The organism is Okeania sp. SIO2C9, assembly GCF_010672455.1.
In the GTDB taxonomy this organism is placed as follows: domain Bacteria; phylum Cyanobacteriota; class Cyanobacteriia; order Cyanobacteriales; family Microcoleaceae; genus Okeania.
Window position 1 is genome coordinate 198361 of sequence record NZ_JAAHGO010000012.1, and the last position, 57671, is coordinate 256031.

Sequence of the window (57671 nt, forward strand, 5' to 3'; positions counted from 1 at the left end):
AATTAAATTTTTACTCTCAAGTGCCAAAAAGTAATATCTGGACTTCCTTTTCTGATTTTTTTTAGTTCCCCATACAGACCCTAATGATTTAATTTACTTAACCTATTCAATTTTTTTATAAAGGTAAGCATCAGCAAATTTTTGAAACTCACCACCACTTAATTCTTTTAGTTTATTTTGAATTTCATTAATTTTTTCAATAGTAATTTTGTAGAGATAAAAATAATATCTTATTCACAGACTTGAAACTAGCGATCGCCTTTCTGTGCTATCTCTATTTTAGCAATTAAATTTTTACTCTCAAGTGCCAAAAAGTAATATCTGGACTTCCTTTTCTGATTTTTTTTAGTTCCCCATACAGACCCTAATGATTTAATTTACTTAACCTATTCAATTTTTTTATAAAGGTAAGCATCAGCAAATTTTTGAAACTCACCACCACTTAATTCTTTTAGTTTATTTTGAATTTCATTAATTTTTTCAATAGTAATTTTGTAGAGATAAAAATAATATCTTATTCACAGACTTAAAACTAGCGATCGCCTTTCTGTGCTATCTCTATTTTAGCAATTAAATTTTTACTCTCAAGTGCCAAAAAGTAATATCTGAACTTCCTTTTCTGATTTTTTTACCAAATCCGGTTATACAATTATCGCATTCTCTACTTCCATTCAACACATACAAAAAATGTCGGTATATCCCCAGATAATTCCCACTCTTATTCTTCCTTTCTTCTTTACTCCTTTCTCCTGAATAATACGATAACTAACTATCCAGAATATTTTGTAAAAGTTTGCCCCTATAAATGTAGCTGAAAACTATAGAAGTCGAAGGAAAAGGCGCGGAAATATCAAAAGCTTAAAACTCAGACAACACAAAATTTTTTCTTCTGTCCTAGATAACTAAAACCTTCTATCCTAGATAACTAAAGCCTTCTTCCCTCGTCTTTCTACTAACTTCAGACAATAAAAAAGAGCTAGAGATACTTACACAAATAAAACATCTCTAACTCTTAGTTTTTTCCACTGATATTTTATAAATTTATCCTTTTCTTTTGGGTTTAATAACCCATCATCACTAGCGGTTTTTACAATTAGTTGGGGTTTGTAGACGTGGAGCGACTTGTCGAAGACTATCCCCTCCACTTTTTCCAATTTCAGTCTTTTTTTCTTCTTCCTTCTTCCTTCTTCTTTCTTCCTTCTTCTTATGTTTCAGAAGCAGAAGATTGACTGAGAAAAGGAGTCAAATAAGCAACCAAAGCACCAATCAGAAAAGCTGCAACATTACGAGTCAATGGCAACCAATCTGAAGTTCTCGTCACTACTGGACCAATCCCAAAAGCAATAAACAAAATTCCCCACAATGGAGAAAATATTAACGCCCACTGCCAAGAAAAAGCTTGGTCCGGTTTCCGGGGTTGAGCTGCAAAACCACAAATTACTCCACCAAGCGCTGATGTAATTAAAGTTAAAATCCATTGCTCTCTTGGTAAACCAGGGACAACGTTACAACCACCTTGACGTAAACAAGTTTTGATAGACTCTAATGATTGGATAATAGATTGGTCCTCACCTTGGTCTCGCACAAAAAATTGATTACCGTAGCGAGTCTGTAACTCCACCCAAAATGTCCGAGGTAGAAATTCATACAGAGCGCGACCCACATTAAAGTTCAAAATATTACCACCACGGGAGTCCGCTACTAATAAGACACTTCTATTATCAAGTTCCCAAAAATCTTTAACTGCTCTACCAGGAGTACGGTCAAATTGAGTCAAAACCCTCAGTTTCCAACCAGTTTCAGTTTCAAATTGCTCTAAATCTTTAGCTAATATATCTTCTTGAATGTCCGTTAAAGTTCTTGCTAAGTCAATAATTGGTGTTTGCTCTTCCGGGAGTAACTGAGGATTATCATAAGCATTGGCAACTCCAGGAGTTAGAGCAAAAATTGATAATGTCGCGAAAACTCCTACAATTAATACAGAAATTTTTTTTAAAAAGTTTTTTTTCATCTTATCTTTAGTTTTAAACTCAAAAGTGGACAGTAAATGCTTGTATTAAAAAAGGGTTCAGAAAAATCTCATATTTCTTTACATTTATTTACTTTACCTCACATTTATATAAAATGCGCAGCCAATGTTAATATTGTTGAAACTTTTGACTGAATAATACTGACTATTGGTAATACAAATAAGAATATAATTATGTATTAAAGATCACTATTTCTATTTTTTATTAAAATAATATGGGTCTAAAACCCAGCCTTTTAAGGGGAAATATTTTTGTAGAGTTGCTCAAATCCCCGTTACAAAAATAACTTCTGACTTCAGTCAGAAGTATTGATTGGTAAGGCTTTTAGGATTGTGTAACTGGTCAGTTATTTCCGCCATTCTGCACTAGTATTTTGGGACGATTATGGCAGAACAATCTGGGGACAATTTTTCCGACTACCTCCTCTATAATTCCCATTTTTCCTGTCTCCTGTCTCCTGTCTCCTGTCTCCTGTCTCCTAGCCCTACTAAAAGATTTATTAACCAAACCCTAAGTTGCGGAAGTCTAGATTTCACTCAACCAACTTGCCGCTAAAGCAATTGCTAAAGCATCAGCAGCATCATCTGGTTTGGGAATGTAGTCTAAATCTAATTCTCTTGCTACTGCTTGTTGCACATCAGATTTATTTGCATTGCCATAACTTGTTAGTGCTTTTTTAATTTGTGCAGGTGTAAACTCTATTAATGGAATTCCATGTTGGGCTAATACTAACATTAAAATTCCTCTAGCTTGGGCAAGTAAAATTGTATTGCCCATACGATAAAAAAATAGTTTCTCTGTAGCTGCTAAGTCTGGTTTAAAAGTATTAAATATCGTATGTAAATCTTCATAAATTGTGATTAAACGCTCGCCCATTTCTTGTTTTTTTGTAGTTTTAATCACGCCAAAATCAACCAGAGAAGTAGAGTCTATCTTGTATGTTTTTGAATTATAAACACATTTAATTACTCCAAATCCTAATATTGCAAGACCTGGATCTAATCCAATAATTAACTTTTCCAATTTTAGACTTTTGATTCTTATAGTAAATTTGCTGGTTGTAGGGAATCGGATAAAATTATAAGCTCTTATCAAATATTACATTTTGTCAGTTTTTCTACTGTATAAGGAACGCCAAAATTCCGAACATGAGAGTAGCTCTAATTTTTCTATGGTGTATCTGCTATTATTTAATAAAGTACCTGGTTGCCAGTTGTTCATCATTGTTAAATTCATAACTTAACTTAAGTGAAAAAAATCATAAAGTGGTGCATCTCAATATTTGTAAATTGAGGACTCAGGTAAAGAGATAATAAAAGTTTCAGGGGTGCATCTCAATGCGTGAATAAAGCCAAAAAATTATCGCTTTTAGGCAACAGCTCCCGAAGGCAACAGGCAACAGCGGTGCGACCCCGCGATGACGTCAGTCGCAAGGGAATGCGCACTCCTGTGAGGCAACAGGAAATATATAGGAAAAAAGTATTGTTGTAAATATGAGATGCACCCAGTTTTAGCCTTAGATAAAACCTGTTTTTATAAATTAGTATTAGTCGCTTTGTAGGTGTTTTGACTATAACTATTTTTTTTAATTTGGTATCAATAATTTTTAATCTCTCAATCTTGAGAATGCAATAGGAGTAATTGTGACTAATACTGTCACGAATAAAAGTGCTATTTTTTGTTCAAAAGTTGTCCTTTCGCAAACTTATCCAAAACCTATAGTTATAAAAGCTGTGCGACTATCCTTCTTGCGCCACATGAGATTGCTTCTTTCCACTCCGTTCCAGTCGCAATGACGAATACAGTGACTAATTACCCTGATTCTATATAATAATATCATGTCAGCTGGTATCGTTTGTGTAAAACCAAGGGTGAATATCTACAGGAAATTTAGGTTTTTTCAAGCTTTTAAGCCTTCTTCCCTCTTCCTTCTTCCTTCTTCCTTACCTTCACTATACAATACCGATGTTACCGGACATGATATAACTGCTAATTACTCTATTAAAAGATTTAAGATTTTTAATTCTCTGAAAAACCACCCATAATTTAATCAAATTAGGAGAAGCACTGATACAAGTTTTTCACAATTGTTAAATAGCTAATTTTTCACCTCAAAAAAATCGCTTTTATCAATCTGCTTCTCCCTAAAAAATTCAACTACAATGAACGAAGATTAATTCTTAAATTATCCTTCTACCTCTGCCAATCCAAAAACTCTATTAAAAACTTTCTTTACCTTATCACCAGAATCAATACTTTCCAATGGATCTTTTCGTAGTCGATGTCGTAAACACATTGTAATAACACGACCAATATCTTCCACCGTCACTTCTGTCTTACCCTCAAAAGCAGCTAGAGCTTTTGCCGCACGGTTAGTAACAATATCTCCCCGTAAACCATCCACATCTAACTCAGAACAAACTTGAGAAATTTTCACTCGTAAATCATAATCAACTTCCACTGATTTTAGCTTTTGTTGAGCACCTACAAGCTTATCCTGTAATTCTTCCTGTTGTATTTGGTAATTTAATAAAAATTCTTGAGAATTTTGGTCAAAAGCTGAACGTTGTTCAACAATTTGAACTCGTAATGAAGGGTCCTTAACAGTCCTAATTTCGGCGTGCATTCCAAATCTGTCCAGTAATTGAGGCCGTAATTCCCCTTCTTCTGGATTTCCCGAACCCACAAGCACAAAACGAGCAGGATGACGAATAGAAATACCCTCCCTTTCTACAGTATTCCACCCACTGGCTGCTGAGTCAAGCAAAACATCAACCAAATGGTCATCTAAAAGATTAACCTCATCAACATATAAAATGCCACGATTTGCCTTAGCTAATAATCCAGGTTCAAAAGCTTTGACCCCTTCTGATAAAGCTTTTTCAATATCAATAGTACCACAAACCCGGTCCTCAGTAGCCCCTAATGGTAAATCCACCATTTGGACTTTTCTTTTAACTACAGCAATTTCTTGCTGTTGTGCCAATCTATCTTGCACAGAATCGCTCATTAGATCGGGGTCTTGAGGATCGCTGTTGAAAGGATCGTCTAAAACAATGTCAATTTCTGGGAGCAGATCAGCTAAAGCACGGATAGTAGTAGATTTACCAGTGCCACGATCGCCCATAATCATCACACCCCCTATTTTGGGGTCAATTACATTTAATAACAGGGCCAGTTTCATTTCTTCCTGGCCGACAATTGCAGTGAAGGGAAAAACAGCCCGAATTCTGGGGACGGCTGGTTTAACTGATGTATTTACCGTATTGTTGGCTTGAGCGATTGGACTCACAGTAGACTCTAAATTCTGATTACTAATTTTTATTTTTGCACATTGACGGACAATTAGAATTTCTTTATTTAAGGGAATAGGGAACAGGGAACAGGGAAAATAGAGAAGACAAATGTCTGTGCCGTGTTTGCGTAGCACTATAAATAAAATAGTAGTATATCAATTTAGAGGAAACCTTTGAAGAAGGTATCAGGTATTAGGTGCTAGGTATTAGGTGTTAAGACTAGATTTTAGAAACCCTGGCAATTTACTGCAAATAGTGCAATGGTAGAAGATGAAAACATCAACTTGCAGGAAATAGTAAAAAACTATGTCATGCCAGGGGAAAAGATTTGTAGCGTCAATGTGAATATCTCCAATCCCAATACCCTGAAAGAGAGCTTATCAAAGAAACCGGAGTCGGACTCAATAAATAACGAAAAAAAATGCTTACCATATTGGAACGGGTCATGTCAGGAAATGTCCAATCTATTGTGGTCACATACAAAGATAGGTTCCTTTGATTTGGCTTCGATTTGCTCCAATGGTTATGTACCCTACACTCTGGCCAAATCGTGGTTCACGGCAGAGTTGAAGAATCTCCCTAACCGGAAATGGTTGAAGACATCTTTTCAATCCTCCACTGTTTCTGAGCAAGATTGTATGGACTTTGAAAGTATTCATCTCAAATCTCTGCGTATCAGAGTTTACCCAGAAAAAAATCTCCATCAAATTTGGAAAAAGTGGCTAGCAGCAAGTAGATATTGCTTCAATCAAGCCATAGCTTATCAACGTAAACACGGGTTGATTTCTAAATACGATTTGCGTAAAGTTGTTTTGAAGAATGAAAGTTTACCAGATTGGATAAAAGAATCACCATATCATCTTAAAGTCAACGCAATTTATGATGCTAATGCTGCATTTAAAGCTAGTAGTAAAAGTGGGATTAAACAGCCAAGTTGCGGAAACTTTCGTTCCATTAGAGACCGAATACAATCAATTAAATTTAGAGTCGAAGACTTTAAAAAAGGTACTTGGTTGCCATCATTAACGAAAGGATTAAAGTTCCAAGTATCAGAAGTAATTCCTACTAATAATATTGAATACCAACAAAAGCAAAAAGATGGCACATACAAGAGTTTTGTGAGAGAACAGTCTTGGGATGCAGAAACCCAATTAGTTTATGATAAAAAACGTTGGTTTGCTATATTTCCAAAAGAGTTTAAACCAGAAAACTCTAAAAGTCAATCCATCATAGCTTTAGATCCTGGTGTCCGCAGTTTTTTAACGGGATTTGATGGAGAAAAATTTGTTGATATAGGTAAGGGAGACATTACCAGAATATTTAGATTGGCACAGCATATTGATCGACTAATATCCAACAAAACTGTGTTAAAAGGTCGCCAAAATAAGTACAAAAGACAGGGATTAAACAAAAAAATTAACAGCTTATTTATTAGGATAAGAAATCTCATAGATGAAGTCCATAAAAAAGTAGCAAAATGGTTAACGAGTGAGTATCGCGTCATCTTTCTCCCTACTTTTGAGTCATCCCAAATGGTTGCCAAATCAGGAAATAAAAAACGCCAACTTAACTCAAAAACAGTTCGCCAAATGCTAAATTGGGCACATTATCGTTTCAAACAAATCCTTAAGTTTCACGGTTTAAAACGAGGGGCAACCGTAATAGATGTAACTGAGGAATATACTTCCAAAACTTGTACTCATTGCGGTCATGTTCATCAAAACTTAGGAGGTTCAAAGCATTTTAAATGTCCACATTGCGGTCATTCAATGCCGAGAGATTGGAATGGCGCTTTGGGAATTTTTCTCAAAGCATTGCGAGATACCGCCTGCGTGGATGGTTCTGCCGTCACGTTGCTATGAACGCTTTTCCCGACTTTTGCCGGGAATTGCCGGGCTTGATGTATCTGCTAGGAGAAATAATTAATTTATTGGAAGGTCTCGAAGTGTTTAGTTAAATAAAATGCTCTAAAATGCCTATGTTGACTCCTAGTATCTAATATTGATAGAAATTATGACAAATCAAACTTCCACTCCAGTAATTGTTAATGGTGCTGCGGGCAAGATGGGCCGTGAAGTAATAAAAGCTGTAGCAAATGCTAGTGACATGACTCTTTTTGGTGCCATAGACCGCCAACCTGAATATCTTGGTAAAGATGCTGGCGAATTGTGTGGTTGTGGAGAACTAGAAGTGCCAGTGATTGATGATTTACAGGGAATGTTAGTCATGGCCACCCAGGAAAAGCAAGCACCAGTAATGGTTGATTTTACTCACCCAGATAGTGTTTATGAAAATGTTCGTTCCGCTATTGCTTATGGTGTCAGACCAGTGGTAGGAACTACAGGTCTCAGTCCAGAACAAATTCAGGACTTAGCAGAATTTGCAGAAAAAGCCAGTATTGGTACACTAATAATTCCTAATTTCTCCATTGGTATGGTTTTGCTCCAACAAGCAGCGATCACCGCTTCCCAGCATTTCGATCATGTAGAAATTATTGAGTTACATCACAATCAAAAAGCTGATGCTCCTAGTGGTACTGCAATTAAAACTGCAGAAATGTTATCAGAGCTAGGAAAAACTTACAATGTACCTAATGTTGAAGAAACAGAAAAAATAGAAGGGGCCAGAGGTTGTTTAGCAGAGGAAGGAATTCGGATTCATAGTGTACGTTTACCTGGTTTAATTGCTCATCAAGAAGTAATATTCGGTGGGCCTGGTCAAATTTATACCTTACGACATGACACAACAGATAGGTCTTGCTATATGCCTGGAGTTTTATTGGCCATTCGTAAAATCCAATCTTTAACCAAACTAATCTATGGTTTAGAAAAGCTACTTTAGACTAAGAACTACTGCGTCTACTACGTCTACTTTGGCGAGAACGAGTGGAGATATCGTATTCTAAAACTGCACCTATGCCAAACAAAATTGCAGTAAATACAAAAAATACCTCTAATAAACCCCCACTTTCATAATCTCCTTCAATGCGGGAATCTGACCACTTAAAATACATATCAGCAATGTAAAGTGAAAATGTAGCAGCAGCAATCATCCGCCAAGACTGAGAAAAACGTCCACCCCAAAAAGCTAGAAGTAAAGCAGTAGCAATAATTAGTAAAAATACATCGGCAATGATATAAAACAAGTTTATGCTATAAGCAAATGGTTCTAACTTCTGATCTATACTTAGTACCCAAGACGGAGCCAAATTTGCCGATACTTCTTCTATATCTACCTCTTCTAAGACTGAAGTATCTGGACTAGATAATATACCAAAAAATGAAGGTTCAGCGACCCAAATAGCCAAAGCAACTCCTGCAACTGCTACTCCAGCTAAAACTCCCCACTGCCAAAATTCTAGATTTAGCCGTTTAGAAGTGACAGCCAATGTCATGCCCCAACCAATGAACAAGTAAGAAAAAGTGTAGAAAATATCTGCTAGTGAAACATCGGGGTCTAGTTCCCAAAGTAGTTCCCAACAACCAAAAACCACACCAGCAATAAAGTAGAATAATAATCCTAAACCAATGCCCATCCATACATTACGCCCACTAACCATTTGAGGGCTTTGCCAATTTCTAAAGCAAACTATAGAAGCTAATAAGTAAGCTCCCAGTTCAAATATGTAAGTACCAACAGAGTACCAAAAAGGTAATTCTTCCCCTGGTAAAGGTACACTAAACAGGAGAAAAAATAATAGGGCAAGTACACCCCAAATAAGACCAGTAATTACAATAGTCTGGGCTGAGAATAAAGACTTAGTAAGGGTAGATGATTTTTCTGAAGTGCTGCTCATAGGAATATTCTCATCAAGCTTAACTTTGGACACATATTTTATCTCCATTTTTCACCATTTTTAGTCTTGTTTTGAGATTTATCAAAGGTATTAAGGAGATAAAAATAGACTTACTTTTTTTTTGACCAATCAATATTCAAGAAATAGATTTTTTTTCATCAATCAAATTAATATTAATGAATTGAACCTACTACTAATCAAGATTGGACAAAATAAAATATTGATAGACTATTTGATTTTAAATGTTTTTTAAACATATAAATACAATCTGATGCCAAACTTATTATGTAGCAACATTTTATTTAATTTAGAACGACCAATATCAATTTTTAACCTAACTCCAGAAGTGATACTAGCAAACTTTTTCAATTACTTTATTGCCCATTGTTTACCTTCAGGAAATTGATTCAGCCAAGCCATAAACTGAGTTTTATCAGAACTAGACATAGATTCTAAGATTTCATCAATACCTTCAGCAAAATTGGAATTACCAAAATATTCTTCACCTAAATGATGGACTTCTTGCAGTAAAGTATATAGATGAACTTCCCGCCAGGAAGGTAGTGGTAATTTTTTCACAGGATCGACAGTTAACAAAGCTTTAGTTGCATCAGAGGAATCAGTATTAGGAAAGTTTCTTTTCTGAAGAAGTTTGGTAAAATCCTTGTGAAAGGACTTGGCCTGTCGATTACCTAATAAATCTTCTACATCAAAGTAAACAGCTTGTACTAGCAGTAAACAACCCTGAATAAAGGAAGGAGTAATGGTGTCCTCATCTTTTGAGTCTTCATTACTAAGTTGCTCTAAGCGGATTTTTCCCCAAACACTATATCGATCAGCTTCCTCAAGTAAAACACAAGCTTTACCACGATTATCTGTTAAATCTCGCCAGAAGGATCTAGCTTCTTCAGCTTGCTCGGCCTTAAAAAGACTGATTAAGCGAAAAGTTTGCCCTTGATAACTAAGAATAGGGATCTGTTGATCCTTTTTTGGGTGTTGAATACTTGTAATTTCAACATCTTGCCTTTTCAGAATAAACATGACACTTTAGATTAGACTCCCATAATCACCTGGGGTACTATTGGTGTAATTGTAATCTGTTTTATATTTGCTAACATTTGTTTACAAATACTTCCTGTTTCTAGCTAGAAGTGTCGGCACCACCTAGTCCACAGGGTTTAACTGTCACACCTGACCACCAATAAAAAACACGATCTGACAAAGATAGAAATTTTTTTCCCTAGTTAGAATAAGTTTTATCAGCTTTCAAAGAATTTAGTAGATTCTTACCAATAATTTAATTAATGAATCCTCTCACATAGATTTAATTTTATATATATAATAACTATGATTTTCTATAAAAATACTACAGGTATTTTAGTAAGCACAGCTTTAAGCTATACTTCGCACGGATACAACTTGTGATTTTTCAATCTATAAATGGTAGTGGTAAATAAGTAATAATTTTTACAGCTTACCTCCTGACCATGGAAAGGATGTACTAATAAATATCCTTACATATTTATCACTATCCTATAAATAATATAACTCCCTCAAGCAAAAGCTAAAATTGTGGACTTATAAAGTATAGATATATTAAGTTAGTATGAGAGACTTACCATACTTTATCGGTAGTGTAATATTTAAGAATTATCTCACCCCTTCCCTGATTACCGTGTGTGAAATTTTTCCATCACCAGACATTGTATATTTTTACAGATTTTCTCTTATATAGCGCTGTGCGCAGCTCATCTGGCAACAGCTCCGGAAGGCAACAGGGGGAATAAATTGCTGATAATATAAGACTTTTAGCTATTTTGCCCCTCCTGCAATTTGTAAATATACCAGCGCTCATTGCTATACAATTACAATACTGGATTTACAAGTTTTCAAGTATCTTGCTCCTAAATATATTAATAACTGTCTAGATCAAATTTCTTAGAGGAAATAAGGCCATAATTCATCTGAAACTGCTCTACTGAAATTTTTGTGTGGGCTTCTTCGAGAACAAGCTATAAGTATTTTTACCTCAATGGAACATACATAATAAATTCTACTCTCAGCACGAGTGTATTCTGCCCGATCCTCATAATCAAAATAATAGCGATCGCCGGATTTAGTATTTCTAGTCCATTTACTCTCAACACACTTGTACTTAATTAATCTAAATATCAAATAATCTAAATATCAAAGATCGACTTGCCTATTTGGAGATTTGCCAAGTAGAATAATAAAGAGTAATCTCAATCTCATAGTTTAAAATTGGGTGCGTAACTCAGTTGGATAGAGTAGCGACCTTCTAAGTCGCGAGCCGCAGGTTCGAATCCTGCCGCACCCGTAGATACTAAATTTAAAAAGTTCCTAGATACAGCAAGTGTTTGAGGCTTTCTCTAAAAATGATCAAACATAATTTTCATCCTACATTCCGCGGAAGGTAGTGGCGTGACACACCTTAAATGGTGGATTAGATGGGGGGTGTGGGGAGTGTGGGGAGTGTGGGGGGTGTGGGGAGTGTGGGGAGATCAAGACACCTAGAAACAAAAATCTATTACACAGTTTTAGGCGTGTCACGCCAGTAGTAGGGAATAGGGAATTGGGAATAACTGCTGTTTAACCCCTTGAATATTGGGTTTAATACTTCACACTTCACCTGGAGTACGCCAATTGTCATAGATATTTAATGGCCATGATAATTACCCAGATTTCTATGATTAGTTTCACGATAATTTTTGCTCGTCAAAACTCTCGGAGAAGCTCTAAATATTGAGATGACACAAATTATGTAGATATGAGAATTTAAGCAGCAGTGCTATATTGCAGTTCAAAGTTTGCTGAGGACATTTTCAAATTCTTATACCAAGCGTGAAAAAAGAATGTTACGAATAATAAGTGCGATAGAATTCAGTTCCGCTGAGGCGAACAAAAGATTTTACCGAAAAATTGTGGGTATGCGCCTCCCCCTTTAAGGGGATAATAAAGAAAAATTTTCATCTCTTTGTCAATCCTCTTCTTTTCAAGGAGAGGTAATTATTCATTATTCATTGTTGAAAGGAGATGTCCCTTTGACGAAAAAGATAATTTATATCATGTCCGGATAATTAGTGATCAAAAAACTTTCTCCTCTTTCTCCTCTTCCTTCTTCTTCCCTGCTGACTCGGTCCTCCTGTTCGTCCCCAATCTGACGGTTTTCCCACCTGACTTCTAATAAATAGCCTAGTTATTTGTAGCAAACATTTATCAGATTAGTATTATACCTCAATCATAGAAATAATTTGGCTTTTGACCTTTAATATTAGACTTTTGGTTTGTACTATAAAACTGTGCTCAAGCACTAATTTCATATAAACTGTGGATTGATTAATACCACTAGGAGAACATCGTAAATAAAAATGGAAATAGGTCAGAAAGTAAAAGTAAAAGGTATTAGACAAAAGCCTATACCACCCGCAGCTATAGTTAACCAACTGAAGAAAAATCCAATTGGTACAATAAAAGAATTCAAAATGGTAGATGGTAGTGGAATTGGCTTTTGGGTAGAATTTGAAGAAAACATAGGTACTTGGTTTTTTGAAGAGGAACTAATACCTGTCTCTTAAGAGATTCTATAGCAGAAGACAGAAGGCAAAAGGCAGAAGGCAGAAGGCAGAAGAAAAAATCTGGCGTTGTCTGAGTTTTCAGCTTTTGATATGTCTTCTCCTTTCCTTCGACTGCTATAAAAGTAGAGCATTAGGGATAATACTGATAGAGGATAAAAAAAGTATTATTTTTAGTATAAGTTCCTATCATAAGTTACTTATCCCTATGAAAACGGGAGCAAGATGCTCCCACTGGCTATACCTTGGCCAAAATAATTAGAATGGGAGCAAGATGCTCCCACTGGTTATACCATTACAATGCATCGGTAGAACCTTTCAACTCACAAACCATTCCAGAACAAGCGGGGTCTTGAGGTCCCATCTCTGGTAATTCACTCGCTAACACATAAGCATTCATCAACTCTGAAAAATTATCGGACTTGCGACGACGCAATACATCTTCTTGCATTTTTTCATATTCCTCCTCAGATATATGTTCAAATGGCAACCGGGGAAATGGTGCATCAAACCGCGCCAACAATGCTGAGGAAATATAACCTTCATCATCGCGAATTGCTTCATAAATGCGTTTGCCCAAAGGTTCGATTTCTGCCTCCGTTAATAAAATGGTACTGCTGCTGTTGTGAGTTGTCCAATGTTGTTGTACTCCCATGTAAAAGTCAAACATCGCAGTAGCGCTGAACTTCTCAATGGCAATTTCTTCAACTCCAGGTAAATCTATCCAAGATACCTGTACTGGAATTTCTACTAACCATTCTTTAGCGCGATCGTCAAAAGGATCGTTCAGTAAATTTCCATTTTCATCTTTGCTTGACTGTCCTGGAATCACGGAATAACCATAGTCAAGACAAGCTAATGCTACGGGGTCGTTTTTGGCAAAAGTAATTCGTCGTACCCAGCGCAACCCAAAAGGTGGGTGCCAACCGGGAGCTGCATTTGTTAATAGAGATTTGGTATTATGTGACTTCAAAGCACCTTGCCAATACCAGGAGTCGTTATCATCTATACCCTCAATGGCAAAATCGTAAGAGTAGTCACACACTGCTCCAATATTAACAGACTCAATTTTGTATGGTGAAAAACTGAATATGCGCTTAGGTGGAAGTAGGGGTTGTTCCTGACATTTGATACTCTGTTGATTGAGATCATCTAAAGCGTCAGCATTAGACAACATTGGACTCAGACATAATCCCCACATATCCTTCTGTTGTGATTGCAAGTTCTCACCTTTAGTATTCTGATATATGCTGAAACAGAGTCCGATCGCTTCTCCTATTTGTTGTAGGTTGCTAATAAAATCAGAGCTAGCTGAATCTATGGATAGTTTTCCATCCTTACGCACACATCCATCAGTATCTATCAGACCACAGAAAAATGATAGCAAGGTAGCTCGTGAGGAACGACGTAAACTCACAGGTATCCGGTCTAAGTCTTTACTTTTCTCAGTTTTTGCAAGTTGGTTTAGGTGTAACCAGTCAAATAACTGTCGAGAAGCAAAGGACAATTCAAAACGACCGTTACCAAGGTCATTTATATTGCCTGCGATGCCAAATAATTTTTTGCCCTTTTCTTGGAGGCGATGCAAAATATCAAGTCTACTATGAGAAAAATGAATTCGATATTTATTCTCAGGACTTACGCAAATTGACTTTTCAACCACCATTTGTAGGGGCGAATGGCATTCGCCCTCCCTATATGTAGAGTCTCTGCGTAAGTCCTGATTCTGAGAAATGCAACCATTCCCAAACAAACAACCTAAAAAGTAAGCTAGGTCTGAAGTCATAGTTGCAGGAGTCACGATTTCTTTGGTTAATACACCACGGTTATGACCTAATGTTTGAGAATGTTTTACCCTGGTATAATTTTCTAACTGCAAGGGTATTAGTAAGGCATTTTCTTGTTTTTGATATTCACCAATACTGTAGTCAAGCAACATTCCTGGTTGAAGATCGCAAGCATATACCCACTTACCTTCGACGCTCATCCGATGGTTGGGAGTCATGCGTAATGTCCGACCATTAGCTAGTTTGATTTCTACAAGTTCCAGTGGTTGATTAGCGATCGCTGTGGATGCTCCTATTCCATTGCGAACGGTTAATTCTAATCCTACTGTTTCTCCACTACCAGGTGCTACTATTTCATCTGCATAGAGTAAACCTTGGTTAAATATTCTCAATGCTGTTTTGTCAAGACAACCGGAAGGTTGAACTGTTGTACAACGGTTTGGACGTTTGAGGTTGTGGCGATCGCAATATTCCCACACTACCTGATGGACTATTTCGCGCCAACGACTTAAATATTCTGCTTCCTGTTGTTTAAACTCTAGACCTTGAGCGGTTGTTGGACGACCTGCTTGCCACCAACGCAACCATTCAATGCCAAAAGCTTTTACACAAAAGTCAAATAAACCTGTAAAAGATACTCCCACAATTGGGTCTAATTCTCGACTATAACGATAGCGAGGTTCGACGAATTTATGGTTAAGTAAGGTTGCCACAGAAAGGGCGCCAGCAGTAAAAGCTTCCTCCTGTTCTTTATGATTATTTGGGTCAATTTGATTCAGATGAATTTCTGACAAATTGCAGTGGAAGTTTGAGCCAATAATTTCCAATTTTTTTGTTATCCTAAAGGCTTTTTATCCTCTAGTTCTACAGATTCATTTCCCTGTAGTTCCGAGTACATTTTCTACAAGTGAATGAAAGTAAAAAAGAATTTCTTTGCGATTAGTTTGATATCCAAGAAGAGCTTTACTTACTGTTCTTTCATCTTTAATGCCAAATTCTTTTTCAATTTGGTCATAAAATGGTCTAAGAACTGATATGATTTTATTGACTTTACAACTTAGGATAGATTGAGCATGGTTTTTAGCAAAATCTAAAGCTAACTTTTGGATTAGGAAAGATTTATCGCCAGAGATTTTCGAGAACTTAGCAGTATTTGAGCAACTATAAGAGCAATATTTTTGAGGTTTATTCTTTCTAAACAGAACCTCAAACTCTTTTCCACAATGGTGACAGGTAACAAAAACTTGATACTGTCTAAGCAAGTTATAAGCTTTCAACCGTTCATTTTGTTTCTGTACCTTTGCACTGTTTCTTCTACCCTCCAACCATTTACTTTTATACTCTGAATCTTTCATCCTAGATTTTGCTTTAGCAGAAATTTTAGCTCTAGTGATATTGGAAACCTTGGCTCCATAACGTGAGTTATTTTTACCTGAAGTATCCATACCCAAACCTTTCGCTATTTGTTTCCACTCTTGTTTTAGATGCTCATAAACCATTGGTGTAGAAGCAATTAACTGTCTCAAGTCTTTTTCTTGAATTATTTTAACTGTAACCCCGTAGTCTTTTTCAAAACACTTTATTCGGGGTAAATCAGTTTGATAATTAAAACCACCTTTTACCTCAACATAAGAGCCATCAGAAAGCATGAAATCAGGTTTGTATGATCCACCTGTAGATAGGTCGAAAATTTTGACTTCGTATTCCCAGTGGATTTCTTTGTAATCAAGGTATCTGGCATAAATATACTCTAAAGTTGACTTGAGATAGTGTCCTCTATAATGACCGCAATAGGTTCTTCCATTCATATCTTGTAGCCCGACACTCTTGGGGAATTTATATTCTCTATAATATCCTAAAATTTCAAAATAAAGTAACTATAAATATTACTTTTTTCTGAGTTATTACTAACATCAAAATAATCAATGTAATGATTTTTTGATTAATTTTAAGGATATGTTGTAGAGTTTCATTCCCTACTCTGTACGGTGCTAGAAGGTGTTATCCTCTCTAGTTACCACGGGATTGGCATCGCAGCTTTCCCCGTTTTTGCCGGGTGATTAACGTGAGGCAAAATCAACTACCACACGGGTTTAACCCTAATCTTGCTAACCGATGTTCGAGTTCATCATTACTAATATTTGGATAGTGTTCTTGAAACCATTTTTTGGCATTATCTTCTCCATAAGCTTTCAGGAAATCTCTCTTTATTTCTGGGGTTGAAACTAGATCGCGATTAGCACGAGCAACTGCTTCACCTGCCCACTGAATCGCACCTTCACCAGAATAAAACTGTTTTCTCACCGCCTCAACAGATTCTTCTAATGTTGGTTTGTGATGGAAAACATGGGTATGATTTGCCATTCGCAGAGCATCTCTTTCTGGATCAATTCCCCAGTTACCGTTTTCATCTTGTCGCCAGAGATTATCCTTCGCTACAGCAAAGAGGCGATCGCTACTATTTCCTTGCCTCATACCCGCACTGTTGGCCACTAAAACTCCTTCACAAACAAATTCATGGATACTGGCAACTTCAATATCATAAGTTGATGCTTCTCTCACATCCATCTCAACTTTTTTCACTTTTACTGGAATCAAATCTGTAGCATCAGCGACAAATTTCTTCACAGTAGGAGCAATCATTTGCTTTTGAGAGTTGTTCCAGTGATATTGATAAGTATTTACCAAAGGTCTAACCATTTCCTTTGGAAATCCATGATCTTTGAAACATTTAGGGCGATTTCGTTTTTGTACTGGAAACTGAGTAGAGTAACTCATCATTAGTTTTTCTACTGCTTCAAAAGCACTCTCACCTACAGTTACTAACTCACCTTCCGACTTTCCAGTTCGCTTGCGCACCGAACCACACAATCTCGTGGTAATTCCTAAAGATGCGTATAATGCTTGCACCTGTCGCAGAAAGTCTTGGTAAACTGAAGCTACCAGTACACCCTGAGAATGACAACCATCTGCGTCTGCTAAACCTGCTAAATAAGCTTGACGAATTTCTTTTGTTCCCATCAAAATACAGTCAGGAATCGTAATAGAAGTAAATGACTGTTTAAACTGTGAGAGATATTTATTCAGAATGCTGCTATTTAACTGAAGTTCATAAGCTGTGGTTTTACATTGTTCTGGGGTTCTCAGTGTATGTGTTTCCAAACCAAATTCTTGAGCAACATTAATCAGTCGTTCCAGAATTTCCGGACTATCCTGGTGGACTCGAAATATGACTCGCGTTCCATCTGAGGCAATCGATCCATCTCCATGCAAATATCCCAGAAAATAAGCAACTTCACTGGTAAGAGCGGGTACTGTTATTGATTTTGCACCATGGGAAGTGACGCCTTTCAACTCAGGGAGTTCGGTGGGAGTACCGGGTATTGCTTGAGGCACAAAAATCAGGCGATCACCCTCTTGCAAGTCTTTAGCTTTTATCATTTTATAGTTACCATACAAATCTTGCAGCACGGCAACTTTATGATCGGCAGTACATTCAAAATATCCGTCTTCTGTTTGAATTCGAGATAAAGACTGAGTACCCTGATCAAAGAAATTTGTTACAGGATAAAATCCTTTGCTGGTTAATACGCGATCGCCTATCCGAATTTTTTCAATAGATACTAACCCCGATGTTGTATGTACTAAGGAACCTTCTGGTAAACAGCGGCGAATATTTCCGGCGACAATTGTCACTGCTGCTTCATCAATTAACAAACAACACTCCACAGAATTTAATTGTCGCCCAACTGCTTGATTTAAAATATTCCCACAACGTTGATACAATTCTGGCAATTTTACCGGGTTCGCAACACCACCAAATCCTTTTAACTGTTCTCCCGCAGGTCTAACATCGCTCAAATCAATAATGACTTTGACTTCACCGGAAAATCGTTCATCGGTTGACAATTCTAACAAAGCTTGATACGAACCTACCCAACCTTGACGACTGTCTCCAACATAAATTTCTACCTGGTCTCCATCGAATTTTAGTTCTGTGAACTCCCGACGTAATTCAGCAGGAGTAGAACCAATTTCACCCCGCAATGTCAGATTTAATTGATTTCTAATTGGTGGCAGTTGATTTATATAATCTCCTTCCAATACTGCTCCGGTACCGCAACCCATCATTGCTAAGTCCATTAATAGACCAAAGGCACGCCAGTCCATTATATTTGTGGACGAACAATTATAGGCCCCTGAAAAATTTTGTGGTTGTGTAATCCATTCTGTGCCACCGACCCACAACCAACGGCCAGAGGACATGGCCTTTAGTTGACTTTGCATCCGATAGAGTAAGTCTGTTTCTTCGGGGGTCAGTTGGCCTAACTTTCTCAGGCCATTAATCGTGCGATCGCATACTTCTACCCAAGTCTCACGGCCATTTTCTGTTTTACGGCTATAAGTTCGATAGAATACTGGATTTGCTGTAGGTGCTGTTTCGGGAAATTCACCCTGATTTACTCTCTCTAGTTCTCGTACCATTTATAAAATAGAATTTTTGGGAAATTAAGTGACAGACTATGAGTGTAACCCGATTTTTTATATTTATATATAGTGTCAAATTTCACTTCAGCCTCTATATCTTGTGCTAGCTATATGTATATCCGATATACATCCAAAAAAGACTGTAGGTAAATTCTATGGAATATCCCTATTAGTCTTGCCTGGGAAGGCATCTAAAATATTTCAACTTTTTTTAACTAATTATCAGAAATTCTATACTGGGCAACAATGGGTCTTGAATGACTCCTACTCCTTGGAAGTCCCACCTTTTTAATATTGTTTTTAACTGAGTAGTTGGAATAGATTCAATGGCGAAGCGATCGCTCAAGTCTGGAGCGTGGGTATTGAGGTAGCTGTGGGCGTCAAAGTCTTCTTGAAATAGTAATAAAAATTTTACGGCCTCATCTGGATTTGGATTGGCACTAATATAACTACCATCAACTTTAGAACGAAGTAGATAATAAATTTGGGATAGCATGGTAAATTTGTGATTTGAGATACTAAAATACTAAAATTTTTATAGCACTACGCAAATAGAGCAAGGATATTCATAGATACTCAAACTCAGTTAGGGATTACTTATAACTTATCGCTATATAACTAATTTTTGGAGATAGCAAATGAAAGAAGAGTCGCAAACTGAGTTTTCTGTAATCAAACTGAAAAATACAAAGCAAAAATCTATTTATGGGTTAATTTATGCAGTGATTTGGGGGCTGATTTGGGGGCTGGTTTTAGGGGATATTATTGGGGTGTTATATATAACGTCTTTATTGGATCTATACCAAAATGATCAAGAGATATCTGTGTTGCTAATCAAGGGGCTATGGGGAGGACTGATTTATGGCTGTGTTTATGGGAGCATTTTTGGTTTGATCGCGGGGTTAATTTTTGGATTGATTCGTGGAGTAGATAGTGCCTTAAGTAAATCAGAAATTAAGACAAAAATAACTACAAATAAAACCATGAGTTTTGCAAAAAAAATAGCTATTTTTAGTGTATTTATATTTTTTTTAGGTATTTTTATGATAGCTCCCTTAAATGGTGTTTTGATGATATCTCCTAAGTTCAATAATGTAATTACTACGATTTACTATGTAATGATGATTTATAGTGGAGTTACACTAATTTTAATTATATTAGTATTTTCAAACTTGAAAAAAGACTTGATAAAACGCTTCAGTATACAGACGGCACTATATTTAACTCGTGGCATTGTCAGAAAAGAAAATGATTGAAAGAATGATAAGCACATACAGTTCAAGTTACCTATACAACTAATTTGCGGAGGTAGCAAATGCAAGAAAAGTTGCAAACTGAATTTTATGTAATCAAACTAGAAAATAAAAAGCAAAAATTTGTTTATGGGTTAATTTATGCAGTGATTTGGACACTCATTTGGGTACTGGTTTAGGGTATGTTAAAGGTCAACCTGTCGCGGGCAAGATGCCAACGCTACAAACAAAAACGAGTTGTGGAATTACTTCAGCAAAGTCTAAATTATTATTCGGTAATTTCTAGAAATACAGCAGATTTCTAGCATTAAAAAGTACAGATATTAACAATTAAATCTTCTCAGTGCGGGCATCTTGCCCGCGATAATTGTACTTCACCCTTGGTGGAATCCGCTGTATCTACTTCAGATTTTCCAACTTAATCCTTGGGTCTACAGTTTTCAACAATAAATCTGCCAATAAATTACCAATAATTAACATCAAAGCACCCATCATTAAACTTGCCATAACTAAATATAAATCCTGATTTCTTACCGCCTCTAAAATCAAAGTTCCTAAACCAGGCCAATTAAAGAAATATTCAGCAATAAACGAACCACCTAATAAACTGGCAAATTCAAATCCTAATAATGTGATTAAAGGGTTAATGGCATTTCTCAAGGCATGAACATAAATGACTCGATTCTCCGGAAGACCTTTAGCTCTTGCAGTTTGAATATAATTTTGTCGCAAAACATCTAATAATTGCCCCCGCATTAACCTCTGTAAACCAGCAAAACTGGTAATGCTTAAAGCAACAGTTGGCAAAATTATATGCCAACCCATATCTAAAATTTTACCTACAAAAGATAGTTCATCATAATCAATACTTTGCATTCCTCCCACTGGTAATAAAGGAGAAAGATTTTGAGCTAAAAATAATAATAATAGAGCAGTAATAAAACTAGGAAAACCTTGACCAGTGTAACTAATTAATTGAAGAAAACGGTCTAAAAAACGATTTTGATTAACTCCAGCAATAATACCAAGAGGAATAGCGATCGCCCAGGTCATTATTAAGGAAGAAATTGACAAAACTAAGGTTGCAGGTATTCGTTCCCATAATAGATCGGCCACTGGTTGTTGAAAGACAAAACTCCTACCAAAATTGCCACTGGTAATAATTTGTGTTAGCCAACGTAAATATTGTTCTAAGGGCGACTTATCCAAACCAAATTGTTGCTCAAGTTGTTTAATAGTATCTTGAGAAATTTGAGGATTTTGACTTAAAGTATCTATATAACTGCCTGGAGCTAACTGAATTATGGCAAAACACAGAGCAGATGCGAGAAATAAAGTCAAAATTGCTTGTAATAATCTCTTTAAAACATAAGCAAAAGTTTCACTGGCAATTAATTGTTTTAGTTTACTATACTTCAATTTTTTATCCATTAACTTGCAGAAGGAAGAAGGAAGAAAGCTTTAGTTATCTATGGAAAAAGCCATTTATATTCGGATAATTACTGATCATCAAGTTTTTGTTTGTAGTTTTGCTTTAGCCCTTAAAATACTTATTTTTATCCACTAACTTAATGCAATTTATAGCATAAGGAAGAAAGCTTTAGTTATCTATGGAAAAAGCCATTTATATTCGGATAATTACCGATCGGGACTTACACAAATTCACTTTGAAAATGCCATATGTAGGGGCGAATGCCATTCGCCCTCCGCAAAGCTCCGAATTCCACCCTCACTTGATTTAGTGTCCGTGCGTAAGTCCTGTGATAATAAAGTTTTTGTTTGTAGTTTTGCTCTAGCCCTTACAATCATTATAGTAGACTCCACTAAGCGTGAGGTACACTCCTAAGTGTGCAAGATGCCTACTCTACTGTTAAAGGAAAAATCTAAGGTTGTCTAAGTTTTACCGAATAATTAATAATTAATAATTAATAATTAAATAATTCGCGCCTTGAAGCCTCCCCTTGGATAGGGGAAAAAGCGGTCGTTAGCGTAGCTTCCCGTAGGGTGGGATGGCGAGGTCTCGGAGCCATATCCAATCGACTCCTGTGAAGAAATAATATTTCCTTATATTCAATCAAGAGCGGTTAAAACCCGAGGTAATTATCAATTATCCATTATCAATTATCAATTAATGAAAGCGCTTTTGCTAAATAACCAAAACCTCGTAGGGGGCGAATGCCATTGTAGGGGGCGAATGGCATTCGCCCCTACTATATTGCTCTTATTCTATAGTCAATTAACGGAAATTATACTTAGCTTCTGACTCCTAATTTTCAATTAATATTCAATCAAACTAACAATTGGCACTTCAGACAACTTCTGACGGCCACCCAAATCTTTTAACTCAATAACAAAGCCAAAACCCACTAATTCACAGTTAGCTTTTTCAATTAATTGAGCTGTAGCTGCTGCCGTACCACCTGTAGCTAATAAATCATCAATTACTAAAACTCTACTACCTGACACCATGGCATCTTTGTGCATTTCCAGCGTATCTTGGCCATACTCTAAATCGTAAGTGACTGAATATACTGCTGCTGGTAATTTTCCCGGTTTGCGCACTGGTACAAAACCTACATTCAACTTATAGGCCAAAGGGGTACCAAAAATAAAACCCCGGGATTCCATACCCACTATATAGTTTGGTTTAAATTCTGTACATTTTTCTGCCAAAATGTCAATAGTATAACGTAGACCTTCTGGGTCACTGAGAAGGGTAGTAATATCTCGAAATAAAATTCCTGGTTTGGGAAAGTTGGGAATTTCGCGAATTAAATTTTTTAGATCCATAGATTTTAGTTAAAAGTTAAAAATAGCAAGTCAAAAGTCAAAAGTTATAAGACTTAGATAAATTCAAAAAAATTCCTCAGTAGGAAAAGTCTGGTGTAGGGGCGTTAACGATAGTATATGATTTTATATTTTGCGTAAGTCTTGATTAATGATTCTAATTTAGACTTACTATAAAATTTATAGTTGGGTGTTATTCTTTCATCATAATTAATATTATTTAGGGCTTGCTGATTAAATCTAAAAGTATTTACAGATAAAGGTTTTAGCCTTTTTAAGTATCAAAAAGTGGGAGGTTTTAGGTGGTAATGGTTCAATTAGGAGCGGATTTTGGTCAAGAGTTGAGCAGAAAAATCAAGGGACGATTCTTCCTACTATCTCCTCTATAATTCCCCGTTCCTCCTGACTCCTGACTCCTAACTTCCCCTCCTGGGAGGGGCTAGAGGTGGGTTGACTCCTCCCCTTACCAAAAGACTTCCATAAGCAAACCCTATTTAGTTGTATTGACATTTTTACCAAAATAGTATAACGAAATATTGAATATTGGCAATAAATAAAGTAATGGAATTGAAAACTGCCCCCAGTCCATCCACACCATTAATATTGAATAATTTACCAGATATACCTCTCCCTGATAATGGGTGTCCTCGTAGAACTAAAACGCAAATTGATTTAATTCTTTTGGCAGTTGAAGCTTTGCAACTTGGAGGAGCTGAAGTGATGTTAAAAGTTGTCAAAGACCTAGAGCTACAAGGGATTATTCCAAATCGGGTTTCTTTGTGGCGACTGCGTAGTACAAATCCCCTACGTCTGAATAGTCAGCGCCGTCCCTTGACATTGAATGAGGCCAAAGCTTTAGTGATTATTACTGGTCATTTGGCCAAACGTTTAACTGTTCCGATTCGGAAACTTTTGTTTGACTATCAGCAGTTACATCAAAAACAGTTACCTATAGAAAATCATTTACAATTATCTTTTTATTTAGAACAGTTTAGAGCGCACTTTCGCAGTCGTATGAACCCCAGGCGGTCTGGTGTAATGGCCTACAATTCAGAGGAAAAGTTAAATCAACTAGGATTAGAGTTATTGGGTAAGTTATTATTCTGTACTGGTACAACGGGTATGCAAAGGTTTTGGATTAGTCTGTTTGATGGAGAAGTTAGTTAAAAGGGGGAACAGGGAACAGCGGTGTGACCCCGCGTTAGCCATAGACTCAAGGGAACGCGCACTCCTGAGAGGGAAAAGAGAACAGGGAACATGGAGAAAGATGAGAATTGATTTGATTTTTGATTTTTGGAGATGTTTATTCAATTGAGAATATGCAGTTGAAAATGAGAAAACAATGACACAAGTAATCAATGATTTCATTGATTCACTTAAGTTGAAAAACAAAAATTCAGTTGAAAAATCTGAAAATTAAACTTAAGAGGAAAATAGTTTATAAGCTGGCTGTTTTCCTCTCACCGTTAAATCAAAGATTATAACGGGAGTCCCCAACAGCTATTTTAAGATGGAGCAGGAGTCCAATGACGATTCAACGTCAGTACAGTTTGCCTAACTGTAAATTGGTTTTACAAGGTTTGAGTGAAACTGGAAGTCCTAATTTAAGTCAAGGACAGGTATTATCTATTTTGACCAATGCTGAATGTCATATTCAAGGCCAAGAGCCATCATTAACTGGGGGACGAGATTTTTTTGAAAGCTTGGTAAGACAGGTGAGTAGTTATGCCCAAGAATTTCTCAGTGGAATATCTTTGCCTAGACACCAAAGTGAAAGTCAAGAGTTGGTTCATTTACAGAAAATAGATACTAATCTACACAGATTGACGGTTTTTGACGGCAATTTTCAAGAGCAAAAACCTGGAAGAGTTGTTGATTTAAACACAGTCCAACTATTTGATTTGGTAGAGGCGGTGGACCAGTTTTTTGCTGATTCTTTGACTTTACCTGGTTTCTCTCTGGCAGTAAGACCTGTGTCTCGAAAAGATGCAAAATTAGGAGAACCTGTAGCTCAGAAGGTTATACCTGCTGCTGTGGGAATGTCTGGTTTGGCATTAGCTAGCTTGGCCTTATTCTTTGTCCCTATTCCAGAAGTACAACGTCCTAAAGATCCTCAACCACAGTCAAATGAAAGTATCGATAATTTAGAGGCATCTCCTAACAGTACTTCAGAACCTGGTTTTAATCCTACCCCCAGACCTGAAGGTTTGGACTCATCACCGGATGCCACTATTAATTCATCAGATGAAGTGGATGGGGTAGATACTTCTGAGGAGACGCTGACTGAAGAAAATTCAGAGACATCTTTGACTACCAGTTCCAAAATTACTGACCAAGCAGAGATTGAACGATTAGAGAATTTACTTTTGGAAAAAATTAATAACGCTTGGACAATAGGAATTAATGAAGCTTTGGTTTATCGTGTGACAGTAGCTTCAGATGGTTCTATAATTGGGTATAAACCCATAAATCCAGCAGCTGCTGATGAGGTAGATAAAATTCCTCTGCCAGATTTGCTAAATAAGCAAGCATTAGGTGAGGAGAATAATCAATCTATAGTTGAGTTTAAGGTATTGTTTCAAGAAAATGGTTTATTGGAAGTAGAGCCTTGGTAGATAAAAGTTAGGTGGTGGTGCATAGTAATGGTAGAGAGAGTGTGGGGAGTGTGGAGAGTGTTGGAAGTGTTGGAAGTGTTGGAAGTGTTGGAAGTGTTGGAAGAAATTAAAAAATATATATCTTTGCCATTACCCGAGCAGGACAACCCAAAGTTATTCTTCAAACTCCGTCCGGTATATTATCTTAATTTATCAAATTCAATTTTTGAGATAGTATCAAATCAGAATAATCATCTAATGGAAAAACCGTGAGTAAATCTTCTCCCGACCGGACTCCTAATACGAGGTCTCCGGGAATGGGTTTGTTAATACTATCCTTAATATTTCGATTTTTGCTGCTGATGGTAACTAGCGGTTTTTCCTGGGTTTTGGGAATGGCGATCGCTTTTCAATATCCTTCTACTTCCCAAGATATACCCATCTCAGAAAAATTACTCCGTGGTGCTAGAAGTATAGTATCTCAGAAGAAGTTACCTCCATCCTCAAGGTATACTCCCCCATCTACCCCAGAAATTATTACGCCTCAAGTTGAACTGACTGAGGCACAAAGAAAGGAATTACAAACAGAGCTTCAACAGTTACAAACACAGTTAAATAGTTTAATTAGTCGTACCAGGAATTTAGAAAATCAACTGGGTGTGAGAAAATCGGATGGAAATTTAGAGGCAAGATTGGACCTAATAGCTCAACAGTTAGCTTTGCCTATATCTGCTCGTAAGAATAAACAAGTAATAAATAAGCCTTCTCCGCCAGTTTTTAGTGAAAATACAATGATGGTTACTCTTCCTAGTGATGTTTTGTTTGAGTCTGGTAGTAATACAATTCGTTCTGAGGGAAGGTCAATTTTAGATAATTTAATTGGTGAATTGAAAAATTATCCAGAAATGACAATTAGTGTTTCTGGTCATACTGATAATCGAGGTAAAGTTAAGGTCAATCAGGAAAAATCATTTTTGCAGGCAGAAAAAGTGACAGAATATTTCTCAAAAAATATGGGCGATCGCTACCGTTTTTTGGTTATTGGTTATGGAGAATCTAGTCCTATAGTTGAAAATAATTCTAAAACTAATCGGCAACGTAATCGTCGAATTGAGGTGAAAATTCATCAAAAATAAGGAAGAAGGAAGAAGGAAGAAGGGAGATGGAAGAAGGAAGAAGGAAGAAGGAAGAAGGAAGAAGGAAGAAGGAAGAAGGAAGAAGGGAGATGGAAGAGGGAAGAGGGAAAAATCTGGAGAGTGTCTGAGTTTTACAGCGCTTTTCAAATTGATCGGGACTTACGCAGATTCATCTTAAAAACGCCATATGTAGTGGCGAATGGGATTCGCCCACTGGATTTAGTGTCTGTGGGTAAGTCCTGTGTATCTTGTTTATACCCCCTTATATAGAATCCGGGTAATTAGTTATCGTATTACTGAGGAGTAAGGAGTAACGAGTAAGGAGTAAGGAGTAACGAGTAAGGAGTAAGGAGTAACGAGTAATATCAAATTCAGTTGAATACTTAATTGTATTGTTGGGGGAGATGGGGAGATGGGGAGATGGGGAGATTGAATAATGAACATATACTATATAACCGGATTCTATATTATTGCTGGTCTGAGAGTTTCTTATTTTGAGCCACTACAACTAACTTCTGAGGAAGAAATTTCCTGCTATTTAAGGATGGAGTATTTGTCAAAGTTGCAAACTGACCGCCACTGTCGAAACCTACTTCGCTACCATTGGGATTATAAAACAAATTACCATTGTTACTATTGTAGACGATCGCTGCATCAGACGTTGCTGCTTCTCCATCGTTAATAACTGTAGCAAACTCATTAGCAATACTGAACCCAGTTCCTGAGTCACTATTAATAGCAGTAAAAGTGCTGAGGTCTAGGAGAATAATGTCTCCCTGTGTTTGGGAAAAATCTGTAATTTGGTCTATACCAACATCCTCTGACTGAAATTCCTGATTAGTATTAAAGATAAAACGGTCGATACTGCCACCGCCTAATAGTGTATCATTGCCAGGACCACCGTTGAGGCGATTTGCTACGCAACGCTTACGCGAACGCGACCAATACCTCCTTCTAAAGTATCATCACCAGATCCTCCTAATAAAATATCATTACCAGGGCGACCTATCAACAAGTCGTTACCAGATTTTCCGAAAAGCTTGTCGTTACCACGAGCTCAATTAATAGTATCGTTACCAGCAGCACCCACTAAAGTATTATCATTTCTATCTCCTCTAATAGTTTCACCGGGTGTTGAGGAACTATTTATAATTTCATCAATGAAGCTAGCATAAGCTGAAACCCTTGTATCAACACTGTATTCTCCGAAGTTGGAATTACCATCAATCTGATCCACATCTATACCATCGGTAGATGAAGAAAAACCATAGGATGTGATGCCAGCTATTTGGCCATTAATAAAGGCCGGACCCCCAGAATCTCCTTGTGTAGAATTAGCCTCTAGATCCACTCCCAACTGATTCAATCCGTATTGAAGCCCAAAAACATCCCTCCCTGGTTCCCCATTATCAAAGTCGAAGGCAAGCTGTGTACCTTCTATGATTGTTGACCTCTGTTCGGGAGGATGTCAATTGTTGACGAGTGCCATCAACTAATTCAAAGGAGACTATATAATCATTGGGGTTAGGATTTAAGTTAGCTGAATCATCCTGATTATTAAAGCAGTGGGCAGCGGTCAGAATATGAAAACCATCACCAGCTAGTAGAGACCCCGTACAAGTCTCTCCAGTAACGGTATTTTCAAATTCAACAACTCCAGTAAATTGATCCGAGGGGGCTATAAATCTCGTATCGTTGGGGTCATTGCTAGAAACTGCTACCATTATTTTCTCCTAAAATATTACAAAGATGAAACTTTGTGGACTATCTGCCTATTTATAGATGCGTAGTGCGATATATTGTTCCTTTGATCGTTATACAATGTTTAAGGGCAAATGGCCATTTGCCCCACAATACTGATGCTAGAGGATATAAAAAAAAGAGAGGGTTGTTCAGCAATTAACAATGAACAATTAATAATTAATAATTATCCCTTCTTAAAAGAAAGGGATTGACTAAAAGGAAAATTTTTGATTTATCCCCTTAAAAGGGGAGGCTTCAAACCTGAATTGTTGAATGAATAATTAATTGACTATCAACTCTTAATTATTAATTATTCATTATTCATTATTAATTATTCGGTAAAGCCTCTTGCTTCAGAACTGATAACTGAAATGACCTTAATACTACTGCATCAACACAGTTTGCTCAGTATTATCAGATTCAGTATTATCAATTTCAAAGCGATCAGCATTAGGTAGCTCTCTCTCTACCCTCCGTAACTCTGGAGTACGATAGGCAACTAATACTGCCCCAATATTCAATAGACCCATTAATACAAATAATAAAGCCATTCCCCGGCCATCTCCAACTCCAATAATTCTTCCTACGCTACTTGCTAACATTCCATTTTCACTCATCAACGGCTTAAACATAAACTCCACTAAAGGCGCTGCGCTTAAATGAGTAATTACTAATAAAGACTTTTCCATCATATTTTGCAAAGCAAAAACTCGTCCTTGTAAATCTTGAGGTACTTTCTGTTGCCAAATAGTATGATTCAAACTAACAATAACTGCCCTAGAAAATAAATAGCCAAAACCACCAATTGCAGCTAATACTACCGCAGTTTTAAATCCTCCTAAACATAGACATAACCCCTGGAGAAATGTAAAAATTAAAATTCCCTCTATTCGACGCTTAGTACCTCCCCATAAACTTACTGCGACACTACCTAGCAACATTCCAATGCCACTAACAGACATTACTATTCCTAATTCTTTTTCAGAGGCAAAACTTAATACCATTGGCAAGAATAAAACTTGCAATATTCCTGCACTTAGGTAAATAACACCAAAGAATATAGTCAACTTCCGTAAACCAGAACGTATCACTACATAATTCCAACCTGAAATAACTTCCTGCCATAACTCTTCGATACTTACTCTACGTCTGGTAATTTTCTTTTCTCTTCTAGGGAATTTTATACTCAACAGAGTCAGCAACCCAAACAGATAAGTACCAAAGTCTACTAATAATACTCCGTGAAGATGGATTTTAAGAATCAACAATCCAGCTATACTTGGACCTAGTATTCTTGCTGTTGCTATTGCACCTTGTACCATGCCATTTGCGCGACTCAGGTGTTGCACTGGTACAAGTTGAGGGATGGCAGAGGTATAAGCTGGCCATTGAAAAGCGTTACAGACGGAACTAATACCTACTGCTATATAGATATGCCAAACTTGCAGTTGCCCCGAGAAGACCAATAACATTATTGCAAATGCTGTTACTCCGGTGATTGAGTCACTGACAATCATTACCCTACGGCGACTCCAGCGGTCTACCATTGCACCAGCAAATGGTGAAATGAAGAGACTAGGTAGATGAATGAATAAGGATAACAGAGCATAATGGGTAATTGAACCTGTTGTTTGATAAACCCATACTGCTAGAGCGAATTCACTCAGACTAGAACCGAATAGGGAAACAATTTGTCCCAACCAGATAAATAAGAATGTTTGCATAACCTTGAGTTGCTAGAGGAATGAAAATAGAATGGAATAGCATTGATTCAGTAGACTTTTTAATACTTAATTATATAACTTTAAGAGACTAAAGCGATCGGATTAAGTATGTATTAATCTATGGATTTTTTTTGATGACTGCTACAGCTATTAAAAGTTTCGTTTTTACGCGATAAATTAATTTTATGCTAGCTATTCAAGTAGATTTACCTAATTAAGTTAATAACTAAAATTCTTTGGTTTATTAGGCTTTTTAATTAATAGCATCTCTTAGTATCTCTATTTACTTTAACTGGATATTTTTTGACTAGCTTAAAGATTATATTGTCTTAATCTTTTTATTAGTAAGTTCGATGGAATATTTTCTGTAATACTATTATTCAAAGGAATCCAAGAATTATTGTTGCAAAAGGCACAAAAAAATATAGAAAATTCCATAGAGCTTTCAGGATATAATTTTGAGAAAAACAATCAGAATGTTATTTAAGTTAATTCATATATACAAAGTTAACTTTTGGGAAAAACTGGGGAAATTTTTCAAGTAAATTTAGATTAGGTTGGGGTTGAAGAAAATTATCTGTAGTTCAGATCAAATTTTAAGTAGTTTATCCTTGATATTTTTCTCGATTCCATATGTATATAATTAGGGTATTTATACCAATTTTGTAAGTGTTCACTAAAAATATAGTGTCGATTTGGTTAGTGATATATACCTGTTTTTCTTATTTTTCAGTATGAGAATTGCTATAAGTAGTAAAAGCAAATTAATTGTATATTTGATCGTCAACTTAAATAAGTAGGAAAAACTATTTTTAGTTCCACTGGTCAGGTATACAAGTATATTTTTTTCCATACGTTGCCAATCCAACAGCTCCCTTATACAGCTCCCCTACTAGATTTACAAATGTTAAATTAATTTTTCACAGGTAGTTATTTTTTTTGATCTGAGATGTTTTTTAGCTAAAAAAACCAACTTAACTAGAGTTTGCTGAAAAAGTTTTTTAGTAGGGGGTAGGAGACAGGAAGAACGGGGAATGAGCGAAGAGGTAGGAGTAAGAATTTTCAATTTGGGATTTTTGTGCCCAACTATGCGCCTAAAATACGCTCCTTTTTGAGCATGAAGAGCTGAAAACCAGGCACTTTTTTCGACTTCAAAAAGGCTAAAGTCTTTATTTGTCAATGCTTTTAGATTTAATCAGCAACCCCTAACTAGAGTTTATGGAGTTTTTCATCTTAAATTGAACCAGATTAGGCGCTCTTAAGATTAGGATAAAGTTAAACGGTAGTCCTGCGGAACGTAATGGTAGATGTGGATGAACAACGGCGCTTCATGGGAGCATTTTGCTCCCACTACTTTTATCCTTGACTAAAATAATTACAATAGACCACCATTACAATGCACCACCACCAAATTAAAGAAGTAAAAGTTGATAGCTGATATGCTTTGTTACTAATTTTTATCTTTTTCTTTTAGGTTTAATATTCTGCACCTCATAAGTGATGTTTACAATTAGTCGGGGTTTTATTCTCCATCCACTTTTTCCTTTTTTCTTCTTCCTTCTTCCTCCTTACCGAAAAATTGCGGTTGAAAGACTCCTCTTTTAAGAAGATAAAAAGCGGTCGATCTTCCCAGCTTCCCGAAGGGTGGGATGGATGGGTTTTCTAACCATATCCAATCGACCAAGGGAAGAAAAATTTTCATGATTAGTCAATCCTCTCCTTTAAAAGAAGAGGTAATTCTAAATTCTAAATTCTAAATTCTAAATTCTTGAATTTTTCCTTCCTCAATAGACTTGAGTAATTTGCTCTTGCCAAATTTTCACTAGGTTAGCGACTGCATTATCCCAACTATATTTAGCAATAGATTCTTTGGCATTAATACCAATTTGAATTCTTAAATTACTATCTTCTATTAATAGCTTCAATCTCTCACAAAAACTTTCCTGATTTTTTGGTGTAAATAATAAACCATTCCATCCATCTTGAATATTTTCCACGACTCCTCCTGCTTGAGGAGCAACTACTGGAATTCCTGCGGCAAAAGCTTCTAATACTGTTAAACCTCTGGTTTCTTTTTCTGAGGAAGTGACATGAAAATCGCTATTTTTCAAAATATTAGGTATATTTTCTGGAGGTACTCTACCTAATAAATATACATTTTTTGTCAGTTTAGTTAATTTATTTGATATTTCATCACGCATCGGACCGTCACCAACAATTATTATGGCAATATTTTCTAGATTTACTAATTGCTGAAGTCTGACAAAAGCATCTAAGGTAAATTGCCAACCTTTATCTTCGGTTAATCTGCCTAAAAAAACTATTTTTACTTTGTTGGTTAAATTAGGAATTTGATAATTTGATTCCCAAAAATTAGCTGTTTTTCTCGCTGACTGAAATTTTTCCACATCAAAACCATGAAAATTGGTATATTTAACATTCTCAATACCCATATTCACAATTTTTTGATAGGTGACACTGCTAGAAACCAAAGTTAAATCATATTGATTGTAAATAGAGATAAAACTTTTTTCAAAGATTAATTTCAACATCAAGTTAATCCCTTTTGGCAAAGGCAAAAAATCTTCAAAATAGTCTAAAAAGTTAGTTCTGAAAGTACAAACACAGGGAATATTATTTTGTCGAGCAAATTCGATGCCAGCTAAACGGAAAAAAGCAAAAAATAATCTTTCTGGTTCATCTACATGAATAATTTCCGGCTGGAATTTTTCTAATTCTCGGCGGACTATTTTATAAGTATTAAATCCCACGTTTCTTTCAAAATCTAGGAATGGCGTACTCGGTAAATTAATAACTTGAACTCCAGGAAAAATATTACCCGTATAATCTTTCCAATTAGGATACAAATGAGCAAGGGGACTATAGTCAGGACAAAATAATAAAACTTGATGTCCGAATTGACTTAATTTTTGGACTCGGTAAAAACCACTGACAGTTACTCCGTCTAATACAGGTAAAAATCCAGAGGCAATAATAGCAATTTTCATAAATTAAGGAAGAAGAAAGAAGTAAGAAGGAAGAAGGAAGAAGGAAAAAGGAAGAAGTAAGAAGTAAGAAGTAAGCTAAATCTTAAGTTTCTGCTAATTATTGTTCAAAAAGAGATTCTAAATTACGATATCCACTAACTACTCTCACAATTTGAACACCATTATCTATTAAACGATAGTTTAGGTTTGTTAAAGTCAAAAGACCTCGATTACTATGAAGATCAAAAAGAACTTTTCAGGGAACATTGTTTAAGCTGCCTGAAATCCTTAGATATTGATAATTCAGATACCTACAGGCTAGAAAATAAACTTCTATAATTTTTAGCCCCTATCCCATATATAAAAAAAATTGAGGCTATTTACAGATAATATTAAACTTACACACAAAGTTATTAAAAATGATTATAAAATCAAAAGTACAGAATAATCACAGTTTGTTTTTTTTACTTTTACTTTAGTTAAAAAAAGTAGGGTGTGTTAGGAAGTTGAGTTGCAAAAAATAGAGAATTTAGTAATATTTTCAGCCGTAATTAACCGCACTTATAAATTGATAAAGTTTGGTTTTTTTTATCATATTATTGTTTCTGATTTAATTTGGCTTAAAAAATTGCCTCAATTTCTTCTCTGTCAATTTCTGATGGTTGAGGATACTTAAAATTTTCCGTTTTGCGACTCATTAACAGTTTCAATCCTTGGCTAAATTTTTCTTCATCATTGCAATTTTCTGAAAGATATTGACGAAGTTCTTTATTATTTATTTGCGAAAGTGATTTGTTCATATTTCACAATCCTAATTTCTATTTTGGTTGATTACAATTTCTAAACCATCATTCATTCAGGCTAAAATGTAAATTATTTTTAGTTTTTAGTCATAACGAAATAAATTTATGGATTGATAAAGATTAGGTAAGCATTCAGCCGTCAGCTATCAGAAGAGTGCTTTTAGTCAGTGATAAAAGCAATATTTAATTGAGAAACGAAAAATATGACTACAAAAGTCAGCTCCAAAGTCTATATTTATTTAAACTCCATCCTTAAACACAAAATGTTATTGCTGAGAGCTGATGGCTAATAGCTGAATGCTTACAATATTAGATAGTAACTGACAAATAAAAATTGCAGTTTCTTTTTGTTTATCTGTGGGCAATAATTAACTCCTTATTATTAAAGCAGGGTGTTACCTTTGATTAACAAACTCTACTTGACTGACACTTTAGCTAACCTAGTAAACCCTTAAGCTTTATTAGCAGTTTGGTTTTAAATAGATAGTAAATTATCGCGGACTTCTTCGATTAGCCTTTCTGTTGCTTCTCGATCTTCGGCTAACTTCCAATAAAACCGATGCTTTTTGTTTAACATCATCTTGATTTGTCCAAATGGGACACCTAGCCCTATGCTGAATGTCATTTCAGTTATCAGTTATCAGTTATCAGTTATCAGTACCTCCGACTAAAGCCGGAGGCTTGAAATACTGAACTGAATATTTTTTCATCCCCTTAAAAGGGGAGGCTTTATACCTCACTTTTTGGTAATAAAGAGGAATATAGGAAATGTTATGGGCATCATCTTTCCCAGACGATAATATGCGTGTGGAGCTCCTGGGTAACCTTTGAAAGCCTGTATAGCCCAATGTATTTTTTCCTCAATGATTTTTCTATCATCATTCATATACCTGTGACATAAAGCTATCAGCAAACAGATGTATATATCTTTATATTGCCATTCAATGTATTGTCCTATATTAAATGTTATAGAAAATCCATTGAAACTGTCCATAACAGAAATCGCAGAACGCTTAAACAATTCATGTGCACTTTCGAGATGCACTAATGCACGATTAAGAGCTTTTCCCTTATCGGCAGATGAATCTAAATTATTAAAAATATGTGACGCTGCAATTAACTCAGCATCCCCAACTTCTGAGAGAACTTTGCCTAACACATCACCTTCAATAAATTGTTTCAGTGCTGGTAAAGTTCTAGATACTGTCAGGAGATTTCCAAAAGACAAGAAGTCAGACATAAGCTTTTTTCTGAACCTATAGATTTGAATTATTTTGTATAGAAATATGTGTACTCTAGCTTGTAATTATATCCTACTTTGAAAGTAGGGTTATTTAGGGAATTTAGTTGAAAAAAATAGATAATTTAGAAATATTTTGAGTCGTCACACACCTGATATATTTAAAATAGTTTTTTTTCTTTTTATCGAGAGTTTTGGTTAATAATGGTTTAGTTTTTTTTGTAGATATATAGTAGGTTGAATTTCATTAACGCACTAGACTAAACTACCTAATAAAAAAAATCAGCAAATAATTTCCTGCATCAGTTGTTCGTCAGTAAAAACTTGAGACTTGGCTTTTTTAAACTCTTTTTATGCTTCTTAAATATCTCTAATTTTTTCTGTTCTATGTCGTTATCGCAGACTATTTATTGACATCTCAATTCAATTTTATTGATATTCTGGATGAATTTCATCTACCACTTCTAAGATTTTCAGAAAAGTTATTATTGTCATTATCTTTTTTCCCTTTTCCATCATCTTATTATGTCTCTTATGATAATTTCAGATTTATCAAAAGTTTTACTTATTAATCTAAGCTTTTTTTATAGAACATTTTAAAGATTGTCATCAACCTCTGACAAAAATCTGACAAAAAATCGCCAAAAATCCTGAAACTCCTAAACATAGTTTCAATGGTTTCAGCCTTATTTTCCAAATTATGTGATATAGTATACTTAGTGTATAATCTATAGCACTTTTATTACCTAATCAAAATTTAACGCCCGAAACACCTATAATTCCGTTGTTTAAACCAGCGATCACCTCATTTTCGTTTGAGGATAGCGATCTAATTTTTCCAACTTCCTCTAATAGTGATTTGACATATTTACAACTATGTGGTGGGTATTAAAAACTTATCAATACAATTGAAAAAATCCTCAAATGGCTAAATACTCAACAATACTAGATATCCTAAACGCTCGCTCACAAAATCTACCGAATCAAATTGCTTATAAATTTTTGCCAGATGGAGAAACCAAATCTGGAAGCTTAACTTATCAACAATTAAACACACAAGTACGAGCGATCGCTGCCCACCTCTAATCATTCATCAGTCCAGGAGAGCAAATATTAGTTGAGTTGTTTATCCCTACACTGCTAGGTCATTTCAGTTATCAGTTATCAGTACCTCTACCCGAAGTCAGGGGCTTGAAATATTGAACTTGATTTTTTTTCATCCCCTTGAAAGGGGAGCCTTGAGACCCTATTTTTTGGTCAAGAATGGTTTGGTTTCTTCTTGTCGGTGGGTGGTACTTTACATTTCATTTACACACCCTACAAGATCGGCGATCGTACTCCAACTTATCCAACTTAATTGTTGAATCAAAAATGATGTAATCGTTATTTTTTGAAGATAAAGTTTTAATTATCAATCTGAGCTTTTTTGAAAGAAAATTTAAAAGATTGTCACCAACCTCTGACAAAAAAATCCTAAAAATCCCTAAAAATCCCTAAACTCGTCAACATAGTTTCAATGGTTTCAGCCTTATTTTTAAATTATGTGATATTCTATACTTACTGTATAATCTATAGCCCCTTTACTACCTAATAAGATTTTAAAGCCTGAAATACCTATAAATTCGTTGTTTAAACCAGCGATCGCCTCATGTTCATTTTAGGATGGCGATCTAATTTTTCCAACTTCCTCTAATAGTGATTTGACCTATTTACAACTATATGGTAAGCATGAAAAACTCACCAATACAATTGAAAAAATCCTCAAATGGCTAAATACTCAACAATACTAGATATCCTGAACCATCGCTCCCAAAATCTACCTAACCAAATTGCTTATACATTTTTGCCAGATGGAGAAACCAAGTCTGGAAGCTTAACTTATCAACAATTAAATACCCAAGTAAGAGCGATCGCTGCTCACCTCCAATCAATCATCATCCCAGGAGACCGAATATTAGTTCTTTATCCCTACACCGCCGGACTAGAATTTATCGCCAGTTTCTTTGGTTGTATCTGTGCAGGAGCGATCGCTGTTACCAGTAACCCTCCCCTCAACAACGACGCTATAGCCAAACTCCAAGAAAGAGTAGAATCTTCCGAACCAAAAGCCATTCTCACCACAGAATCTTTTTTACGGGAAATTCAAGAAAAATTAGCCAAAAATCCAGACTTAGCTCCTAAACTCAACCAATTACCCTGGATAGCTACAGATAAAATTTATTTTTCTGAAGCACCCCAATGGATAGAACCAAAAATAGACCCAGATACCCTTGCCTTTTTCCAATACACCTCCGGTTCCACAGGCAAACCAAAAGGAGTAATGGTCAATCACCGCAACGTATTGCATAACTCAGAAATTATTTATCAGTCATTTGAACATACCCCAGAAAGTCAGGGCGTAATTTGGCTACCCATGTTCCACGATATGGGATTAATTGGTGGAGTAATACAACCTTTATATGGTGGTTTTCCCGTCACCCTCATGTCACCCGTAGCTTTAATTCAAAAACCCATACGTTGGTTAAAAGCTATTTCTCAATACAAAGCAACAACCAGTGGCGGACCCAACTTTGCTTACGACCTAGTTTCTCGGCAAGTAACGCCAAAACAACTGAAAAATTTAGATTTAAGTAGTTGGAGTGTCGCATTTTCTGGAGCTGAACCAGTGCGAGCTGCAACTTTAGAAAGATTTGCCGAGACTTTTGCCCCTTGTGGGTTTCGCCCAGAAGCTTTTTATCCTTGTTATGGAATGGCAGAGACTACCTTATTTATCAGTGGCGCAACAAAAACAAAACCTCCAGTTATTAAGTATGTGGATGCCGAAGCTTTAGCAGAAAACCGAGTTGTGGTTGGCGGTGAAAAAAGTAGAGCTGTGGTTAGTTGTGGTTTTGCTTGGTTGGGCGATGAAATTATGATTGTTGACCCAGAATCATTAGTTCCACGTCCAGATGGTGAAGTTGGAGAGATTTGGGTATCTGGTGCAGGTGTAGGTAGGGGTTATTGGAATCAGTCAGAGGAGACGGAGCGAACTTTTAATGCTTTTTTGGCAGATAAAGGACCTTTTTTACGAACGGGAGATTTAGGATTTTTACAAGATGGGGAATTATTTATTACTGGTCGGATTAAAGATGTGATGATTTTGTGGGGTAGGTACCGTTATCCCCAAGATATTGAGCTGACTGTGGAAAGGTGTCATCCCGCTTTACGGTCTAGTTGTGGAGCAGCTTTTTCTATAGAAGCAGAAGATGATGAGCGGTTAATAATTGTTCAAGAGGTGGAACGCAGTTATTTACGGAAGTTGAATATTGAGGAAGTAGTTGGAGCTATTCGTCAGGCAGTTGCTGAGGAACATACGGTAGAAGTTTATGCTATTAATCTGTTGAAGACTGGTAGTATTCCTAAAACTACCAGTGGTAAGATTCAGCGTCGAGTTTGTCGGGGTCAATTTTTGGAAGGTTCCCTAAATTTAGTAGGTCGATGGCAACTTCAGACTGAAAGAGGTAGTGTATCCGAATTAGCTGGTAATTATATAGATAGCCAAAATTCTTAGGGGGTAATACTAAATCTCAAAAAGTTTGCTATGTATCTTTGTAATGGGAAGATGGAGAGATGGTAATTAAACATAGCATTACTATTCAGAAAAGGTTTTATTTGACAAACAGTTTGATGATATTGAAGAAGGCAGCTATGCTGTTTGCACAGCATTCCCTAAGAAAGGGGAAATTGCATGGGGTAGGGGCGAATGGCCATTCGCCCCTACAGGATTTTGGTTGTGACATGAGGTCAGAGATCGGCAAAAGTGCTATAAACCCGCTACAGAAAAGATAATAGTTGATCGGGACTTACGCAGAGACTCTACATACAGAGAAGGCGAATACCATTCGCCCCTACAGATGGTGGTTTCAAAGCCAATTTGCGTAAGTCCTGAGCATATCAACTTTCTAAAATTCCCACCATAATTTGTAATAACTCTGTCAAGTCTGCTGGAACTCGATATACATTTGTATCTTGTATAACTTGTTTTTGTTGAGTATCCAAAACAGCAAATTGCCAAATATTACCCATTCAAACTCCACCATATAGCATAGAATAGTTGGCAAATTCTGCTTTTTCTACAGCAATTAATTCCACTGCCAGTTGCGCGAAACCTCTTTTTGACCAAAAAATGAGGGTATGTGCCTCCCCTTTTAAGGGGATGAAAAAAATATTTAGTTCAGTATTTCAAGCCTCCGACTTCAGTCGGAGGTTCACTGATAACTGATAACTGATAACTGATAACTGAAATGACACTCCACGCACCTATTGGCGAGTGGATTTTTGGTTCATCGAGACTACTTGCTTTGATAGAATCACTTCCATCAAAGTAGAGGCATTCTCTCCCCAAACTTTAGCTCCGGTGTGCCCCACCGTACTTAATCCTTTTTTCAAGATATTGATTGCTGCATTTTCGTCTCTATCCAACACACAACCACAGGAACAAGAATGAGTTCTAGTTGATAGAGATTTTGTGACAATTTCACCGCATTGAGAACAGTTTTGAGATGTATATTGGGGTCGTACAGCAATAGTGATTTTTCCAAATTTAATCCCAAAATACTCTATCCATTCTCTAAATTGGTACCATGCAGCATCATTAATACTTTTAGCCAAACAATGATTTTTAACTAAGTTCTTAATTCTTAAATCCTCATAAGCTATCACATCGTTGGAGTGAACTACGCACCTTGCTAATTTCACAGCAAAGTCTTTACGCTGCCTACTTACTTTAAGGTGAACCTTAGCTAATCTTGCCCGTGCTTTTTTACGGTTAGATGACCCTTTTTTCTTTTTAGAGAATCTTCTTTGCAGTCTCTTTAACCGCTTTTCAGACTTTCTTAGAAACTTAGGATTATCTATTTTATTTCCGTTTTGGTCTGTATAAAAAGAAGCTAAACCAACATCTAACCCTATACACTGACCAGATGGTTTAACTTCCTCTTTTATTTGACAATAAAGAACAAACTGACAATAATATCCATCAGCACACTTAATTAGTCTAACTCGTTTAATATCAGATTCATTAAAATACCCTAAGTCCCAAATTCCTTTGAGTTTAAGGATTCCAATCCTTTTTTTGTCGCTAAAATTAATCGTTTTAGGATTTAAAAGTTTCCATCCCGTTGTCTTATATTTGATTGATCAAGTCTAATATACTCCGATTGCCTCTTCTGCCTCTTCTTAGAAAGTATTTTAGATCGCCGTTTTCTTGATAATTTTTCTTAGATATTCCCCAAAACAATTCGGACAAACTTTTCGCGTCAATCATTGATATATATCTCTCTTCTATTATTATGGGTACATACAAACGATAATAGTAATCATCACCCATATCAGTGCATTGATCTAATTTAATTGTAATTTTTTGACAGCGAATTTTAATTGAAGAAGTTCCAAGAGCTGCACGTCTACGCATATTAGATTGATCTAATAAGGAATGCCACGAATTATCTTTTATTTGGTAAATTTTATCGGACTCTTCTGTCTCCAAACAGTTTACCTTACCAATTATTGCCTGGCAATATTGAAAAAAACTTTTGCGAGAAGTAGATTTAACTAAATCCGTAGTCTGTCTTGCCACAAGAATAAATTCAGATACAAATCTTAGATATAACACGATCTTTTAATCCTAAATTATTGTCATAAATTACAGTATTTTCTCTAGCACAAAAAGCATGATATAAATATTTTTAAATTAACCTTAAATCGTATTTTTTTTATAATATATAAATGCTCTTAAACAACAAATATAATAATCAGCTTCACATAACTTACTAGAATTCAAAGGATTAGTATTTTCTACTCTAGCTATATAGCAACATTTATGGGCAGAATATAAATTATTTAATGTTATAGATAAGCTTTCTTCTCTTGATAAGTATTTTTCTTCTTTGAGAGCTTCAAAAGCTGCCATAACTTGAGCATGAGCCACTTTTTCTAAAGCTTTAACTACAGGACTACTATCTATTGCTTTATAAATTATATTAATTCCAACAAAATATGGTTTTCCTTGGGAAATAAGTTCTAAAAAATCACCGATAATGGTTGTTTTATTAGTATTTGAAAATTACATTAAACTTCTATTCTCACTAACTCCTGAAAGTCAGAATTTAATTTCTGACTTGGTGACTTGGTGACTTGGTGAATAAATTGTATTAATTGCCATAAAATATGGTTTTCCTGTGGAAATACATTCTCAAAATTCATCATTGTCTGATTAATATTTGAAAATTACATTAAAGTTCTATCCTAACTAACTCCTGAAAGTAAGAATTTAATTTCTAACTTCCAACTTCTAACGGTAGTGGTGCATTGTAATTTTTTCGGTAACGGTATAGCAAGCATTTCAGCCACCATTCACCATTACTATACAGGACTACCCTTCTAACTTCCTTACTCACCCACAACTTTTTTCATATAATCCCCCCATAACTGAGCTGCTTGTCCGCTACTGCTATAAGTAGGAGAATTATCATCATTTCCTAACCAAATACCTGTAACCATACTTTTGTTAGGAATATAACCAACAAACCATAAATCTACTCCTCTATTAGTCGTACCCGTTTTACCAGCTTCATCTAATCCTACATAAGCTCCACGACCAGTACCATATTGCACTACTCCTTGGAGCATTTGAGTCATGGTATCCGCTATTTGTGGTTTTAATATCTGACGGTTAGCTTGAATATCCCCTTGAGGGTTTTCACAGTTTGGATCTGAATTATAGGAATAAATACAACGACAAGTGTAGATATTATCGCGATCGCTACAGTCGCTACTATCAATAATCTTTCTAATGGTATGAGGGCGATTTCCTACTCCACGATTAGCGATCGCTCCATAAGCGCCAGTCATTTCTAAGACGTTAACTTCATTTTGACCCAAAATTAATCCTGGTACAGCATCTAACTTAGATTTAATTCCTAAACGCTGTGCCATTCTGACTACATTACCTAAACCCACTTGTTGAGCAACCCTCAAAGCTACCACATTTTCAGAAAGTGCTATTCCAGTGTACATATTTGTATTGCGGCCACTGCGTTGACAACCTCCGTAAGTCTGACCCATCCATCTCATGGAACTACAAGAATATATTTTTGTTGGTGGTATCCCTCTTTCCAAAGCAGCAGCATAGGCAAATACTTTAAAAGTAGATCCTGGTTGACGTTGTGCTTGAGTTGCCCGGTTAAACTGACTCTGTTGATAATCTTCACCTCCGGTCAAGGCGATGACTTCTCCATTTTTAGAGTCTATTGTGACTATAGCGCCTTGGGAAAAATTAGCATAAGATCCAGCATTGTTAATTGCATCTTTTAAACTTGTTTCTGCTTTAGTTTGAATTTCAGGATTTAAAGCTGTTTGAACAACAAAATTTCCTTCTCTAGCTAAGTCTTCTCCCAATAATTCTTCCAGTTCACTAAATACATAACTATAATAATAAGGTGCTATTGTACTTTGGAGAATTTCTATAGCTTTAGGATTAATTTCTACCCGTGATCGCCTCGCTCTATCTGCTTCTTGTTGGTCGATCATGCCCAAAGTGAGCATTCGATAAATTACTCCATCTCTTTTTTCTATAGCTAATTGATAATTTTCTACAGGATTAAAAGTATTAGGTGCTGGTAAAATCCCTACTAATGTTGCTGCTTCTGATAAAGTTAAATCTTGAGCGCTTTTGCCAAAATAAAATCTAGAGGCATCTTCAAATCCGTATAAATCTAACCCTAAATAAACCTTATTCAGATAATTTAATAATACATCGTTTTTACTATAAAAAGCCTCTATTTTAAAAGATACTATTGCCTCTCGTACTTTCCTACCCAAAGAATCTTCTGTACCTACATAGTCACGAAAGACGCTTCTTGCTAATTGTTGAGTTACCGTACTTCCTCCTTGACTTATACCATCTGCCCTCAAATTTGTCAATACTGCTCTAGTAATTCCGATGGGGTCTACGCCGAAATGCCAATAAAAGCGACTATCCTCAGAAGCAATAACTGCATCAGGTAAATATTTAGAGAATTTAGATATGCGCCCTAATTCATAGTGAGCATTTCTGTAGGTGGGACGTAGAGGAGTTTGTCCATCACGAGCATAAACTACTACCGGGCCAGTAATTGGATTAGGTAAAGGGTCTACCTGAAATTTTGTCCATTCCAGCAAAACAAGTAAACTGATTAAAGCGGTTAATCCAGAAAGACCGAAGACAGTATAACGAAATGTTTGAAAATACCAAACAGGAGGGTCTACATATCGAATTTTAACAGTATCAGCTAATACTGGCGGTCCTAAAGTTAGAACATCGCCATGACGTAGAGACATACGAGAAACTTGTTTTTTCCCATTGTAGATACCATTAGCAGAATTCTCGTCTTTAACTATGTAAGGAGCTTTAGATTTATTAGTATTTTTGGAGACAGACAGATGAATTTTACTAATCAGGGGATTACGAATAACAATATCACAAGCTTGGGAAGAGCGTCCTAGTAAATAGCGATCGCCCAAAAGAGGATATTTTTTAGGTGGAGTATTCTCTGTTTCCTGTATCCATAGTTCGGGTACTTTAGCATTAGGTCTCAGTGCTAGTCGGGAAAAGTTGACATTGGCATGAATAGTTTTAACTACTTGGGTAATATTGCCCAAGAGAGTTTGAGAATTACGAGGAGGCCGTGAATAATTCATAACTAGAGGGAACAGGGAACAGAGAGTTAACGAAGTCAAAAGTCAGTAGGGGCGATTCGCGAATCGCCAGTACAGAAGTTAGAAGTTATTTTTGTAACGGGAATGCGTGAGCAACCCTCCAAAAATATTTCGCCTTAAAAGGCAGGGTATTATACCAAGCGTGAAAAAAGAATGCTACAAAAAGGTAGACTTCTATCGAATATACTTAAAAATAGCTATTCCAGTTCATTTTAGATAGCTATTTATATTGTTTTCCCCTTTTTTTCAAGATTTCAACCTTCTTCCTTCTTTCCTCTTCCTTTTTTCGTAGGGACGTTGCATAAGGGAGTCTCTACTATTTGTAACAAACATTTATCAAATTGGTATTATGCCCAATTATTTTGATAAAAAAGCGTTTACTGGCGGAATGCTGCGCAAACAGAAGTTCAGCAGTCAGCTTTGCGCGTATGCGGAGCATTCTGGAACGGAAAGGGTATAAGCAACCCAAACTTTTTTTGACAGACTGCTCCTTCATTAATTGATAATGGATCATGGATAATTGATAATTACCTCGGGTTTTAACCGCTACGGAATTGAACATAAGGAAATATTATTTCTTTTCTTGGTCGATTGGATATGGCGAGGTATCCTCGCCATCCCTCGACCGCTTTTTTCCCCTTAAAAGGGTAGACTTCAAGGCGCGAATTATTTAATTATTAATTATTAATAATCCGGTAAACAGATACCATTATCTATAGCACTACATTTTTAGGCTGAAGCGCTGAAGCGCGCTCTAACTAATAGCTAGTTAACCCAATTTTTCAGTAATTTGCTTGAGAATTCATTGACATCCTAAGCTACAAAATAATAGAAACTGTAACTTAAGGATGTCTACAATATGCTTATTTAATTTTACTGGCGAATATCACAAATTGATGTTAATCATACCACACTTTTAATCTAATCCAGCATCAGTTACTGCCCCTAAACTGCTAGAAGATACTAACTTTGCATACTTTGCTAATACACCTCTGGTATACCGGGGTGCTGGAGGTTGCCATGCTTGACGACGTTGTTGTAGTTCCTCATCAGAAATATTTAACTGTAGCAAACGCTGGTGAGCATCAATAGTAATCATATCTCCTTCCTTTATCAGAGCGATCGCGCCACCTACTGCTGCTTCTGGAGCTACATGACCAACTACCATACCGTAAGTACCACCAGAAAACCTACCATCAGTAATCAACCCTACTTTATCTCCTAAACCAGCACCAATAATAGCCGAAGTTGGTGCCAACATTTCTCGCATTCCTGGCCCTCCTTTCGGTCCTTCATAACGGACTACAATAATATCTCCTGCTTGAATTTTTCCTGCTAATATTGCCTCTAAGCAAGCTTCTTCTGACTCAAATACTCTTGCTGGACCTGTTATTTCTGGGTTTTTGACTCCGGTAATTTTAGCAACTGCTCCCTCAATTGCCAGATTTCCTTTTAAAATAGCTAAATGTCCTTGAGCATACATAGGATTATCCCAAGGGCGAATTACATCTTGATTGGAGGGTGGTTCCGAAGGTACGTCTGCTAACTGCTCTCCAATAGTCTTACCTGTAATAGTTAGAGCATCTGGGTGGAGTAGGTCATGTTCGAGGAGCATTTTCATTACTAAAGGAATGCCACCCGCTTGATGTAAATTTGTTGTAACGTATCTACCGCTTGGTTTCAGGTCGCACAATACAGGAACTCTTGCTCGAATAGTTTCAAAATCATCAATAGATAATTCTACATTAGCAGCATGAGCAATGGCTAAGAAATGTAGAACTGCATTAGTGGAACCCCCAACTGCAGTAATTACCGAAATTGCGTTTTCTATAGCCTTGCGGGTAATTATTTGACGAGGTAAAATTTGTTTGCGGATAGCCTCTACTAGAACTTTGGCAGACTCCTCGGTACTATCAGCTTTTTCTGCATCTTCCGCCGCCATAGTTGATGAATACATCAGACTCATACCCATTGCTTCAAAAGCTGAAGACATAGTATTTGCGGTGAACATTCCTCCACAAGACCCAGCACCTGGACAAGCTCTACGTTCAATTTCTTTCAGCTCTGTTTCATCAATTTTTCCAGCACTGTATTTTCCTACTGCTTCAAAAGCACTAACTACGGTTAAATCTTCACCATTATAGTGACCTGGTTTGATAGTACCACCATAGACAAATATCGCCGGAATATTCATTCGAGCGATCGCTATCATTGCTCCTGGCATATTTTTATCACACCCCCCAATGGCTAAAAGTCCGTCCATGGCCTGGCCATTACAAACTGTTTCGATGGAGTCGGCAATAACATCCCTAGAAACGAGAGAATATTTCATTCCCTCAGTACCCATAGAAATACCATCACTAATGGTAATTGTGCCAAATATCTGTGGCATTGCCCCTGCTTGTTTGGTTCCTGCCACAGCTCGCATGGCCAAATCATTGATGCCCATATTGCAGGGGGTAATAGTGCTATAAGCATTAGCTACTGCGACGATCGGCTTAGTAAAGTCTGAATCTTCAAAACCTACAGCTCTGAGCATAGCTCGGTTAGGAGCACGTTGTACTCCTTTTGTGATTAATTGGCTTCTGACATTCTCTGGCATAGTATTTTTTTGTTGTACTTATGTTCTGATTTTCTCAGAAGATAAGCGTGGTTTTTGAGATATTTACAATAAGATTACTAAATTTAAGCCCTTAATTTGGTGTCTGTAATTTGATCTTTTCCCTTATGAGTTTAATACCCCACTGTCTACACGGTGCAAATGCGGTTGCTGAGGGACCAATCCCCAGAGACCACATTCTCCTGACTCCCGACTCCTGACTACTTCTTCCACGGAATATATAGGAAAGCGAAAAGTTTCACAGAAAAAGCTGGTTAATAAGTTAATTAGGTATATGTAGGGGTTCTCTTTTGCTTTTGTAAATTAGTAATGTCCTAGTTTAAATATAAAATGTAAAATAGAAAATAGTTTGAGGCGGTGCAAATGGAGGCGGAAGAACTTCTAAAACAGTATGCAGCAGGGGAAAGAAATTTTAAAGGTATTACCCTAGTAGGGGTCGATTTAAGAGGAGCTGATTTAAGTAATAGTAATTTTACTAGGGCAAACTTCCGTAATATAAAACTTATGGGTGCTAACCTATGTGGAGTTAATCTCAGAGAAGTGGATTTAGGGGATGCTGATCTTAATGGGACTAATTTGAGTGAAGCTAATTTGATTGGAGCGAGTCTGGTGAAAACTGATTTAACTAATGCTAATTTGAGTGAGGCTAATCTTAGGGGTTCTAATTCTAGGGAAGTTAATTTAAGTCAAGCTAATTTAAGTCAGGCTAACCTGACGGAAGCTAATTTAAGTCAGGCTAATTTGACGGCAGCTAATTTAACTGCAGCTACAATGATTCGCGTTAATTTGATTAGAGCTATTTTAAATGCTTCAAATTTAGAGTCTGCGAATTTAACAAATGCTTTGATGAATGAGTCAATCTTGGAAGAGGCCAATCTAACTAATGGTATTCTCAGTGGGGCAATGTTAAGTGGGGCTAATCTCAGTGAAGCTGAATTGAGCAAATCTACTACTATTGGAGCTACTTTGAGTGAAGCTAACTTAAGTGGAGCGAAATTACGAACTGCTAATGTTAGTTGGACTACTTTTCGAGGAGCTAATATGAGTGGAGCTAATTTATTTCGGGCTAATTTAAGTTGGTCAAATCTCACAGGAGCAATATTAATTAAGGCTGTATTGATTGATGCGAAGCTAAATAAAACTAATTTACGAGATGCAGATATGAGGGGAGCAATTATGCCTGATGGTACAACTTTTCCTTAAAAGAGATTATTTCTGCTGATACTGTTTCACGGAAGTTATAAGTGATAATTCAAAAGTCAAAAGTCAAAAGTCAAAAGTAAGATTTTATAGAGCTGCAACACTTTGATGCTACATTAATAATTAATAATTAATAATTAACAATTACCTCTTCTTGAAAAGAAGAGGATTGATTCAGTATAATTTATACTTAATTACCAAAGTCAGCTATAAAGTCTATATTCATTTAAACTTCCTTATCAGAGCTGATAGCTGACAGCTAATAGCTGTTTGCGCAGCATTCCGTAGGAAATGCTTACTTTAAATGTGCGAAACTATTTGTGATAGACCTAAAGTGAATTGGTATTAATATTATAATTTTAAGATTTTTTTATTAAATTATATATATGTTTTATTTGACAGATAATAATGATATTAAAAAATGTATTCAACAATTAGCTACTGCTAATATACTTTGGATTGATACAGAGGTTGCTGATTATAATACTCGTAAACCTAGATTGTCTTTAATTCAAGTATTGGCTGAATCTCAAGATTTGATAGGCGATCGCGTTTATATTTTGGATGTTTTAGATAATCTTGATTTAACTAATTTTTTTATCGATAAAATTATGGTTGAGCCTAACATTGAGAAGGTATTTCATAATGCTAGGTTTGATATTAAATTCTTGGGTAAAAATGAGGCTAAAAATATTACTTGCACTTGGGAAATAGCAAAAAAATTACCTTATTATATTTTGCCTCTTCCTAATTTAAAACTGAAGACATTAGTTGAAAATTTAACTGGTTTTAAAAATATAGATAAAGAAATACAAGGTAGTGATTGGGGACAACGACCGCTGACAGAAAAACAGTTAGAATATGCAAAAATGGACTCGGTTTATTTAGCTCAAGTACATTTAGCTTTGTTCGAATTAATGAAACAAAATAATTCTGAACCTACTGCTGAAAATTTAGATGAACTAGGTCAAAGATATCAAGATATTTTACATGAATGGAAATTGTTAGATTCAGAAATTACTCATATACTTGAGCGGATAAAATTAGCTATGCAGGCACAGAATATTTCTGAAACTTCAAATTTTAAATTATCACCTACAGAACGAGTTACTCAAAAAGTTAATTTTGCTGAGTTGGCAGCGATCGTACAAAATCAGGAAATAGATTTAGATTTTCCGATTACTGTTACTCAAAAACTACAAAAAGATTTTGGAGATATTATGAATAAAATTTCGGTAAATAAAGAGAAAAATTCTAGCTGGAAATTGACTGTTAAAAATTTGTCCGATATTAACTAGCCTATCAGCTTAAGTTAAAATTCCCATTTAAATTGCATTTCTATGTTGCTGATTATGGGTATGATTTAATAATTTTGTATTTGGGATTTTTTATTTTGGATAGTTTGAATCACTTGTTAATATTAACTATTCCCTATTTCCTATTCCCTATAAATCTAAGCTGACTGCTGAGTGCTGATTGCTGATTGCTTTTTAATCAGCCATATTAGTCAGAAAAATTAAAATAATTAAAAATAATTTGATTTGATAAATCTTGTAGACTAAATAACTTTTTTATTCTACTCTTAAATTAATAGCTAAAGCTGCTACTTATTAGTAGCTTAAATATCAATAACTAAATACATATTATTGAGGAAAAGTCAAGATGATGAAAGCTAAAGATATTATGACCACAGAGGTTGAAACAATTCGCGGTTCAGCAACAGTAGCTGATGCTGTGAAGAAAATGAACGACCTCTGTCTGCGCGCTCTAATTGTAGAACGCCGTCACGACCAAGATGCTTATGGTATTATCACAGAGACAGATATTGTTTATCAGGTTGCTGCTTACGGCAAAGACCCTAAACAAGTGCGAGTTTATGAAATTATGACTAAGCCTTGCATTGTTATCAACCCTGATTTAGGTGTAGAGTATGTAGCGAGATTATTTGCTAATACAGGTATACATCGAGCTCCTGTAATTAAGGATACGTTACTTGGTATTATTTCAATTACAGATATTTTAAGCAAGAGTGATTTTGTGGAGAAACCAAAATCTGTATTACTCGAAAGGAGAATAGAAGCAGCTATTGAGGAAGCAAGGAGTATTTGCGATCAAAAAGGTGTTACTTCTAAAGAATGTGCAGCAGCTTGGGATATTGTAGAAGAGTTACAAGCTGAAGCTGCTCATCAAAAGGCAGAAAGGATGGAAAAAAGTGCTTTTGACCTCTATTGCGAGGATAACCCAGAAGCTGCTGAAGCACGAAATTACGATGTTTAGGGTTTGCTGAAAAAGTCAGTAGGGGTAGGAGACAGGAGACAGGAGACAGGAGACAGGAGACAGGAGAAATGGGAATGAGCGAGGAGCTAGGATTCATTAATTGATAATTGATAATGGATAATTGATAATTACCTCTGGTTAAAACCGCTCTTGATTGAATATAAGGAAATATTATTTCTTCTCTTGGTCGATTGGATATGGCGAGGAGACCCGCTCTTATCAGAGCCGCTCCGAAGATCGCCATCCCACCCTTCGGGAAGCTGCGCTAACGACCGTTTTTTTCCCTTAAAAGGGGAGGATTTTTACCTGAATTATTTAATTATTAATTATTAATTATTAATTATTAATTATTCGGTAAGAATTGTCCCAAGATTGTTCTGCCCAAATCTTGACCAAAATCCTCTCATTTTTGAACCATTACCACTTAAAACCTCGCACTTTTTGATACTTAAAAAGGCTAAAACCTTTATCTATAAAGACTTTTATATTTAATCAGCAAGCCCTATTTAGTTTCAAGTTTTTCGCGATCGATGTTAGCAGGGAACAAGCAACAGTGGGAAAAACATTTCCCTGTCTAAGGTCGATCATCATTTCAGTTATCAGTTATACCAATTTTATAAATGTTTGCTACAAATAGGTAGGGTACTTCTTAGGAGTCAGGAGTCAGGAGTCAGGAGTCAGAATGAATAGATTTAATACCAGTTTTTAGGTCATAAATTCTCTTTTTCTCTTGGTGCGCTACCAGGTGCGACTGGCGTCGTCGCGGGGTCGCACCGCTTTGTCAAAGGGAAATTTCCTGCAAAATTTTTTTATTGCACTTATTATTCGTAACATTCTTTTTTCAAATTGGTATTATATTATGTCCGGATAATTAGCGATAGAACTCCGTTCCGCTCACGCGACCAAAAAACCTTATCCCCTTGAACTTTTCTTTCCCTTCTTCCTTCTTTCTTCTTTCTTCTTCCTTCTTCAAGATGATAATTTCTCCACAAAATTTTGATGTTCTGCTGTTGCTAACCCCAGTTGTACAACTTCAATTACTTTGATTAATTTTCCTGTTAATAAAGCTGTTTTATCTAACCATAAACCAGGAAAAATTTCACTACAAATTATTCCCTCGGAATTAGGTTGAAGCTGAACATATTCCCCTTTTTGTAAGCTATACCAATCAATTTCTCCATCTTCGACGCGCCAAACGAGATATTCTTGAACTTGATTACGACGATAGATTTTCTTTTTTTTCATGTACATCAATAGAAACAGTACTAGCAGCAATTTCTACTATTAATTCTGGCGCTCCTTCCACATAACCATCCTCACTAATAATTGACTTTCCACCATTTTCAATTCGCAGTAAAGCATCGGGTTGAGGTTCATTATCTCCATCCAAACGAATAGTCGAATTATCTCCAAGTTCTATACCTGGAGTTGCTGACCAATAAATACCTAACCAAGTCATAATTCGTGCATGAGGATTACCATGTTGGGTAATTTGTAAAGGAGATGCCATATAAACTGTTCCCTCAATTAATTCTGCTTTTTTAATATTTGACTTAGTGTAACGATTTTCAAATTCAATTCGAGTTAAGCGTTCGCGGAGCGTGGCATCAGCCATCTCGCCATTTTCTAGGGTAGGAATTGTTGGTTTTAGTACTGTGTTTTTTAATTCACTTTTCATGATTATTTTGTCTTAATATGTTAGATTTTTTTTAGTAAGTATATAATATAAAATATTAATTTTTGAGGTGTGTTTAATTTTTAATAATAGATAAATTTGAGTTATTAATACTATTCTTAAATCTGGTGTAATTTTACTATCTGAATTAGATGTGATCGCTAATTTCAATTTGATATTCCATGCTTATGTTTGAGCTTGGTTAATGTTTGCTTTGCTGGAAAAGTGCGTCCCTCTTGCACTGAATTTAAACCTGCCTGAATACGTTCTATTGCTTGTATGCGGTCTACTAATTCTAGTCATTTTTGCTATGATTCGGCATCCTGAACTACGACTTCTGCTTTACCATTAACTGTGAGGATTAGTGGGTTTCCGCTTTCCTTAATTCGCTGCAAGTATTGAGTGGTATTACGCTTGAAGTTAGTGAGGGAGTCAATGTCTTTGGTTCTGTCTAGCATCTTGTTACTTGGATAGTTTTTTAGTATCATATTGGCATTTTTTTAGGCGTTGCTGAGTGGTAATGATTTTTAGATTAAGTATCAACCCAAAATATAAGTTTTTCCTTAGTTGAATAAAAAGTCATGCGTAGGGTCGAGCAACTCCCAATGATTACATACTATCATAATTTTTTTGGGGATGCAAGGGCAAATACCTTGCCGTTTTTTTGGAGCTCCACAGGATGACAATTTTCTTTGGTTATGAATCATAGCGATCGCAGAGTAAGTGCGGTAGCTACATCACGAATTCTGCATGAGTAAATATATGGATGTGTTGATGGGGTGAAAATTTTTCGGTGTTGCCACTTCTTTATTTGAGTGCTTCACCGGATGATAACTTTCTGGTGCTTTGGTGTCTGAGTATCTTTTCTATATGTATTCAGTAAAGAAATGCTGTTTTTGCGTTGAATAAAAAGTCATGATTAGGGGCGAGCGACTCCCAATAATTACATACTATCATAATTTTTTTGAGGGTGCAAGGGCTAATACCTTGCCGTTTTTTTTGGAGCTCCACAGGATGACAATTTTCTTTGGTTATGAATCATAGCGATCGCAGAGTAAGTGCGGTAGCTACATCACGAATTCTGCATGAGTAAATATATGGATGTGTTGATGGGGTGAAAATTTTTCGGTGTTGCCACTTCTTTATTTAAGTGCTTCACAGGATGATAACTTTCTGGTGCTTTGCTGTCTGAGTATCTTTTCTATATGTATTCAGTAACGAAATGTTGTTTTTGCGTTGAATAAAAAGTCATATTTAGGGGCGAGCAACTCCCAATAATTACATACTATCATAATTTTTTTGAGGATGCAAGGGCTAATACCTTGCCTTTTTTTTAGAGCTTCACAAAATGCAGATAAATCATCCGTGTATCCGTGGCGAAATCTTTGTCTAGCAAAAACTTCTGCCACTCTGAAAAAAACTTTTTCGGCGTTGCTCAAATGTAATAGTAAGTAGCTGAAGGCAAAATGGAAAAACTTATGTTTTGCGTTGATACTTAATCTAAGAATCATTACCACTCAGCAACGCCTTTTTTTAGATGCTTGCTAAGTAAGCTACGGTCAAAAATTCAGAGGCAAATTTTACTACTGAAGCTGTGTATTGGTATAAATTACAAATGAAAAACAATATTATCGATCGCTCTTCAAATAAGAGTATTTGTAATTAATTTTGCATGACTACTTACCAACAATAATAATTTGTCAATTTTTTTCTACTAAAGAACGAACAGAGAAGATTTCGTTCTGTTTTAAAGGTTCAACAGCAGACTTATGCACAATAATTACATTAATAGATTTTCCTATGGCATTAAATACTTCTAAAACATAACCATTTTCTTCTCTTTCTGGGTGAGTTTCTGTATCAATTAACATGGCAATATCACCTTTTTTTTGGTTATATTCTGGGAAGTCTTTGGTTAGAGAAATACGTTGGTATAATTCAAGCATTGATGGTTTTATCTTTTATTGTTCTGGAAATATATTTAGGAATTGGTTCATTGGTGACAATAGAATGCAAAACATCTGGATCTAAATCTGCGCCATTTTCCCAGTAAATTGTTCCCCATTCAGGATTAAGTTTGACAGTTTGAAAATAATTGATATCTTGTAATTTTGCAAAAATTCCCCTAAATTCTATTAGCTGACTAATATCTACAATTCCGTCTTTCCCATCTTCAAATTTCAGACAAAGTAGATAGTTTTCTTGATGATTAACTTCGATAATGTCTTTTAACATGATTTACTCCAAAGGTTCAATTTTTTCCAAAGGATTTTCTTCTCTTGCTCGTTGCCAGTTTTCTAGAAGTTCTCTTTAATGAATTGCTGCCTATTCGATTACTAAACCAAGAATTCAAGGGGTTAATTTACCTTCAAGAATAGAAAGATTTTCTATATAAATTAAAGCTTTTTGTTGGTTATAACGAACGTGAAAATGAGGAGGTGGAAAAGCATAAGTAAAAGCACCTTGTTTTATTCTTTCATCCTCAATTTCATAAGACTTTTCATTAGGACTACAAGAAGCAATTGTAATTACTCCTTTTTGCTTTTCTTGACCAATACCTAAACCTTTTGAACTTTCCTGACTACGACAAGCATCCAAAAATAAAATCACATTATCTGCTCCACATCGCCTCAATCTTTCTATCACAAAATAAAGAGGAATAGCAGTATCTTCTACTCCATCTGGATGAGGATCAGCATCAGCAGGCATTAAATAATCTCGGTCATTAAAACGCATTCCATGACCGCTATAAAAGAACCAAAAATTATCACCAGCAGATAAAAATTCGTTGTTAAATCTTACTCGTAAAAATCTTTTTAGTGCTCCATAAGTTGGTTGAGAATTAAAAGGTTTATCTGCATCATTAATTTGAGGGGAATTATCAGTAAATAAATAAACTTTCTCAAAACCTGCTTCATTGAGAAAATAATCCCGCATTAATTCAGCATCTCTCTGAGCGTATTGAAGAGTTGGCATATTATCGTAATGATTAATTCCAACACAAATAGCCCAATTTTTTGCCATACTTTAAGACTCCTTACGTTCTAGTTTTAGTTTAATTGCCCCCTTACTTCTAGCTTTTCGTTGTAACCAGATGGTAATAACTGCTAGATTTTTATTATTAATTCCAGTTATTTCACCTTCAACTCTGTAAAATGTACCGTATTCATTGGTTCTATCTATTATTGCTTCTGTGGTAAAAACTAATTGCAAAATGCTATTTTTTAGTTGTTGGGAATTTTCTGGAGTAAAACTAGCTTGTAAAAGAAATTTTGATTTGTCACTTTGTTCTCGATATACTAATAAATATTTAGTCAGTTTTTCATCAGGAATAATTACAGGTTCGGGTAATTTCATTATTTGAGGAGCGGAAATAATAAATTTTTGAGATGAATGCTACAGTTATTTTGTTATTTTTTTCATAAAAATAAACTTTCAATTTTTTACTAATAACTTAAACAAAGAATACTTTGAGTGTGCTATTAACTGATAACTGAAATTAGTTATTAAAACTTTTTTCTATTGATAGCTGAAATGCTTATATGTTTAAGTTTACAAGTCTCTACACGAAAGAAGATATCATTAACAAAAAAATTACCCTGCCAATACCTAGTCACAGGAAAACGTCCCTGCTCAGGTTGGCTGATATTGAACAACCTTGAATCACTATATGACAACCATTTTCCTGCTTCGCGCCATCCTACTTTTTCTCCAAAGTTTTGCGATAGCTCATCATTATACTCTAGCTTCCCAGCCAAACTGTAATAAATTTCACTTTGCACGGAAAAGCCTAATTTATCATCACTGTATTTTTGCCAAAGCAGGTCTATAATATGGAGGTGTAAACATGAAAATTTTTTAATCGACTCTGTATCTAGCCCGCCTTCTTTTTCTCGGTTAGTAACTTTTAGCATAATATTGAAAGTTTCCCAATCTGCTTCTTTCCATTTCTTTTGTTTGAGTAGATTTTCTAAAGTTGAATACTCTATATTTTCGTTTTTTTCCAGTATTGAAACAGTAATTGTGGCCAAAAATGTGCCCATCCTAATTTTGACTTTTGACTTTTGACTTTTGACTTGACTCGGAGAGCGATCGCTCCATATCAAATCCTAATTTTGACTTTTGACTTTTGACTTTTTAATTTTGACTTGACTCGGAGAGCGATCGCTCTATTTAGATTCCAAGTTAATAATATCAGGACTTACGCATGGGCACTAAATAAAGCGAGGGCGAATTAATTAGCCACTACATATGGCGTTTTTAAGGTGAAGTATGCGTAAGTTTTGTAATATAAAATATTCCCGATAGAATCCTAGTTTTGACTTTTGACTTCTAACTTTTGACTTTCCTCAACTTGACGTTTTGGCATTGGTTGGAGAGGTGCATTAATTGGATTATATTTACAATAACAGATTGCCACTACATCAAATTTACCTATTGGCAAATCGGGTGTGTAGGTTTCAACTGGCGAAACTTCCCAATCTCCCTGACGATAATGAGTGCTATAACCATGTTCCTCTGTGTTATGCAGTGCATCAACTCTAATAAACTCGGTTGGTCTATACCCTGGTTCTGGAATTGGTTTATTCGATGAGTCAAAATGTTCGGTTAGTATACGAGTAAGTTGTTGAGTATGTTCTAGTTTTCGAGATTCCCAACCAGGTTCGTCTTTTTCCGCTCGAAAAATAATGTATTTAGGGTTTGCGCTCATAAAGTCTTTTTGCTGGGGTAGGAGACAGGAGACAACCCACCCCTGACCCCTCCCAGGAGGGGAAGACAGGAGACAGGAGAAATGGGAATGAGCGAGGAAGTAGTAGTAAGAATTTTCCCTTGATTTTTCTGTAACTATACGCCTCTAAAATACTAACTTTTTGAGCGTTTTAGACGTGATACCAGGTACTTTTTAAATGCCCCAAAAAAGCTAAATTATTTATATGTCAATGCTTTTAGATTTAATCAGCAAGCCCTATTTATTCATAAGTTATACTAAATTGATAAATTTTTCTACAAATAGCTAGGATATTTCTTAGGAGTCAGGAGTCAGGAGTCAGGAGTCAGAATAAATAGCTTTAATAGCAGTTTTTAGATATGAATTTATCTTTTTAGTCTAATAGTTATCTCCTATAAAGGATTTTAATTACCCAAATTATTCGTAACATTCTTTTTTAAAATTGGTATTATTTCTCCTCCCAATCATATTACAAAAGTTTCCGAATTTATAAGGTAAATAGATTAGCAATTGAATATTTGTAGTGCGGGAATCTTGCCCGCGATCGCTCTACCTTTGAATGTTTGTAGTGCATACATCTTGCCCGCGATGGGTCTACCTCACACTTAATTTAATCTGCTGTATTTATTAAGTTTATCCTCACAAAAACTCCCAGAATATTCGATTCAAATATCTAGGAGTTTTGTCAATTTTTCCCTATCCAACTAACTCTATTCCACCACTTTTTTCTCCTCTTCATTCAAACTAATTTTTGTATCTTCATCAGATTTTTCCGCAGCTTTTGTCAATTCAAAAATTGGTGGTTCTAAGTCAGGAATAGGTACTTCAAAACCAGGTGGTAAAGGTGGCAGTTGTGGTACACCAGAATCTAATTCTTTAGTCTGTTTCACCAACTCATTAATACTTATTTCCGGTACAGGTGGTATTTCAGTAATTTTCAACGCTGTCATCAAATTTGCCAAGGCAAACTGAATATGAGTATCTGGGTTTTTCGCAACCCACCCATCCTTTGTTAACTGTCGCATCTCAAAATGTAAGTGCGGACCTGTAGACATTCCCGTATTACCAACACGACCGATAACTTCACCTTGCTTGACAACTTCCCCTGGTTTCACAAAAATCTCTGATAAGTGACCGTAGAGAGTTTCCAATGATTTTTTCTGGTGGTCTAACACCA

The 57671-nt window shown here is 35.9% G+C and carries 43 protein-coding genes, 1 tRNA gene and 4 pseudogenes (1 of these 48 running past the window's edge); 15 read left to right on the plus strand and 33 right to left on the minus strand.

The annotated features are described in order from the left end of the window. Positions 1-1204: 1204 nt before the first annotated feature. Entirely contained in the window at positions 1205-2011 is an 807-nt protein-coding gene (locus F6K23_RS11410; protein ID WP_293154873.1) for a TPM domain-containing protein, read from the minus strand. A gap of 544 nt (positions 2012-2555) precedes the next feature. Then, positions 2556-3053, minus strand: coding sequence for a crossover junction endodeoxyribonuclease RuvC (gene ruvC / locus F6K23_RS11415; protein ID WP_293154876.1), 498 nt, complete (start codon positions 3051-3053; stop codon positions 2556-2558). A 318-nt stretch (positions 3054-3371) separates the two neighbouring features. Between ruvC and F6K23_RS11420 the strand changes: the two genes are divergently transcribed. Further along, positions 3372-3521, plus strand: coding sequence for a hypothetical protein (locus F6K23_RS11420; protein WP_293154879.1), 150 nt, complete (start codon positions 3372-3374; stop codon positions 3519-3521). A 694-nt stretch (positions 3522-4215) separates the two neighbouring features. On the opposite strand, the gene bchI is transcribed toward F6K23_RS11420, so the two are convergent. Beyond that, positions 4216-5322 carry a magnesium chelatase ATPase subunit I gene (gene bchI / locus F6K23_RS11425; RefSeq protein ID WP_375340755.1) on the minus strand — a complete coding sequence of 369 codons (1107 nt, stop codon included), beginning with the start codon at positions 5320-5322 and terminating at the stop codon, positions 4216-4218. Positions 5323-5586: 264 nt separating this feature from the next. Here bchI and F6K23_RS11430 point away from each other — a divergent pair, with 264 nt between their 5' ends. Together F6K23_RS11430 and dapB are read left to right on the plus strand one after the other, a co-directional pair. Next, positions 5587-7188 carry a transposase gene (locus F6K23_RS11430; RefSeq protein WP_293154882.1) on the plus strand — a complete coding sequence of 534 codons (1602 nt, stop codon included), beginning with the start codon at positions 5587-5589 and terminating at the stop codon, positions 7186-7188. Between the two features lie 151 nt (positions 7189-7339). After that, on the plus strand, positions 7340-8167 hold the full coding sequence (gene dapB, locus F6K23_RS11435) for a 4-hydroxy-tetrahydrodipicolinate reductase (protein WP_293154884.1): 828 nt from the start codon (positions 7340-7342) through the stop codon (positions 8165-8167). Between the two features lies 1 nt (position 8168). Here the strand turns inward: dapB and F6K23_RS11440 are convergent, their stop codons facing one another. Continuing rightward, the gene (locus F6K23_RS11440) at positions 8169-9122 is read right to left on the minus strand and encodes a hypothetical protein (protein ID WP_124155103.1); all 954 of its coding nucleotides are present in this window, start codon (positions 9120-9122) and stop codon (positions 8169-8171) included. Positions 9123-9491: 369 nt separating this feature from the next. After that, on the minus strand, positions 9492-10163 hold the full coding sequence (locus tag F6K23_RS11445; RefSeq protein WP_293154886.1) for an Npun_F0813 family protein: 672 nt from the start codon (positions 10161-10163) through the stop codon (positions 9492-9494). 1223 nt (positions 10164-11386) lie between these two features. Between F6K23_RS11445 and F6K23_RS11450 the strand changes: the two genes are divergently transcribed. Both F6K23_RS11450 and F6K23_RS11455 read left to right on the plus strand, forming a co-directional pair. Beyond that, positions 11387-11460 (plus strand) — tRNA-Arg (locus tag F6K23_RS11450). Positions 11461-12505: 1045 nt separating this feature from the next. Further along, a complete protein-coding gene (locus tag F6K23_RS11455) occupies positions 12506-12718 on the plus strand; it encodes a DUF2862 domain-containing protein (RefSeq protein ID WP_293156129.1) in 213 nt (70 codons plus the stop codon). 292 nt (positions 12719-13010) lie between these two features. Here the strand turns inward: F6K23_RS11455 and F6K23_RS11460 are convergent. The 4 genes and pseudogenes from F6K23_RS11460 to F6K23_RS11475 form a co-directional block, all read right to left on the minus strand. Then, a pseudogene (locus F6K23_RS11460) lies at positions 13011-15305 on the minus strand (LAGLIDADG family homing endonuclease); the annotation flags it as partial. 69 nt (positions 15306-15374) lie between these two features. After that, positions 15375-16310, minus strand: coding sequence for a hypothetical protein (locus F6K23_RS11465; RefSeq protein ID WP_293154888.1), 936 nt, complete (start codon positions 16308-16310; stop codon positions 15375-15377). A 268-nt stretch (positions 16311-16578) separates the two neighbouring features. Further along, positions 16579-18987 (minus strand): LAGLIDADG family homing endonuclease, encoded by a 2409-nt coding sequence (locus F6K23_RS11470; RefSeq protein ID WP_293154891.1) that lies wholly within the window; start codon positions 18985-18987, stop codon positions 16579-16581. A gap of 214 nt (positions 18988-19201) precedes the next feature. Continuing rightward, positions 19202-19486, minus strand: a complete 285-nt coding sequence (locus tag F6K23_RS11475) for a hypothetical protein (RefSeq protein ID WP_293154894.1) — start codon at positions 19484-19486, stop codon at positions 19202-19204. Between the two features lie 142 nt (positions 19487-19628). Between F6K23_RS11475 and F6K23_RS11480 the strand changes: the two genes are divergently transcribed. Continuing rightward, entirely contained in the window at positions 19629-20246 is a 618-nt protein-coding gene (locus F6K23_RS11480) for a hypothetical protein (RefSeq protein ID WP_293154897.1), read from the plus strand. A gap of 396 nt (positions 20247-20642) precedes the next feature. Here the strand turns inward: F6K23_RS11480 and F6K23_RS11485 are convergent, their stop codons facing one another. Beyond that, complete coding sequence (locus tag F6K23_RS11485; protein ID WP_293154900.1) at positions 20643-21674, minus strand: ABC transporter permease; 1032 nt, start codon at positions 21672-21674, stop codon at positions 20643-20645. 846 nt (positions 21675-22520) lie between these two features. Next, a complete protein-coding gene (locus F6K23_RS11490; protein WP_293154903.1) occupies positions 22521-23033 on the minus strand; it encodes an adenine phosphoribosyltransferase in 513 nt (170 codons plus the stop codon). A gap of 558 nt (positions 23034-23591) precedes the next feature. Here F6K23_RS11490 and F6K23_RS11495 point away from each other — a divergent pair. The 4 genes from F6K23_RS11495 to F6K23_RS11510 all read left to right on the plus strand — a co-directional run bounded on the left by F6K23_RS11495 (position 23592) and on the right by F6K23_RS11510 (position 26760). Further along, positions 23592-24197, plus strand: coding sequence for a DUF3038 domain-containing protein (locus F6K23_RS11495; RefSeq protein WP_293156131.1), 606 nt, complete (start codon positions 23592-23594; stop codon positions 24195-24197). A gap of 359 nt (positions 24198-24556) precedes the next feature. After that, positions 24557-25645 carry a DUF4335 domain-containing protein gene (locus F6K23_RS11500; protein WP_293154905.1) on the plus strand — a complete coding sequence of 363 codons (1089 nt, stop codon included), beginning with the start codon at positions 24557-24559 and terminating at the stop codon, positions 25643-25645. 27 nt (positions 25646-25672) lie between these two features. Then, a complete protein-coding gene (locus F6K23_RS11505; protein WP_293154908.1) occupies positions 25673-25897 on the plus strand; it encodes a hypothetical protein in 225 nt (74 codons plus the stop codon). Next, positions 25894-26760: an OmpA family protein gene (locus F6K23_RS11510; RefSeq protein WP_293154911.1), complete on the plus strand. Its 867-nt coding sequence runs from the start codon at positions 25894-25896 to the stop codon at positions 26758-26760. Before F6K23_RS11505 ends, F6K23_RS11510 begins: the two co-directional genes overlap by 4 nt. A gap of 916 nt (positions 26761-27676) precedes the next feature. On the opposite strand, the pseudogene F6K23_RS11515 reads toward F6K23_RS11510, so the two are convergent. From F6K23_RS11515 to F6K23_RS11545, 7 genes and pseudogenes are all read right to left on the minus strand, one after another. After that, positions 27677-27799: pseudogene (locus tag F6K23_RS11515) on the minus strand (hypothetical protein); the annotation flags it as partial. A gap of 18 nt (positions 27800-27817) precedes the next feature. Continuing rightward, a complete protein-coding gene (locus tag F6K23_RS11520; RefSeq protein WP_293154913.1) occupies positions 27818-28126 on the minus strand; it encodes a trypsin-like serine protease in 309 nt (102 codons plus the stop codon). A 43-nt stretch (positions 28127-28169) separates the two neighbouring features. Next, positions 28170-28484, minus strand: coding sequence for a trypsin-like serine protease (locus F6K23_RS11525; RefSeq protein ID WP_293154915.1), 315 nt, complete (start codon positions 28482-28484; stop codon positions 28170-28172). Between the two features lie 402 nt (positions 28485-28886). Next, positions 28887-30227 (minus strand): MFS transporter, encoded by a 1341-nt coding sequence (locus F6K23_RS11530; protein ID WP_293154918.1) that lies wholly within the window; start codon positions 30225-30227, stop codon positions 28887-28889. Positions 30228-32011: 1784 nt separating this feature from the next. Continuing rightward, on the minus strand, positions 32012-33235 hold the full coding sequence (locus tag F6K23_RS11535) for a glycosyltransferase (protein WP_293154921.1): 1224 nt from the start codon (positions 33233-33235) through the stop codon (positions 32012-32014). A gap of 599 nt (positions 33236-33834) precedes the next feature. Continuing rightward, complete coding sequence (locus tag F6K23_RS11540) at positions 33835-34014, minus strand: DUF6887 family protein (protein WP_293154924.1); 180 nt, start codon at positions 34012-34014, stop codon at positions 33835-33837. A gap of 739 nt (positions 34015-34753) precedes the next feature. Beyond that, positions 34754-35257: a hypothetical protein gene (locus tag F6K23_RS11545; RefSeq protein WP_293154927.1), complete on the minus strand. Its 504-nt coding sequence runs from the start codon at positions 35255-35257 to the stop codon at positions 34754-34756. A gap of 924 nt (positions 35258-36181) precedes the next feature. On the opposite strand from F6K23_RS11545, the gene F6K23_RS11550 reads away from it, so the two are divergent. Together F6K23_RS11550 and F6K23_RS11555 are read left to right on the plus strand one after the other, a co-directional pair. Further along, positions 36182-36343 carry a hypothetical protein gene (locus tag F6K23_RS11550; RefSeq protein ID WP_192901130.1) on the plus strand — a complete coding sequence of 54 codons (162 nt, stop codon included), beginning with the start codon at positions 36182-36184 and terminating at the stop codon, positions 36341-36343. Positions 36344-37022: 679 nt separating this feature from the next. Then, a complete protein-coding gene (locus F6K23_RS11555) occupies positions 37023-38807 on the plus strand; it encodes a fatty acyl-AMP ligase (protein WP_293154932.1) in 1785 nt (594 codons plus the stop codon). A gap of 383 nt (positions 38808-39190) precedes the next feature. Here F6K23_RS11555 and F6K23_RS11560 read toward each other — a convergent pair whose 3' ends face one another. From F6K23_RS11560 to ilvD, 6 genes and pseudogenes are all read right to left on the minus strand, one after another. After that, positions 39191-39322, minus strand: a complete 132-nt coding sequence (locus F6K23_RS11560) for a hypothetical protein (protein WP_293154935.1) — start codon at positions 39320-39322, stop codon at positions 39191-39193. Between the two features lie 234 nt (positions 39323-39556). Beyond that, a pseudogene (locus tag F6K23_RS11565) lies at positions 39557-40435 on the minus strand (RNA-guided endonuclease InsQ/TnpB family protein); the annotation flags it as partial. Then, the gene (locus F6K23_RS11570) at positions 40422-40874 is read right to left on the minus strand and encodes a hypothetical protein (protein WP_293154938.1); all 453 of its coding nucleotides are present in this window, start codon (positions 40872-40874) and stop codon (positions 40422-40424) included. The pseudogene F6K23_RS11565 and the gene F6K23_RS11570, both read right to left, overlap by 14 nt. Before the next feature lie 120 nt (positions 40875-40994). Further along, entirely contained in the window at positions 40995-41225 is a 231-nt protein-coding gene (locus F6K23_RS11575) for a hypothetical protein (RefSeq protein ID WP_293154941.1), read from the minus strand. Positions 41226-41686: 461 nt separating this feature from the next. Beyond that, positions 41687-43975: a PBP1A family penicillin-binding protein gene (locus tag F6K23_RS11580; RefSeq protein WP_293154944.1), complete on the minus strand. Its 2289-nt coding sequence runs from the start codon at positions 43973-43975 to the stop codon at positions 41687-41689. 934 nt (positions 43976-44909) lie between these two features. Next, complete coding sequence (ilvD, locus tag F6K23_RS11585) at positions 44910-46595, minus strand: dihydroxy-acid dehydratase (protein ID WP_293154946.1); 1686 nt, start codon at positions 46593-46595, stop codon at positions 44910-44912. A gap of 381 nt (positions 46596-46976) precedes the next feature. On the opposite strand from ilvD, the gene F6K23_RS11590 reads away from it, so the two are divergent. The 3 genes from F6K23_RS11590 (at position 46977) to F6K23_RS11600 (ending at position 50090) form a co-directional block, all read left to right on the plus strand. After that, positions 46977-47816: a pentapeptide repeat-containing protein gene (locus F6K23_RS11590; protein WP_293154949.1), complete on the plus strand. Its 840-nt coding sequence runs from the start codon at positions 46977-46979 to the stop codon at positions 47814-47816. Positions 47817-48199: 383 nt separating this feature from the next. Beyond that, complete coding sequence (locus F6K23_RS11595) at positions 48200-49111, plus strand: ribonuclease D (protein WP_293154952.1); 912 nt, start codon at positions 48200-48202, stop codon at positions 49109-49111. A 364-nt stretch (positions 49112-49475) separates the two neighbouring features. Continuing rightward, entirely contained in the window at positions 49476-50090 is a 615-nt protein-coding gene (locus tag F6K23_RS11600; RefSeq protein ID WP_293154955.1) for a CP12 domain-containing protein, read from the plus strand. 969 nt (positions 50091-51059) lie between these two features. On the opposite strand, the pseudogene F6K23_RS11605 reads toward F6K23_RS11600, so the two are convergent. From F6K23_RS11605 to F6K23_RS11645, 9 genes and pseudogenes are all read right to left on the minus strand, one after another. Beyond that, positions 51060-51768 (minus strand): annotated as a pseudogene (locus F6K23_RS11605) (Uma2 family endonuclease). A 305-nt stretch (positions 51769-52073) separates the two neighbouring features. Continuing rightward, a complete protein-coding gene (locus tag F6K23_RS11610; RefSeq protein WP_293154958.1) occupies positions 52074-52223 on the minus strand; it encodes a type II toxin-antitoxin system prevent-host-death family antitoxin in 150 nt (49 codons plus the stop codon). Between the two features lie 1242 nt (positions 52224-53465). After that, positions 53466-53711 (minus strand): DUF4926 domain-containing protein, encoded by a 246-nt coding sequence (locus F6K23_RS11615; protein ID WP_293154961.1) that lies wholly within the window; start codon positions 53709-53711, stop codon positions 53466-53468. Continuing rightward, positions 53704-54000, minus strand: a complete 297-nt coding sequence (locus F6K23_RS11620) for a DUF2442 domain-containing protein (RefSeq protein ID WP_293154964.1) — start codon at positions 53998-54000, stop codon at positions 53704-53706. Before F6K23_RS11620 ends, F6K23_RS11615 begins: the two co-directional genes overlap by 8 nt. 114 nt (positions 54001-54114) lie before the next feature. Then, the gene (locus tag F6K23_RS11625) at positions 54115-54789 is read right to left on the minus strand and encodes a caspase family protein (protein WP_293154967.1); all 675 of its coding nucleotides are present in this window, start codon (positions 54787-54789) and stop codon (positions 54115-54117) included. 3 nt (positions 54790-54792) lie between these two features. Beyond that, positions 54793-55122 (minus strand): DUF6883 domain-containing protein, encoded by a 330-nt coding sequence (locus tag F6K23_RS11630; protein WP_293154970.1) that lies wholly within the window; start codon positions 55120-55122, stop codon positions 54793-54795. Positions 55123-55271: 149 nt separating this feature from the next. Beyond that, positions 55272-55871 carry a GUN4 domain-containing protein gene (locus F6K23_RS11635; protein ID WP_293154973.1) on the minus strand — a complete coding sequence of 200 codons (600 nt, stop codon included), beginning with the start codon at positions 55869-55871 and terminating at the stop codon, positions 55272-55274. A gap of 206 nt (positions 55872-56077) precedes the next feature. Continuing rightward, positions 56078-56476 (minus strand): hypothetical protein, encoded by a 399-nt coding sequence (locus tag F6K23_RS11640; RefSeq protein ID WP_293154976.1) that lies wholly within the window; start codon positions 56474-56476, stop codon positions 56078-56080. 728 nt (positions 56477-57204) lie between these two features. After that, positions 57205-57671, minus strand: the 3' portion of a protein-coding gene (locus F6K23_RS11645) for a peptidoglycan DD-metalloendopeptidase family protein (RefSeq protein WP_293154979.1). The gene runs 1633 nt beyond the window's last position; only the last 467 of its 2100 coding nucleotides appear in the window; its start codon lies beyond the right edge, outside the window; its stop codon occupies positions 57205-57207.

Bases quoted from the DNA above. Each gene is read 5' to 3' on its own strand.
- F6K23_RS11410 (WP_293154873.1), bottom strand. From the start codon at position 2,011: ATGAAAAAAAACTTTTTAAAAAAAATTTCTGTATTAATTGTAGGAGTT.
- F6K23_RS11430 (WP_293154882.1), top strand. From the start codon at position 5,587: ATGGTAGAAGATGAAAACATCAACTTGCAGGAAATAGTAAAAAACTAT.
- dapB (WP_293154884.1), top strand. From the start codon at position 7,340: ATGACAAATCAAACTTCCACTCCAGTAATTGTTAATGGTGCTGCGGGC.
- F6K23_RS11440 (WP_124155103.1), bottom strand. From the start codon at position 9,122: ATGAGCAGCACTTCAGAAAAATCATCTACCCTTACTAAGTCTTTATTC.
- F6K23_RS11445 (WP_293154886.1), bottom strand. From the start codon at position 10,163: ATGTTTATTCTGAAAAGGCAAGATGTTGAAATTACAAGTATTCAACAC.
- F6K23_RS11465 (WP_293154888.1), bottom strand. From the start codon at position 16,310: ATGAATGGAAGAACCTATTGCGGTCATTATAGAGGACACTATCTCAAG.
- F6K23_RS11470 (WP_293154891.1), bottom strand. From the start codon at position 18,987: ATGGTACGAGAACTAGAGAGAGTAAATCAGGGTGAATTTCCCGAAACA.
- F6K23_RS11475 (WP_293154894.1), bottom strand. From the start codon at position 19,486: ATGCTATCCCAAATTTATTATCTACTTCGTTCTAAAGTTGATGGTAGT.
- F6K23_RS11480 (WP_293154897.1), top strand. From the start codon at position 19,629: ATGAAAGAAGAGTCGCAAACTGAGTTTTCTGTAATCAAACTGAAAAAT.
- F6K23_RS11485 (WP_293154900.1), bottom strand. From the start codon at position 21,674: ATGGATAAAAAATTGAAGTATAGTAAACTAAAACAATTAATTGCCAGT.
- F6K23_RS11490 (WP_293154903.1), bottom strand. From the start codon at position 23,033: ATGGATCTAAAAAATTTAATTCGCGAAATTCCCAACTTTCCCAAACCA.
- F6K23_RS11495 (WP_293156131.1), top strand. From the start codon at position 23,592: ATGGAATTGAAAACTGCCCCCAGTCCATCCACACCATTAATATTGAAT.
- F6K23_RS11500 (WP_293154905.1), top strand. From the start codon at position 24,557: ATGACGATTCAACGTCAGTACAGTTTGCCTAACTGTAAATTGGTTTTA.
- F6K23_RS11505 (WP_293154908.1), top strand. From the start codon at position 25,673: ATGGTAGAGAGAGTGTGGGGAGTGTGGAGAGTGTTGGAAGTGTTGGAA.
- F6K23_RS11525 (WP_293154915.1), bottom strand. From the start codon at position 28,484: ATGGTAGCAGTTTCTAGCAATGACCCCAACGATACGAGATTTATAGCC.
- F6K23_RS11530 (WP_293154918.1), bottom strand. From the start codon at position 30,227: ATGCAAACATTCTTATTTATCTGGTTGGGACAAATTGTTTCCCTATTC.
- F6K23_RS11535 (WP_293154921.1), bottom strand. From the start codon at position 33,235: ATGAAAATTGCTATTATTGCCTCTGGATTTTTACCTGTATTAGACGGA.
- F6K23_RS11540 (WP_293154924.1), bottom strand. From the start codon at position 34,014: ATGAACAAATCACTTTCGCAAATAAATAATAAAGAACTTCGTCAATAT.
- F6K23_RS11545 (WP_293154927.1), bottom strand. From the start codon at position 35,257: ATGTCTGACTTCTTGTCTTTTGGAAATCTCCTGACAGTATCTAGAACT.
- F6K23_RS11550 (WP_192901130.1), top strand. From the start codon at position 36,182: ATGGCTAAATACTCAACAATACTAGATATCCTAAACGCTCGCTCACAA.
- F6K23_RS11555 (WP_293154932.1), top strand. From the start codon at position 37,023: ATGGCTAAATACTCAACAATACTAGATATCCTGAACCATCGCTCCCAA.
- F6K23_RS11560 (WP_293154935.1), bottom strand. From the start codon at position 39,322: ATGGGTAATATTTGGCAATTTGCTGTTTTGGATACTCAACAAAAACAA.
- F6K23_RS11580 (WP_293154944.1), bottom strand. From the start codon at position 43,975: ATGAATTATTCACGGCCTCCTCGTAATTCTCAAACTCTCTTGGGCAAT.
- ilvD (WP_293154946.1), bottom strand. From the start codon at position 46,595: ATGCCAGAGAATGTCAGAAGCCAATTAATCACAAAAGGAGTACAACGT.
- F6K23_RS11590 (WP_293154949.1), top strand. From the start codon at position 46,977: ATGGAGGCGGAAGAACTTCTAAAACAGTATGCAGCAGGGGAAAGAAAT.
- F6K23_RS11595 (WP_293154952.1), top strand. From the start codon at position 48,200: ATGTTTTATTTGACAGATAATAATGATATTAAAAAATGTATTCAACAA.
- F6K23_RS11600 (WP_293154955.1), top strand. From the start codon at position 49,476: ATGATGAAAGCTAAAGATATTATGACCACAGAGGTTGAAACAATTCGC.
- F6K23_RS11610 (WP_293154958.1), bottom strand. From the start codon at position 52,223: ATGCTAGACAGAACCAAAGACATTGACTCCCTCACTAACTTCAAGCGT.
- F6K23_RS11615 (WP_293154961.1), bottom strand. From the start codon at position 53,711: ATGCTTGAATTATACCAACGTATTTCTCTAACCAAAGACTTCCCAGAA.
- F6K23_RS11620 (WP_293154964.1), bottom strand. From the start codon at position 54,000: ATGTTAAAAGACATTATCGAAGTTAATCATCAAGAAAACTATCTACTT.
- F6K23_RS11625 (WP_293154967.1), bottom strand. From the start codon at position 54,789: ATGGCAAAAAATTGGGCTATTTGTGTTGGAATTAATCATTACGATAAT.
- F6K23_RS11630 (WP_293154970.1), bottom strand. From the start codon at position 55,122: ATGAAATTACCCGAACCTGTAATTATTCCTGATGAAAAACTGACTAAA.
- F6K23_RS11640 (WP_293154976.1), bottom strand. From the start codon at position 56,476: ATGAGCGCAAACCCTAAATACATTATTTTTCGAGCGGAAAAAGACGAA.